This is a genomic window from Adhaeribacter pallidiroseus (genome assembly GCF_003340495.1).
Classification (GTDB): Bacteria; Bacteroidota; Bacteroidia; order Cytophagales; family Hymenobacteraceae; genus Adhaeribacter; species Adhaeribacter pallidiroseus.
On the sequence record NZ_QASA01000001.1, the window covers coordinates 2593172 to 2650842 of the forward strand.

The 57671-nt window shown below is 43.0% G+C and carries 48 protein-coding genes (1 of these 48 cut by a window edge); 25 read left to right on the forward strand and 23 right to left on the reverse strand.

Features of this window, described 5'->3' with window-relative positions:
* The 10 genes from AHMF7616_RS26175 to AHMF7616_RS10330 form a co-directional block, all read right to left on the reverse strand.
* Positions 1-161, reverse strand: partial view of a ZIP family metal transporter gene (locus tag AHMF7616_RS26175; RefSeq protein WP_147275656.1) — the beginning only. The gene continues 610 nt to the left of window position 1, outside the view; the window shows 161 of its 771 coding nt (coding positions 1-161); it begins with the start codon at positions 159-161; the stop codon falls past the left edge of the window.
* 342 nt (positions 162-503) lie between these two features.
* Complete coding sequence (locus AHMF7616_RS10290) at positions 504-2030, reverse strand: sigma 54-interacting transcriptional regulator (RefSeq protein WP_115372810.1); 1527 nt, start codon at positions 2028-2030, stop codon at positions 504-506.
* 262 nt (positions 2031-2292) lie between these two features.
* On the reverse strand, positions 2293-3390 hold the full coding sequence (locus AHMF7616_RS10295; RefSeq protein WP_115372811.1) for a vWA domain-containing protein: 1098 nt from the start codon (positions 3388-3390) through the stop codon (positions 2293-2295).
* Between the two features lie 154 nt (positions 3391-3544).
* Entirely contained in the window at positions 3545-4522 is a 978-nt protein-coding gene (locus AHMF7616_RS10300; RefSeq protein ID WP_115372812.1) for an acyl-ACP desaturase, read from the reverse strand.
* A 237-nt stretch (positions 4523-4759) separates the two neighbouring features.
* Positions 4760-6403 carry a hypothetical protein gene (locus AHMF7616_RS10305; RefSeq protein WP_115372813.1) on the reverse strand — a complete coding sequence of 548 codons (1644 nt, stop codon included), beginning with the start codon at positions 6401-6403 and terminating at the stop codon, positions 4760-4762.
* A gap of 24 nt (positions 6404-6427) precedes the next feature.
* On the reverse strand, positions 6428-7363 hold the full coding sequence (locus AHMF7616_RS10310; protein ID WP_115372814.1) for a GNAT family N-acetyltransferase: 936 nt from the start codon (positions 7361-7363) through the stop codon (positions 6428-6430).
* A 28-nt stretch (positions 7364-7391) separates the two neighbouring features.
* Positions 7392-8318: a glycosyltransferase family 2 protein gene (locus AHMF7616_RS10315; RefSeq protein ID WP_115372815.1), complete on the reverse strand. Its 927-nt coding sequence runs from the start codon at positions 8316-8318 to the stop codon at positions 7392-7394.
* Positions 8315-9556 (reverse strand): MATE family efflux transporter, encoded by a 1242-nt coding sequence (locus AHMF7616_RS10320; protein WP_115372816.1) that lies wholly within the window; start codon positions 9554-9556, stop codon positions 8315-8317. Before AHMF7616_RS10320 ends, AHMF7616_RS10315 begins: the two co-directional genes overlap by 4 nt.
* 45 nt (positions 9557-9601) lie before the next feature.
* Positions 9602-10531, reverse strand: a complete 930-nt coding sequence (locus AHMF7616_RS10325) for a GNAT family N-acetyltransferase (protein ID WP_158546136.1) — start codon at positions 10529-10531, stop codon at positions 9602-9604.
* Between the two features lie 29 nt (positions 10532-10560).
* Positions 10561-10989 carry a sugar 3,4-ketoisomerase gene (locus AHMF7616_RS10330; RefSeq protein WP_115372818.1) on the reverse strand — a complete coding sequence of 143 codons (429 nt, stop codon included), beginning with the start codon at positions 10987-10989 and terminating at the stop codon, positions 10561-10563.
* A 156-nt stretch (positions 10990-11145) separates the two neighbouring features.
* Here AHMF7616_RS10330 and AHMF7616_RS10335 point away from each other — a divergent pair, with 156 nt between their 5' ends.
* The 3 genes from AHMF7616_RS10335 to corA all read left to right on the forward strand — a co-directional run bounded on the left by AHMF7616_RS10335 (position 11146) and on the right by corA (position 14274).
* Positions 11146-12255, forward strand: a complete 1110-nt coding sequence (locus AHMF7616_RS10335; protein WP_115375546.1) for a DegT/DnrJ/EryC1/StrS family aminotransferase — start codon at positions 11146-11148, stop codon at positions 12253-12255.
* A 201-nt stretch (positions 12256-12456) separates the two neighbouring features.
* Entirely contained in the window at positions 12457-13047 is a 591-nt protein-coding gene (locus tag AHMF7616_RS10340) for an IMPACT family protein (protein ID WP_115372819.1), read from the forward strand.
* Positions 13048-13140: 93 nt separating this feature from the next.
* Positions 13141-14274 carry a magnesium/cobalt transporter CorA gene (gene corA / locus AHMF7616_RS10345; protein WP_115372820.1) on the forward strand — a complete coding sequence of 378 codons (1134 nt, stop codon included), beginning with the start codon at positions 13141-13143 and terminating at the stop codon, positions 14272-14274.
* An 11-nt stretch (positions 14275-14285) separates the two neighbouring features.
* Here the strand turns inward: corA and AHMF7616_RS10350 are convergent, their stop codons facing one another.
* On the reverse strand, positions 14286-17009 hold the full coding sequence (locus AHMF7616_RS10350; RefSeq protein ID WP_115372821.1) for a hypothetical protein: 2724 nt from the start codon (positions 17007-17009) through the stop codon (positions 14286-14288).
* Positions 17010-17275: 266 nt separating this feature from the next.
* Between AHMF7616_RS10350 and dtd the strand changes: the two genes are divergently transcribed.
* Together dtd and AHMF7616_RS10360 are read left to right on the forward strand one after the other, a co-directional pair.
* A complete protein-coding gene (dtd, locus tag AHMF7616_RS10355) occupies positions 17276-17725 on the forward strand; it encodes a D-aminoacyl-tRNA deacylase (RefSeq protein WP_115372822.1) in 450 nt (149 codons plus the stop codon).
* Between the two features lie 233 nt (positions 17726-17958).
* Positions 17959-18285, forward strand: a complete 327-nt coding sequence (locus AHMF7616_RS10360; protein ID WP_115372823.1) for a nucleotide pyrophosphohydrolase — start codon at positions 17959-17961, stop codon at positions 18283-18285.
* Positions 18286-18324: 39 nt separating this feature from the next.
* On the opposite strand, the gene AHMF7616_RS10365 is transcribed toward AHMF7616_RS10360, so the two are convergent.
* Positions 18325-19056, reverse strand: a complete 732-nt coding sequence (locus tag AHMF7616_RS10365) for a 2-phosphosulfolactate phosphatase (protein WP_115372824.1) — start codon at positions 19054-19056, stop codon at positions 18325-18327.
* A gap of 80 nt (positions 19057-19136) precedes the next feature.
* Complete coding sequence (gcvT, locus tag AHMF7616_RS10370) at positions 19137-20228, reverse strand: glycine cleavage system aminomethyltransferase GcvT (protein ID WP_199474407.1); 1092 nt, start codon at positions 20226-20228, stop codon at positions 19137-19139.
* Between the two features lie 281 nt (positions 20229-20509).
* On the opposite strand from gcvT, the gene AHMF7616_RS10380 reads away from it, so the two are divergent.
* Together AHMF7616_RS10380 and AHMF7616_RS10385 are read left to right on the forward strand one after the other, a co-directional pair.
* The gene (locus AHMF7616_RS10380; RefSeq protein WP_233507474.1) at positions 20510-22123 is read left to right on the forward strand and encodes a sensor histidine kinase; all 1614 of its coding nucleotides are present in this window, start codon (positions 20510-20512) and stop codon (positions 22121-22123) included.
* 46 nt (positions 22124-22169) lie between these two features.
* Positions 22170-22595, forward strand: a complete 426-nt coding sequence (locus tag AHMF7616_RS10385) for a response regulator (RefSeq protein ID WP_115372826.1) — start codon at positions 22170-22172, stop codon at positions 22593-22595.
* Positions 22596-23000: 405 nt separating this feature from the next.
* Here the strand turns inward: AHMF7616_RS10385 and AHMF7616_RS10390 are convergent, their stop codons facing one another.
* Complete coding sequence (locus AHMF7616_RS10390) at positions 23001-23567, reverse strand: ribonuclease HII (protein ID WP_115375549.1); 567 nt, start codon at positions 23565-23567, stop codon at positions 23001-23003.
* A 245-nt stretch (positions 23568-23812) separates the two neighbouring features.
* Between AHMF7616_RS10390 and AHMF7616_RS10395 the strand changes: the two genes are divergently transcribed.
* A complete protein-coding gene (locus AHMF7616_RS10395; RefSeq protein WP_115372827.1) occupies positions 23813-24127 on the forward strand; it encodes a DUF485 domain-containing protein in 315 nt (104 codons plus the stop codon).
* A 7-nt stretch (positions 24128-24134) separates the two neighbouring features.
* On the forward strand, positions 24135-25715 hold the full coding sequence (locus tag AHMF7616_RS10400) for a sodium:solute symporter family transporter (protein ID WP_115372828.1): 1581 nt from the start codon (positions 24135-24137) through the stop codon (positions 25713-25715).
* 8 nt (positions 25716-25723) lie between these two features.
* On the opposite strand, the gene AHMF7616_RS26370 is transcribed toward AHMF7616_RS10400, so the two are convergent.
* Complete coding sequence (locus AHMF7616_RS26370; RefSeq protein WP_158546137.1) at positions 25724-25876, reverse strand: hypothetical protein; 153 nt, start codon at positions 25874-25876, stop codon at positions 25724-25726.
* 16 nt (positions 25877-25892) lie between these two features.
* On the opposite strand from AHMF7616_RS26370, the gene AHMF7616_RS10405 reads away from it, so the two are divergent.
* The 7 genes from AHMF7616_RS10405 to AHMF7616_RS10440 all read left to right on the forward strand — a co-directional run bounded on the left by AHMF7616_RS10405 (position 25893) and on the right by AHMF7616_RS10440 (position 34066).
* Positions 25893-26468, forward strand: coding sequence for a hypothetical protein (locus tag AHMF7616_RS10405; RefSeq protein ID WP_115372829.1), 576 nt, complete (start codon positions 25893-25895; stop codon positions 26466-26468).
* Between the two features lie 713 nt (positions 26469-27181).
* Positions 27182-27991, forward strand: a complete 810-nt coding sequence (locus tag AHMF7616_RS10415; RefSeq protein WP_115372830.1) for an NAD(P)/FAD-dependent oxidoreductase — start codon at positions 27182-27184, stop codon at positions 27989-27991.
* Between the two features lie 1035 nt (positions 27992-29026).
* Positions 29027-30946, forward strand: coding sequence for an acetate--CoA ligase (gene acs / locus AHMF7616_RS10420; protein ID WP_394335781.1), 1920 nt, complete (start codon positions 29027-29029; stop codon positions 30944-30946).
* Between the two features lie 329 nt (positions 30947-31275).
* Complete coding sequence (locus AHMF7616_RS10425; protein ID WP_199474165.1) at positions 31276-31518, forward strand: hypothetical protein; 243 nt, start codon at positions 31276-31278, stop codon at positions 31516-31518.
* A gap of 131 nt (positions 31519-31649) precedes the next feature.
* Positions 31650-32303, forward strand: a complete 654-nt coding sequence (locus AHMF7616_RS10430; protein ID WP_115372831.1) for a hypothetical protein — start codon at positions 31650-31652, stop codon at positions 32301-32303.
* A gap of 286 nt (positions 32304-32589) precedes the next feature.
* Complete coding sequence (locus tag AHMF7616_RS10435; protein ID WP_158546138.1) at positions 32590-33438, forward strand: sensor histidine kinase; 849 nt, start codon at positions 32590-32592, stop codon at positions 33436-33438.
* The gene (locus AHMF7616_RS10440) at positions 33425-34066 is read left to right on the forward strand and encodes a response regulator transcription factor (RefSeq protein WP_115372833.1); all 642 of its coding nucleotides are present in this window, start codon (positions 33425-33427) and stop codon (positions 34064-34066) included. The genes AHMF7616_RS10435 and AHMF7616_RS10440 overlap by 14 nt, the downstream gene beginning before the upstream one ends.
* Positions 34067-34128: 62 nt before the next feature.
* On the opposite strand, the gene AHMF7616_RS10445 is transcribed toward AHMF7616_RS10440, so the two are convergent.
* The gene (locus AHMF7616_RS10445) at positions 34129-35856 is read right to left on the reverse strand and encodes a M3 family oligoendopeptidase (RefSeq protein WP_115372834.1); all 1728 of its coding nucleotides are present in this window, start codon (positions 35854-35856) and stop codon (positions 34129-34131) included.
* A 284-nt stretch (positions 35857-36140) separates the two neighbouring features.
* Complete coding sequence (locus tag AHMF7616_RS10450) at positions 36141-37316, reverse strand: ferredoxin--NADP reductase (protein ID WP_115375553.1); 1176 nt, start codon at positions 37314-37316, stop codon at positions 36141-36143.
* Positions 37317-37433: 117 nt separating this feature from the next.
* Here AHMF7616_RS10450 and AHMF7616_RS10455 point away from each other — a divergent pair, with 117 nt between their 5' ends.
* On the forward strand, positions 37434-38132 hold the full coding sequence (locus AHMF7616_RS10455) for a peptidoglycan DD-metalloendopeptidase family protein (RefSeq protein ID WP_115375554.1): 699 nt from the start codon (positions 37434-37436) through the stop codon (positions 38130-38132).
* A gap of 60 nt (positions 38133-38192) precedes the next feature.
* Positions 38193-39011 carry a mechanosensitive ion channel family protein gene (locus tag AHMF7616_RS10460; RefSeq protein ID WP_115372835.1) on the forward strand — a complete coding sequence of 273 codons (819 nt, stop codon included), beginning with the start codon at positions 38193-38195 and terminating at the stop codon, positions 39009-39011.
* Between the two features lie 332 nt (positions 39012-39343).
* Here AHMF7616_RS10460 and AHMF7616_RS10465 read toward each other — a convergent pair whose 3' ends face one another.
* Positions 39344-40558 carry an ABC transporter permease gene (locus AHMF7616_RS10465; RefSeq protein ID WP_115372836.1) on the reverse strand — a complete coding sequence of 405 codons (1215 nt, stop codon included), beginning with the start codon at positions 40556-40558 and terminating at the stop codon, positions 39344-39346.
* A 403-nt stretch (positions 40559-40961) separates the two neighbouring features.
* Here AHMF7616_RS10465 and fmt point away from each other — a divergent pair, with 403 nt between their 5' ends.
* From fmt to AHMF7616_RS10490, 4 genes are all read left to right on the forward strand, one after another.
* Positions 40962-41894, forward strand: a complete 933-nt coding sequence (gene fmt / locus AHMF7616_RS10475; RefSeq protein ID WP_115372838.1) for a methionyl-tRNA formyltransferase — start codon at positions 40962-40964, stop codon at positions 41892-41894.
* Positions 41895-42092: 198 nt separating this feature from the next.
* The gene (locus tag AHMF7616_RS10480; RefSeq protein WP_115372839.1) at positions 42093-42590 is read left to right on the forward strand and encodes a dihydrofolate reductase; all 498 of its coding nucleotides are present in this window, start codon (positions 42093-42095) and stop codon (positions 42588-42590) included.
* 624 nt (positions 42591-43214) lie between these two features.
* Positions 43215-43664, forward strand: a complete 450-nt coding sequence (locus AHMF7616_RS10485) for a YsnF/AvaK domain-containing protein (protein WP_115372840.1) — start codon at positions 43215-43217, stop codon at positions 43662-43664.
* Positions 43665-43714: 50 nt separating this feature from the next.
* On the forward strand, positions 43715-44554 hold the full coding sequence (locus AHMF7616_RS10490; RefSeq protein WP_115372841.1) for a YsnF/AvaK domain-containing protein: 840 nt from the start codon (positions 43715-43717) through the stop codon (positions 44552-44554).
* Positions 44555-44661: 107 nt separating this feature from the next.
* Here the strand turns inward: AHMF7616_RS10490 and AHMF7616_RS10495 are convergent, their stop codons facing one another.
* From AHMF7616_RS10495 to AHMF7616_RS10510, 4 genes are read right to left on the reverse strand one after another with little or no spacing between them, the layout of a single operon-like run.
* Entirely contained in the window at positions 44662-48075 is a 3414-nt protein-coding gene (locus AHMF7616_RS10495) for a C25 family cysteine peptidase (RefSeq protein WP_115372842.1), read from the reverse strand.
* Positions 48045-48845 carry a C25 family cysteine peptidase gene (locus AHMF7616_RS10500; RefSeq protein ID WP_158546139.1) on the reverse strand — a complete coding sequence of 267 codons (801 nt, stop codon included), beginning with the start codon at positions 48843-48845 and terminating at the stop codon, positions 48045-48047. Before AHMF7616_RS10500 ends, AHMF7616_RS10495 begins: the two co-directional genes overlap by 31 nt.
* Positions 48758-49678 (reverse strand): hypothetical protein, encoded by a 921-nt coding sequence (locus AHMF7616_RS10505; protein WP_147275657.1) that lies wholly within the window; start codon positions 49676-49678, stop codon positions 48758-48760. The genes AHMF7616_RS10500 and AHMF7616_RS10505 overlap by 88 nt, the downstream gene beginning before the upstream one ends.
* 16 nt (positions 49679-49694) lie before the next feature.
* Positions 49695-50777: a putative type IX sorting system protein PorV2 gene (locus AHMF7616_RS10510; protein ID WP_147275658.1), complete on the reverse strand. Its 1083-nt coding sequence runs from the start codon at positions 50775-50777 to the stop codon at positions 49695-49697.
* Between the two features lie 546 nt (positions 50778-51323).
* On the opposite strand from AHMF7616_RS10510, the gene AHMF7616_RS10515 reads away from it, so the two are divergent.
* From AHMF7616_RS10515 to AHMF7616_RS10525, 3 genes are all read left to right on the forward strand, one after another.
* Positions 51324-51665 carry a PadR family transcriptional regulator gene (locus tag AHMF7616_RS10515; RefSeq protein WP_115372845.1) on the forward strand — a complete coding sequence of 114 codons (342 nt, stop codon included), beginning with the start codon at positions 51324-51326 and terminating at the stop codon, positions 51663-51665.
* Positions 51662-54226 carry a PspC domain-containing protein gene (locus AHMF7616_RS10520; RefSeq protein ID WP_115372846.1) on the forward strand — a complete coding sequence of 855 codons (2565 nt, stop codon included), beginning with the start codon at positions 51662-51664 and terminating at the stop codon, positions 54224-54226. Before AHMF7616_RS10515 ends, AHMF7616_RS10520 begins: the two co-directional genes overlap by 4 nt.
* A 230-nt stretch (positions 54227-54456) precedes the next feature.
* Positions 54457-56067 (forward strand): ArnT family glycosyltransferase, encoded by a 1611-nt coding sequence (locus AHMF7616_RS10525; protein WP_147275659.1) that lies wholly within the window; start codon positions 54457-54459, stop codon positions 56065-56067.
* Positions 56068-56101: 34 nt separating this feature from the next.
* Here the strand turns inward: AHMF7616_RS10525 and AHMF7616_RS10530 are convergent, their stop codons facing one another.
* Positions 56102-57520, reverse strand: a complete 1419-nt coding sequence (locus tag AHMF7616_RS10530; protein ID WP_115372848.1) for a CCA tRNA nucleotidyltransferase — start codon at positions 57518-57520, stop codon at positions 56102-56104.
* Positions 57521-57671: the final 151 nt, after the last annotated feature.

Below are 57671 nucleotides of genomic sequence, written 5' to 3' on the forward strand. Positions count from 1 at the left end.
GAGAGCGCTGAAATTAATACCCCACTGCCAAAAGCCATAATACCAGCCACTAGCCGCTGGCGGATAGGTGCGAAATACCCAATAGCCGCCCCTAATAACAAAGCCGACCCGGCCAGTAAACCCCATAAACCGGCTTTCAGCCATAGTGCTATATGTATCATGTATTATTATAGAAATACCGCCAGTACCAGGAGTAAGGTACGGGCCGGCAGGGATTTAGTTGATGCTTGAAAGGAATCGCTTTTACTTATAAGCGATAACAATACTAGTATTTTTTAAATTTCCTCTAAGAAGCAGGCTGCTTTTAAGATTTGTATTGGGTATAAGCCAAATACTAGTTTTTGTAACGAGAAAAGAATACTGCTGATAGTGCCGGACCATTCCTCCGGACAAAGATTGCGGCATATAATCTAATCCGAAGTAGATTTGGTTTCAACTGCCAACAATAAAAAAAGCCGCTTCATTTACAAAGCGGCTTTTCATTTAATAACGACTAAGCTAGATTATTTATAATTATCTTCATCATCATCGTCGGAGCCGAAGCTGGGCATGGTAAACATACTGCTGAGCAAATCTTTAAACTGGGTACCAGCGGTTAATTTATTCCGGCTGATTAGGCTGTGTTCCGCCAAGCCGTGCAAACAAAATTCCATTAAAAATAACTTTTCGGTTTCGTCTTTTTCCGGATGAAACTTTTGAATTAAATTAGACAAACCAGGCACACTGTTGAGCGCTTTCTTATATTCCGCAGTGGTCATAGTAGCGAGAACATCTACCGTATGGCCTTCGCCAAACCAATCTGTTACAGGTTTGTACGGGTTTTTATCTTTCTGCTTTTTTTGCTTATCCGGATCGGGGAAATAATTTAAAAATTGGCTGCGAATGGCTTTGCCCATTAAGTTTTGCGCCACCATAGCGGCTCCCTCCTGCTCGCCTTCGTAAACCAACTCCACTTTCCCGGTAATAGCCGGCACGGCAGCCAGAAAATCAGATACCCGCACGTACGTTTTGCTTTCGCCGTTAATTAATACCCGGCGTTCCGCCGCACTCATTACGTTTTCGTAAGCCGCAATGGTTAACCGCGCCGATACCCCACTTTTGGCATCCACGTACTCGCTATCGCGGGCTTCAATGGCTACTTGTTCAATCAGGTCGTTAACCAATTGGTTTACTTTCACTAATTGCTTTTGTTCCGGTTTAATCTTGGCTTCCTGCAAGGTAATCTGCTTGCCTATTTCCAAAGTTTTCGGATAGTGGGTAATGATTTGCGAGTCAATCCGGTCTTTTAAAGGCGTTACAATAGAGCCCCGGTTGGTATAGTCTTCGGGGTTGGCGGTAAACACAAATTGAATATCCAGCGGTAAGCGCACTTTAAATCCCCGGATTTGAATATCGCCTTCCTGCAGGATGTTGAATAACGATACCTGAATGCGGGCTTGTAAATCGGGTAATTCGTTAATTACAAAAATTCCCCGGTGCGAACGCGGAATTAAGCCAAAGTGAATCACCCGCTCATCGGAGTACGGGAGTTTTAAAGTAGCGGCTTTAATCGGGTCAGCGTCCCCAATCAAATCGGCTACGGATACATCCGGAGTAGCTAATTTTTCGGTGTACCGCTCCGAGCGGTGCAACCAAGTTACAGGCGTATCTAAACCGTGCGCGGCCACTAAATCTTTCGCGTATACCGATAAAGGTTGCAAGGGATCGTCGTTGAGTTCCGAGCCTTTTACCACGGGTATGTATTCGTCCAGCAGTTCTACCAGCAAACGGGCAATCCGGGTTTTGGCCTGGCCACGCAAACCCAGTAAGTTTATGTGGTGCATGGCCAGAATGGCCTGCTGTAATTCCGGGATAACGGTTTCTTCGTAGCCGTAAATTCCCGGAAAAACATTTTCGTTGCGTTTTAATTTTTGAATTAAGTTGTCGCGTAGTTCTTGTTTTACCGACCGGGGTTCGTAGCCAGCTGCTTTTAATTGACCCAAAGTTGCTATTTTATGCAAATCGGGCGGCGTAAGGTTCTTATAGTTCATTTTTGTTAGTTACAGGTTGCAGGTTGCAAGTTAGAGGTTGCAAGTTTTTTTAAATTTTGGATTGCTGAAGTGTTGCATTGCTGAATGGTTGAAGTGTGGAATGGTTGTGGTGTTGCTGGATTGTTTAAATTATTCTAATGGAGATATACTGCGTAAATGCCTCTGAAAACAGGAAAATAAAACTTTAAATCAATCCAAAATTTTAAAAAATTAACCATCCAACTGTCTAACACTTCAACCATTCAGCAAATCAACAAGTTAATTACAAATTTTTGCGGCGATTTTGTTTGTAGTCTTCGAAGATTAAGTGACCTAAACCTTGCAGACTGCTGAAGTAAGCTTTGCCTTGGTTTACCGCCGTAAATTCCTCTACGAATTGCTTTAAATAAGGATCAGAGGCAATCATAAAGGTTGTTACGGGTATTTTAATCCGCCGGCACTGGGCCGCCAGGTTTAAGGTTTTATTCACTACTTTCCGGTCCAGGCCAAAAGAATTTTTGTAGTACTTGGTGCCTTCTTTCAGGCAGGTGGGTTTACCATCGGTAATCATAAAAATTTGCTTATTCGGCGTTTTCCGCTTCCGTAAAATATCCATGGCCAGTTCTAAGCCCGCTACGGTATTGGTGTGGTACGGGCCCACGTTTAAATACGGCAAATCTTTCACGTTTATCTGCCAGGCATCGTTGCCAAAAACGATTATATCCAGGGTATCTTTCGGGTATTTCTGCGTAACCAGTTCGGCTAAGGCCATAGCTACTTTTTTAGCGGGCGTTATCCGGTCTTCGCCGTACAAAATCATAGAGTGCGAAATATCGATCATTAAAACCGTTGAACTTTGGGTTTTATGTTCGTTTTCGGTTACTTCCAGGTCTTTTTCGGTTAAGTAAAATTCGCCTAAGCCGTGGTTTACCTGGGCATTCCGGATAGAATCCGTCATGGCAATTTGCTCCACCGAATCGCCAAAGCGGAATTCCCGCCGATCGGTGGACGTTTCGTCGCCGATGCCGGTGTGCGGGGTGTTGTGGTTGCCTTTACTGGATTTTTTAAGCTTCCCAAAGATTTCCTCCAGGGCACTTTTACGAATGTTTTGTTCTGTTTTCGGTGTAATTTTAATCTCACCACTGCCCCCATCTTCGGTCAGGTAGCCTTTTTCTTTTAAATCCTGAATAAAATCACCAATGCCGTATTCGTCGGATGTCATTTTATACTGTTTATCCAGGGAACTTAGCCACGAAAGTGCTTCACTGGCATCGCCGGACGAAATAGTAAGAAGCTGTAAGAATATTTTGAGTAAGGAATCAAAATTAGGATTTTCGGATTGAGGAGGAATATAATCGGTAAAACGAAAGCCAACTGCCATAATTTGTATACTTAGGGTGTATAATTTATAACAACAAACACCAATCGGATGTTCGCAAAATAATACGGGATTATTCAGAAACACTCAAAAAAAGCGCTCCGGTTATTATAAACGGAGCGCTTGGGAATCTATTTTCGGTACCGGGCAAGTATTTTTACTTGATCCACCGGAATTTATATTCTAACTGCGGTACTTTCATGCGGTCGGCCACCCGTTTTAAACGTTCCGGCAAGGCCATTACGTAATCCCGGGCTTTTTCGCCGGCTTCGTTCAGGCCCGTAACACTGGCCACTTTCCAATCGGTCAGCAAAGTTTCGAGAATATCCGTGTAATCGCGGGCGGTATATACGCCAATCCGCTGGGCGGCATCGGTAAAATGGCCGAAGGTTTTGCCCATCTCTACCCCGAGTTCCCGCATGTAATGCGCGGGCATTACAATTTTCTTTCGCATCATGTCTTCAAAAGCCAACATCATGTTGTTGGGATCTACTTCAAAAACCTGGCTAACAAACGATTTATAAACCTTGGCATGGCGCGCTTCGTCCGAAGCAATATTACCGCAAATTTTGGCCAGCAATAAATCGCCGTCTTTTTTGGCTAGTTGCGCCACGCGGCGGTGCGAGATGTTAGTAGCAGTTTCCTGGTAGCTGGTATACACAAACGAGCGGTACGGATCGTGACCGGTCTGCAAATCAAAGCCATCGGCGATTAAATATTGCGTGGAGGCCTCCATTTCGCGCATGTTTACCCGGCCACTGAGGTACAAATACCGGTTCAGTAAGTCGCCGTGGCGGTTTTCTTCGGCGGTCCAGCCGCGGTTCCATTTGGTCCAGGGACTATCTTCGTCGGTGTTCATGTCGCTGATGGCAAAAAGCCAGCTTTCGTAAGTAGGCAAAGCTTCTTCGGTAATGGTATCCCCGATTAATACCGCTAACAAGTCGTAAGATAATTCTTTAGCTCGTTCCTGCAGGTTTTTCACTTCTTCAAAAAAGGAATCCATGTTGGCATCGGGTAAAAAATCAGAAGGTTGCCACGAATTTTCGACGGTTTTTAAAAAGTTATTAATATTCTCCGAAACAAAGGTTTCCAAGTATTTTAAAACTTCAACTTTAGAAGCAAGAGACGCAATCATTTTTATTTATTTTTACGATGAAAATTTAAAAATCTGAATTAAAACAAAATCAAGTTATTTTCTTCCGGTAACTACAGGTAAATAGCTCTTTTTTAGCTACTTCAATAACTCATAAAGCATAGTTGGGGTTTTATATTGTACGGATAAAGTGTAAAAGGTTTTATGCTTTATTTGTATTTATTAGTACTAACCCCATTTACCCGCACGAAAGAGTCCTATTTAGACAATTCCGTTACTTTAATTCTTAATCTTAACTTTATAATAACCTAATTTTTCCGGAGATGTTGGGCTCGAAATTAGTTTCACCTGGCTAAATTGCAGGTCTCTTCCGTAAAAAAATTTAAAAAATCGCTGTAAAAAAAACATAAAATCGGGATTACTGATCCAGATTACTTTTTCTTGCCGACTTAATTGTAGCAGCGCCTCGCCCAGGTTCGTTTGTTTAGTACGGTTATACCAGAATTGCGCGTATTGCGGGTCCAGCGTTTGCCAACTCGTAATAGCTAAAAGCTTCTGTTGGGGTAAAGCATAGGTTTTAAACGGACGGAGCGCCCGCAGTTCATTTTCTAATCCAGCCGCAATGATAAAATAACCCGGATAATTATTCTGGACTTGCCGCCAAACAACTTCGGATTGATGTTGCCTTTGTTGTTGCCAGCCCACCCGGTGGTTGATCTTGTAGAGTTGTGCCAGCAGTAAACACAAACCCAGCACCCGCGCGTAAACGGGCCGCTTAACCTGGTTAATAGCAACAGGCAGTGCTAGCAGGTGTACTAAAAGCAATAAGCTAATAGCGGGCGTGAATATGCGAGGAGGAATTTTAAAAAAAAGACCGGTAACAACCAAAATACTCCAAAAGTAAACATGGTAAAGGCCTAGCCAATACAAATCTTTTTTACGCCAAGAGAACCGGCTGTACCATAATAACCCAGCTATAAAACTTACCGCTAAAAACTGGTCGAAAACTAAATATTTTAAAAATTGCATAAGCTTGGCCAGTGCAACCTGTTGCCAGAAAAAATGACTATCCGCCGCGTGTTGCGTCAGGAATTTTGTGCTATTTTGATCGGCTAAAAACCATTGTTCAATACCCGCATACAATAATTTATCCGCCGGATTAACTGGCGGGGAACAGCACCAGTAATAATCCAGGATCTGGGATTTTAACACATCGTACCGGCGGTATTGCTTTTGAGCGGGGGTATCCTGCACCAGCATCACCATGCTTACGACAATACATCCGAATACAAAAGGCAACACCTGCCGAGCCGATTTTCTGAAAGAAAATGTTAAACCGGGAGAATAAAGCAACAGCGGCATTACCAGCAAAAAACCAAATACCGCTAAACTGGGCCGGATGCAAAACGCAACCAGCAACAAAAAACCAGGAATTAAAGCTTGCCTAAAAGTAAACGGCTTGCCCAACTGCCGATCTACCAGGGCCACTAGGCCCGCCATGCCGGCAAACAGAATGGGCAAGCGCGAGTAATTAAACCAAAATACGTGTTCGTACCAGTTCGCCAGGTACAAGAAAATCAGCAGCAGGTAAATTTTGCCGGGGCTATATCGCGGGCGCAAATGCTGATAAATCAACCAAAAAGCCAACCCGGTTATACTAAAAAGTAAACTATACAGAATAAGTCCGTACCAGGGTACATTGGGTAAAATCTGGTACAAAAAAGCCATACCCTGGCTAAACCCGTGCAGGTATAAGGTTAAATTAGGTAAAGGTTGCTGGTTAAAAACGCCGGAAATTAAAAAAGTAAGAATTACGTCGTCGTTGGTTTCGTAAAAACAACCGGTAAAAACATAAGTAAAAACAAAAAGCGCCAGGGTGAGCGTAAAAACAGAATAAAAACCAGCAAATCTGCTTCGATTCAAGGTACGCCAAGTTATAAATGAAAATTAAAAATGTATTTGGTAGGTATCCTGCACGACACCTCTGGCTCCGTAACTGCCTTTATTTCGTAACAAATTAAAATTTGTATGATAAGGCTCCCGGCTATCCTGGGAAGAGCCAAAACTAAGGTATTTCTTTTTATTTTGGTAAGTAGTTATAACGGTATCAATCAGTAAGTCGAGGGCGTGTTTTTGTTTACCTAACTCCGATGTAGCCATATACTGCAAATTAACTACCTGCGGATGAATAAATAACAAAACTCCTCCTACCAGTTCCTGGCCGGAATAAGCGACCAGTAATTTAATGTTTTCCGGAAAAGTCTGCAGTAAATATTGCATTTCGATGGTGGTGTGCGTAGGCGGTTTAATTCCCGCTTTGCGATACAAATCTGCCACTAATTGCATGTAAGAGGCAACGTCCTCCGATTGTTTTACCCGTAGATTTTGGGTTTTGGCCCGCCGCAAACATCGCTGTCGCAGCTTAAAATACAAAGGCGGCAAGGTTATATCCAGCACCGAAACAATGACACGCTGGGTTATACGGGCATTCTGCTGGTACAAACCAAATAAATCATCCTGAGTGGGTTGCATGAAGTACACGTACGGTTGTGGCTTGTAAATTAAACTACGGAATTTATGTTGCGTTAAGTAAATTTTTAAATTTTCGAAAAGCTGGAGCATCCTGTTCGTATCTACTGCCGGGGTCATAATAAACCCGCCAAAACTCAGGCCGTTGTGGGAAGCCACTACTTCCTCTGCTTCGTGCAAAGGCAATAAGGCAATTAATTTATGCTGCCGGAAAAACAATAAAGAATGATCCGTAAACTGGCTCTCGTGATACTCCATAAAAGTGCGGTCGAACAAAAAAGTGCCATTTACCGCTTGGGCGTTACAGGTATTCCACAAATCCTTAAAGCCACTATGATACCTTTGTATTTCCATTTCAGTCGCCGTTCTGCGCCAAATTAACTTAAAAAAGTTTTTGCTGCCACTGTATCAGAATGGCAGCTAATTTATAGACACCATTCAAGCTTTGTAATTGCTGTAAAAGCTGAGCAAGCGCTAAAGCTTCTTTAAAATTACAGGTACTCACGGCTTTTCTGAATTCGTACTTAACGCGAAAGGTTAATGCGGCATTTTCTTGGGTAGTACGGTTTAATTGCAGGGCTGTTTGGCATACCAATACCGTAGAAGCTAGTTGTTTATCCTGCTTTTTGTATAATTGCCGGGATTGTTGCTGCGGATGGAGCCGGCGCTTCGTGAGTATTTTATCTAAAAAGTAATATTGAAAATACCTGCTGGAGCGTACCCAGAAATCAAAGTCTTCGTAGACCAGTTCCTCATTATAGCCATTTAGCTTTTCTAACACGGTGCGTTTAATAAGCATGGTAGGGGTTGATATAAAATATTTTCTAACTAAAAATTCGTAAATCCACCCACTTACCGGCTCTAGGTAGCGCTTTCCATTCGGTAAAATCTGATAGAAGGGTCGAATAGGTTGCGAAGCTTCGTTGATCAGGATGGCATTGGTATAGACTACTCCGTAATCCTCCGGTAAATCGGCAAAACATTGTACTTGTTCCGTAATCCGATTTGGCAGCAATACATCATCGGTGGCAAAATCTATAATGTATTTGCCAGTTGATTGTTTAAAGGCTCGGTTGAAAGCTCTACAGCTTCCGAGATTACTGCTATTCTGAATAAATTGTAAATGGGGGAAACGACGGCAATATTCCTGAATAATGGCTACGCTATTATCCGTGCTGGCATCGTCCAGAATAATGATTTCTATATTTGGATAGGTTTGGGCCAATACAGAGTCTAAGGCTTCGGCTAAAAAACGTTCGTGGTTATAACACAAACAGATTACCGATACAACAGGAACAGGTATGATCATGCGGTTATCAGTTTCCGAAAATAAAACAGATGCAGCAACAAGAAAACCAGATAATGGGCAAAATGCGCCATCGGGCTACCCGCCAGCTGATAGATGTTGGTAAAAAAATGAAAAAAGCCAAAGTAAAATAAAGCGCTGATGGCTTCGAACAATATAGAAACTTTAAATCTTGCCTGCGCCACTAATATATTGGCAAACAACCAAGATAATAATTTACAAAAATCGCCGGCTAATTGGAAAGGTAAAAACTCCTTAGCTGCCTGAAAACGGCTACTTAATAGCAAGGTAAATATGTAATCCTGAAATATATACACCAAGCCTAATCCCAACATGATAACCGGAATGAGCAAACGGAGGGCATTTTGCACGAACAATTGCAATGCTTGCTCTTGCTGGAGCAAGGCGGCTACTTTTGGGTAAAAAGCAAAAGCAAGAACAGCCGTGTAAAGCGCTGTATAACTATCTGATACCCGGACTACCCCTTGCCACAAACCTGTTTGCTCCATCGAGAAATGGCGGATCAGATAATCCCGGATGTAGTATTCCAGGCCTTTTGAAAATAGCACTACACTAGTGGCCATTACCATATATTTGCTTAAAGATTTAACCGACTCTCCTGAAACTCGAAAAGTAAAAAGTTGTTTTTTAGGTAAACCTTGCAAACTCAAAGGCAGGGCAATTATACCCATACTACCCATCACCAAGAGATACCCAATTAAGAAATAAGCCACCGGTAATTTGGCAATGGCAAAAGCGACGTAAACAATTACCGCCAAGGCCGAAAAGGTATTAACCAGGATGAGTGTACCGTTTTTATGTTGGGCCAGTAACACCGCGTTAAAAAAACTTTGCAGTACCAGCAACAACGTGCCCCCTATAAACAAACTGAACCAGGAAAGCTGCCGGGGAAAGTAAGGTAAAAAATAATTGCGGGCACTAAAAAGCAAAACCGCAGTACCTAAAAACAAGGTAAGAGTCAGGTAAAAGCCCGCGGTAAAGTAAGCACGAAAAGTTTGGGATTGTTTAGTGGTGCCCGCCAAATATTTGATTACTCCCCGGTTAATGCCGTCGTTTGGAACCAGGGTAATAAAAGTTACTAAATTTTGAAAATGCGCCAATTGCACTAAGCCCGCTGGACCAAAATACCAGGCCACCATTTTGTTTAAGAAGAAACTGCTTATTAAACGAGAAACAATAGAAATAACCCCAAAAACAGAATTTTTTAAAAATGAAAACATGCCATGGTTCGGGTTGAAACACCAAAAGTAGCGCAGCTAAGTTTACTAGTTTCTTGGTTTGAGAAAATTTAAAAATTTTAAAAAAGCGGGCATATTATAGTTTTCCAGTAAACCGTAGATTTCTGGCTGCGCCCCAAATGACTGGTAAAAATGGGCCAAACTGGGTATCGAACTTCCTTCAAAATCCAGGACTACCTTTGACCCGGCAAATTGCTGGCAAACCTGATCAATTAAGAAAGTACTGGCCCCTATTTTTTTACCTGCCTCGCTGGCGGCTGGCAGCAAATAAGTAAGTCTGTTTTTGTACAAAATAAATAAAGCCCCCGCCACTACTTGCCCAGTTGGTGAAAAAACCACGTAAACGCGACCTAAATTACGTTTTAAAACAGCAGCTACCAGCTCCGGAATAATTTTTAATAAGGTAGCCTGCTGCTTTTTCTTTAAACGGTTCAGAACATTCGCCCGGTATAAAGTAAATACGTGTAGCCAGAGATTATTGCCTGCTTGCAGTTTCACCCGGGCTTTCCGGGCTTTTTCTAAATCCCGGGTGCGATTAGTACTATAGCGCGTTCTTATTAAATGATAAGATTCCTGTAAAGGTAAAATCCAGTTCGTTTTTTCTTTGAAAGGCAAAAGATTTTTTAAATTTTGATAATCCTGGGGCCCAAAACAATATTTTTCTATGGCTTCCGGGAGCTTTAAAAATAAAGTAATAAGTTCCTGCCCATACTTTTCTAAATCATTGCCTGACTGTGGGGTATAAATGCCAAACTGCTGGGTAAGTAAGGGTTGCGTTATTACCGGCGCTCCGGCTATTTTGCGTTTCACAATGGGTACTACGGCTATATATTGCCCGTTTTCTTCTTTTATCCAACCTTCCCACTGCGGCGCTACTACATCCAGGTACCACGACAGAGCCGTTACCAAACCCGCGGGGTCGTGGTGCACACAGCTATCCCAAAAAACTTTATTCAAATGGCAAGAGGAAAGCTGCTTCCACATAATTATAGATTACGTAACTGCCGCAACTGTTTAAATTCCGCGTAATTTCGAATATAATCGGCTTCGGCATAATCCGTGGACGAAAAGGCCAACAAAATACTAGCGGGCGAATACCGGAGTTTAATCCAACACAGGGCGGGTACGTACAATGCCTGAAAAGGAGAATCCAGGTTAAACTGTCTGATTTGCGTAGTTTCGGTTTGTATAACTACCTGACCTTGTAAGGCCACCAATATTTTTTGATCCAGCCGGTGCGCGTGCTCTCCTTTATTTAAATCTTCGCGCATGCCAAAAGACCAGAATACCCGGCGAATGGTAAACGGCAAATTTGCTGCTTGCTGCGTAGAAACGAGATAGCCGCGGTTTTTATCTCCTGCAAAATCAGCGGCAAACAAAACCGGCTCCGGCTCCCAAATACGTGGTTCCAACATGTAGGTACAACAGCAGCTCCCCAAGAGCTATTTTTTAAATTTTTATGTTCTTTTGGAGTCAAAGATACCATCAATAATAAAATTTTTAGTAATAACGCACCACCCGATTTAATTTTATCCTGTTAGGTAGTGTTTATTTTAGCCGTACTTTTGGGTATGTATGTCCCGTTTTTATCCTTTACCTGGCAGAACGCCCTTATCCGGACCGCTGTTCAGGAGAAGAGCCATTTATTTTTTAATTCTGAAAACTACATCTTAGGTCCGGAAGTTACCGCCTTTGAACAAGCGTACGCGGCTTTTAACAACACGTCGCATTGTGTGGGTGTTGGTAATGGCCTGGAGGCGCTCATTATTAGTTTAGAAGTACTGGGAGTTAAACCCCACGATGAAGTAATTGTACCCGCTAATACGTACATAGCCACTTGGCTTGCCGTTTCCCAGGTGGGCGCCGTCCCCGTACCAGTGGAGCCCGAAGAATTTACCAGTAACCTGGACCCGAACCAAATTGTTGCCGCTCTTACTGTAAAAACCAAAGCCATTCTGCCGGTCCATCTATATGGGCTCCCCTGCAACATGACGGCCATTCAGGCTATTGCCGACCAACACGGTTTGTTTATAGTGGAAGATAATGCGCAGGCCCACGGAGCCCGGTGGCAAGGGCAAATAACCGGTAGCTTTGGCCACGTAAATGCTACCAGTTTTTATCCGACTAAAAATTTGGGAGCTTTAGGCGATGGCGGCGCCATTACTACTAACCAGGCGGCGTATGCCCGGCAAGCCCGAATGCGGCGCAATTACGGCTCCGAAACGAAAAACTACAACGACATCATTGGCCGGAACTCGCGCTTAGATGAACTACAAGCCGCTTATCTGAACGTAAAATTACCTTTTTTAAATACCTGGAATGCCGAACGTCGTAAAATTGCGGCTTACTACCTCACCCATTTACAGCAAGTTCCCCAAATTACCTTACCTCCTACGTTGCCCGAAGCAGAACCGGTATTTCATTTATTTGTTATTCATACCCCACAACGCCAAAAATTACAGCAATTTTTAAAAAAACAGCGGATTGAAACGGCCGTGCATTACCCTGTTCCGCCGCATTTGCAAAAAGCTTACGCTTTTTTAAATTATCAAACCGGCGCTTTTCCGATAACCGAAAAATTAGCCCAGACTTGTTTGAGTTTACCGGTTTGGCCAGGAATGTCAGAAGAAATGCTCCAATATGTTTGTGAAAAAATAAAACAGTTTTTTAATGAGGAGTAAACAATTCTAACCTTCCGACTTTTTAGCCCGGCTGGTAAAAAAATTCAATCTCCTTATTCATACTGTACTAATACCCTGGTGGTAGAAAGCCGATTTTGAATGCGTAACAATACGCCTCCTTCGTAACCCGGCATTTATAAAGCGTAACAAAATTTAATTCCGCAGCTAAACTGTATTTTTACGCCAGCATCCCCCTTCTGTATGAGTCAGTACCAAACCATTGCGGCGCCCAGCACGGCGGTTTACAAAGAAAAAAACAGTAAGTTTTTAGCTTTTGCCTACCCGGTATATTCCGAAGCCGAGATCAAAGAAATTTTAAATAATTTAAAAAAAGCGTATTTCGATGCCCGACATTTTTGCTACGCGTACCGTTTAGAAGCGGATGGCCGGATTTACCGCGCCAACGACGACGGCGAACCTAGCCATACCGCCGGTGACCCCATCTTGGGTCAACTGAAATCGGCCGACCTCACTTTTGTTTTAGTGGTAGTAGTCCGGTATTTCGGCGGCATTAAATTAGGGGTGAGTGGTTTAATTCAGGCGTATAGAACAGCCGCCCAGGCAGTTATTGCCGCCGCTACGTTTATACAAAAAACAGAACAGTGCCAGCTAACCTTGCACTTTGCTTACGAACAATTAAGCTTGGTGATGAACCTGATAAAAAATGCGCCATACGTGGTAGTAAAGCAGGATTTCTCCCAATATTGTTCGCTTTGCCTTAAACTGCCCAAAACGCAGGAAACCATCCTCCGGGCCCAATTGCAAAAAATTGAGCACGTAGAAATTGTTTAAAAACGGCCTGTTTTCATAAAAAATCGTAATAGGTTGCAATACTAGGTTCTGTAACTACATCATGCAAGCTGCTTATTTTGCTAAATCTGCCTTATGAAAGTTTTTCGCTCTTTAACTAAATCCAAAGCTTTACAGGAAAATACCTTTGATAAAAAAGTGGGCCAACGGCCTGGTTATTTGTACGTACCCGACAATGCGCATCAACCGCGCATGTTTCTGATTTCTTTCGACGAAGATCAAATCCAGGAAAAAGAATATCAAGACTACGACCAATTGCTGCACTACTTTAAAACAAACCCGCAGCAACAACACTGGATTGATATCCGAGGTTACGGCAATATTGCTTTATTGGAAAAAATAATGGCCGATTTTACGATTCACCCTTTGCAGATGGAAGATGTGATCAGCGATTATCAACGGCCCAAAATGGATACGGAAGGGAAAAACCTGTTTTTTATTTCCCGGATGATCATGTTTTTGCCCGACCATTGTCTCGATGATGACCAGATTTCCATTTTTACGGGAGTAAATTACATTATTACTTTCCAGAGCGATTACGAGGATTGCCTGGATGTTTTACGTAACCGCATCCGCTCCGGCAAGGGAATTATTCGTCAGCGGCCGGTGCAATATATGGCGTACGCCATTATGGATGTTACCATCGATAATTATTTCCCGGTGCTATCTGCGGTGGGCGAGTACTTGGAAGAACTGGAAGATGCCCTGTTTGATCATCCCACTAAAAAGCAGCTGAACAGTATCTTAAACATGAAAAGGGAATTATTAAAGGTGCGGCGCATTGCCTGGTCGGAACGGGATAAACTTAACGAAATATTGCGCAGCGACAACAATACCATTCCGGACGAAATAAAAATTTACTTTAAAGATGTATACGACCACGTGGTGCAGGTATTAGACATTGTCGATAATTACCGGGAATTAATGGGGAACTTAACCGAGCTCTACCTCTCGAATGTAAGCAACCGCATGAACGAAATCATGAAAGTGCTGACTATTATTTCGAGTATCTTTATTCCGTTGAGTTTTGTGGCAGGCGTGTACGGCATGAACTTTTCGCGGGAAAATCCGGATGGCACCATTAATTATTTAAATATGCCAGAGTTATACCATCCTTACGGATACGTAATTTTACTAGCCGTCATGTTTTTGATCTTAATTGGCCAGTTGTACTTCTTCTACCGGAAAGGGTGGCTGCGATCTTTTTAAAATTTTTAAAATTAAGGCTGGGTTCTAAAAGAAAATTGCTGCAAAACATTGTCCTGGATTAAATAAATCTGGTACTGCTGAAGCAAAGAATTAAAAGCCATTTGTACGGGCCATTTATTGGTAAGCGGCCCTACGCCCAAAAGCTTAATATTAATATCGTATAAGTACGTTTTTTGGGGCCCGCGTTCCGTAATGGCGTATATAATATTGGCCGGGTCGAAGTAAAAAAATTGAATAAGCTTGGGAGCAGAAGTAACGTAATTTTTTTCCATTACTAATTTCTGCTCGGCATCGTACAAAGTTACCCGACCTAAATCCTGACGAGCTACCAAAAAAGATTTACCGCTGTTTTCCAGCACCAGATTAAAAGTAGTGCGCCTAGAAGGCCGGGCAAAAGCCATGCGTTTTTTTACCTGGCCCGCCAAATTAAACGTTATCAGTTCGCCGGCCTGTGTTAGCAACAGCAAATTTGTATTCTGGAAACTAGCTCCCGGTTGGGCTATTAAAGGCGCAGTAAGGTTACCTTTTAAGTTAATGGGAAACCCCGGATAATTCGCCCCGTTCAGGTCCATGGCGTATACATAACCGTTTTCCAGCACGATAACAAACACTTCCCGGCCTTTTATCTGTAAATAATAGGGAGCCAGGGCGAGTTTCCCGGGCATTTCTTTGGGTTCCCAACCGGGCAATAAACTACCCTGCTGATCGTACAGGTACACGTTGTTCTGAGTATCGGTCACCAAAAAATGCAGGCTTTGCGCCGGACCGCGATTTATTACGGTTAAGTTCTGAATTTGTGTGGTATCGCTCAGGTTAAAAGGAAAATTTTCGACGTCGTACCCCCCTTGGTCGAGGCAATAAATGCGGTTTTTAGTAGAGAAAATGTATTTAGGCTGCGAATTGCTACCAAGTTGTACCGGGTAAATGGTACTGGTAATTTTACTATCCAAGGAATCCGACCAGGCTATTTTTCCATCTTCCGTAACTTGGTGCAAAACCAACGCCGAATCTTGTATAAGAACCGGCGATCCGCTGGTGCCTAAAATGGGGAAAAACGAGGGGCCGGAAATAAGGGGGGCGGCAAAAGCAATTTCCTGCTCTTGTTTAAATACTTCTTTTAATTTAAGGGGCGAGCTGGTTTCGGGTTGATGCTGCAGTAAAAACCGGGTTATAAATTGTTTATCTTGATGCCCGAACTGCAAGCTAATTTGGCCAAATTTTTTAATTATTCTTTCGTAACGCAATAAACCTACTTTTTTATCTTCCACCAGATTTTGACTGAGTATATTCCAAGCCAAGTTAGTATTAACGTACAAACTAACATTGGTGTGCGTTAAACCAGACTGCCTAAAGGTTTTATAGGCCGTTGAATGAGTCAAAACTTTTTTATCCCGAATATTTTGCAAATAGCCCCGTAACGCTTCTTCGCTGGCCGCAAAAAGCATGAAACTATCGACCTGCGCTACGTAACACCGGGCAAACCCGCTGAACCCCCGGCCAAAAAGCTGTTGCGGCAATTCCGGCACCCCTACTTCCTGAATTTGGTACCGGCCCGCCCGTTTCGCCGAAAAAGAAGTTCCCAGCACCTGGTTTATTTCCTGTACAATCGTTCTTATTTTGTTAGGTTGAGGAGTATAGGCTAACACTATTTTATCCGGGGCAGTATTCTGGGTAGCGGCGGCCAGGTAGTTAATGGCCAGTTCTTGTTTAAAATTACCGCGGAGCGAATCTAACGCTGGTGCTATTTCGGGAGCCACGGGCAGCGCGGCATTTTTCTGGGTAGAAAGCCAATGGGTAAATTGCGCCTCGCCGAAGTGAATCAGAAGGGCCGTCCGTTCCGGAATCAGGCTGGCCATCCGGGTAGTGGGCGGCCGGAGCGTTTTAAATTGCTCGTACAGCGAACCCGCTAACGTTTCGGGTTGCGAAACCCCGTTTAAATAAAAGTTCTGATTATCTAATTGCAAGCCCAGTAAACTGCTGCGGCACAAACTAGCCAGAAACTCTACTTCGGGGTACACCGCTGGTTTTAAAAAAAGCGCTAGAAAGGGCGGTAAATGCCGGTAGTTGATAAATAAAGTGTCGTAAACAGTGGATTTTTTTAAAAAACTTTGTTTCTCATACTCCTGAACCGGCGATTGCAGATTCGTACGATTTATCTTCCGGATTACCTGATGCAGCAAGCTTACCTCCGGGCTCAGAATAATATTGTTGCGGTACGTAAAAAAGTAGAAAGTACCATTAGACTTTTGGTTGTGAACCGAGGTGATGGTATAATTCTGGTAATCTTGCTCTTCTGAGGCAAATAAAGTGCTTTTTGATACATTCTCGATCACGTTGCGCACGTAACGGTGTTCGGCTACCGTACTAATCGGGACGTACATCACCAAACTAAAATCAACTTTGCTGGTAACGTGCAGCGAAGTAACTATTTTCTTCTGGTCTAAAAATTCCCGGAGCGTTACCCGTCGGGTGGCGGCACTGTCCAGATAACTTAAATTTTCCTGTAAACCGGTAAAAAACGGTAAGCGCGCCAGGCTTTCGTAAATTTCCGTTTTTTTAAGCTGCCGGATAAAATGGTTGTTCCGGTTGGTTTCCGCTACAAAAACAGCATCATCCGGTACTAAGGTCCAGAGATTTACCTTATTCTGGGCTTTCTGCCATTTATAATAGCCGTATAAACCGGCAGCCACCAGCAGAACTAACCCGAACAGGTAAGCAATATATCTTTTTGGCATTTAGTCCGTTTATTCTCGGTACAAAAATAAAAATTAAACGTTACCGTACCAAGCTAACGTTTTCAGCAGTTTTTGGATTACCCTTTAGTAGTTTTTGGTTATTGGTTGTTCGTTGTTAGTTATTCTTTGTTCGGCAAATTACTGGTTATAAAACACTTCATTGTCTGTCTCCTTTTTTAACAAGATTAAAGGCATTAGAAATACTGATTATTTACCAGAAATAAGCTAGTTTTCCATTCTAAAATATTTAAAATTTAAAAAATAACATGCGGTTAGTAATTCAGCGGGTGAGCCAGGCCGACGTACAGATTGACAACAAAATAGTTGGGCAAATTGATGTTGGTTTGTTATTACTAGCTGGTATTACGGCCACCGATTCCGAAGAAGATATTCATTGGATTAGTAAGAAAGTGGTACAAATGCGCATTTTTAGCGATGAGGCCGGCAAAATGAATAAAAATGTGGTAGATATTAAAGGCAGCATTTTATTGATTAGTCAGTTTACGTTGATGGCCAGCACCAAAAAAGGCAACCGGCCTTCTTTCATCGAAGCCGCTCCACCCCACTTGGCCATACCTTTATACGAACAACTGATTAAGCAACTAGAATTAGACTTAGGCCAAAAGATACAAACCGGAATGTTTGGCGCCGATATGCAAGTTTCCTTAACCAATGACGGTCCGGTAACCATTATCCTGGATTCATTTAGTCGGTAGTCCACAGACGATAATTCATGGTCAACAGATTACATTGGGAAATCTTTAGGTGTTAATTGGTATAGCTAATATTCTTACGTATAGAACGCTCGATCAATTTTTTTAAATTAAATAATTTTTTAAAATTTTAACCTGCAACTTGTAACTTATAAACTTTCCAACCTTCCAACTTTTCAACTTAAAAACCAATTCTCAACCTGTAACTTGCCACCTGTAACCTGTAACTAAAAAGTATGACCTTAGCCGAAGCACAGCAAACCGTTGATGATTGGATAAAAACCAATGGCGTACGCTATTTTAATGAGCTTACCAATCTGGCCATTTTAACCGAAGAAGTAGGAGAAGTGGCCCGTCTGATTGCCCGCCATTACGGCGAACAATCTTTTAAAAAATCGGACGAAGGACAGAATTTGGGCGACGAATTAGCCGATGTTTTGTTTGTTTTGATTTGTCTGGCTAACCAAACCGGGGTAGATTTAACCGCGGCTTTAGCGCAAAACCTGGCTAAAAAAACCACCCGGGACCAGAACCGCCACCATCAGAATCAAAAATTAAAATAAAGAAAAAATAACAGGTTCTATTTTAAAAATCTTTCCGGGTTAAACCCAGTTCTTGATAGTTTCGGGAATATACGGTACCAGGTAATTTCCTTCCAGCACCGGTACTACTTCGTACACATCTTGTTGCAGACAAAAAGCAATATCTTTAATGATGTGCAAATTTTGCAAACGTTGAACGTGCGAGGCTTTACTTAAATATTCCATTAAATCGTTTTGCGCGGCAGCGTACAGATGAGCTGCGGCCAAAGTGGCATCGTTTTCAAATTCAAAATTACCTTGTAGTTTATGGGCTAAAGCGCCGGCAAACAAGGTATCTTCTAAGTTAAACTTTCCTTTCCAGCCGGCACAAACTACTAATACATCTTTTTGTTGCGTCGTGAGGTAAGCGGCTACGCTGCTTACGTTTAAAAAGGCTCCTGCCACTACTTGATCGGCGGCTTCGGATAAGCGGATGGCGTGCGTACCGTTGGTAGTAGTCATGGCGAGGGTTTTGCCTTTTACCAGATCTTCCATGTAGCTGAACGGCGAATTCCCTAAATCAAAACCATCGGCTTTTTTTCCATCGCGCTCGGCGGCGGTTAAATACCCGTGTTTTGCTAGTTGCTGGCATTCGGCTAAAGTGCTTACCGGAATTATTTTTTCGAGACCGTGTGCTAAACCAGTTACCATCGTAGAGGTAGCCCGTAAGATATCCACCACCACTACTACCCGGCCTTTTAAGGCGTATAAGTGAATCAATTCGGGCGTAAAACAAACATCCAGTAAAGGCATTTTTTTAAATTTTAAGAAGCAATGCAGCGATTGTTCCGGTTACAAAATTATTTTTTAAAAATTATCCGTTGCGCGCGCTCTTATTTTACAAAAGGTAGCTTTACAATTTTTGCCCGCAGCAATTTACTCCGGACTTTTATAAACAGTTCTTGCCCTGGTTGGCTAAAAGCCAGCGGAACGTAGCCTAATCCAATTCCTTTGCCCAAAGTAGGCGATTGGGTACCGGAAGTAACTTCACCGATGGGCTCGCCTTGTTCGTTGGTAATTTCGTAATGCGCCCGCGGAATGCCTTGCTCCTGCATTTCAAAACCTACCAGCTTTTTATTGATTCCTTTTTCTTTTTGCTCGCGCAGGAAAGAGGCATTGGTAAAATCTTTGGATAATTTGGTAATCCAACCTAAACCGCCTTCCAGCGGCGAGGTAGCGTCGTTGATATCGTTGCCGTACAAACAATAACCCATTTCTAAACGCAACGTGTCGCGGGCACCCAGGCCGATGGGTTTCATGTTAAAAGATGCGCCGGCCGCTAAAATTTTTTGCCATACTTCCGGCGCGTGTTCATTGGGCAGGTATAGTTCAAAGCCACCCGCGCCCGTGTAGCCAGTAGCCGAAATAATAACATCAGGAACTCCGGCAAACTGATCCACCACAAAGGTATAATACCCCATATTGGCTAGGTTTACCGCGGTAAGCGTTTGTAGCGCGGCCGCCGCTTTCGGGCCTTGCACCGCAAACAACGACATCTGCTCCGAAATGTTTTCTAATTCCGCCCCGTTGTGATTAAACTGGTTAATCCAGTTCCAGTCTTTTTCGATGTTAGAAGCATTTACCACCAACATGTACGCTTCTGCGCTAAACCGGTAAACCAGTAAATCATCCACAATACCGCCTTGCTCGTTCGGGAAACAAGAATACTGCACTTTGCCATCGGTTAATTTGGCAGCATCGTTGGTAGTAACCTGCTGGATAAGGTCTAAAGCCCGCGGCCCCCGCACCATAAACTCGCCCATGTGCGACACATCAAAAATACCTACGTGCTGCCGCACGGTATGGTGTTCGTCCAGGTCAGAAGTGTACCGGACCGGCATGTTGTATCCGGCAAAAGGTACCATTTTTGCGCCTAAAGCTACGTGTACACTGTTTAAAGCAACTTTTTTTAATTCATCCATAATCATGAGGGCTCCCAAACGCCGTAGCAAAAGTAGGTATTTTAAACAGGTTCTGAAACAGTTTTAATAGCCTTTCTGGAGGTCTCCATTATAAGCGGCCACCCGTTAAAAAACAGTTTGCCGAATTGTAAAAATTTAAAAATGTTATTCCTAAGTAAAAGGACAAATTGAAAGCTACATTCCAATATTGAAAACACAAGGTTAAATTACTGCTATTTAATTTATTATATTTTATTTTGTCTTGATACTGGTGTCTTACTACTTGTGTCCATTTACTTAAATACATGTCAGCCTTATTGCGGGAAGAAGGATTTTATGATAATCCTTATTTAAATGGTAAATTAGCAGTTCAAACGCATCCCCGCAGTTACTCTTGCATGAAATTATCTACCAGGATTTTTGCCGGTTTCTTTATTATTTCCCTCATTTTCACTTCTATTACTATTATCAATTTTCAACTTTCCGAAGATGTTCTTGCAAATAGTCAATGGGTAACCAGGTCGCAAACGGTGGTAAAAGCTTCCTCGGCTTTACAGCGCCATATTGTGGATATGGAAACCGGCATGCGGGGTTTTTTGCTTACCGGCAACGAAGTTTTGTTAGAACCTTACCATACGGCTAAACGCCAATTACCGGCCCAGTTTAAACAATTAGAATTGCTGGTAAAAGATTCGCCGGTGCAAAAAAGAGCTTTACAGCAAATTAAAAGCACGCATGCCCGCTGGGTAAGCACCTTTGCCGAAGCCCTGATTGCCCAAAAACGTAATCAAAACCTAGAAAATAATACATTAAAAAACTCAGGTTTACTTAACCTTAAAAACGCCGATAATGCGGTAAACTCCCGGGGAGAAACCATGATGGCCTCGATGCGCGAAATGTTCCAGGGCCTCAACGCTATTGAAAACCAGATAAGCGAATCGCACCGCACGCAGCTTCGGAACAGCATTAACAATACCCGGATTCTTTCGAGTGTTATTACTTTTTTAACTATTGTAATTGGCTTAGGCTGGTCTATTTACATTGCCCGGCTTCTCTCCTACCGCATTAACTCGATGGTAGCATTAGCCGAAAAAATAGCTTCCGGCGAATACAAAACGCAAATTCTGGATACATCCCGCGATGAATTAAGTCAACTGTCGGCTTCGCTGAATGTAATGGCCAGTAAAATTGATCAAACTATTACGGAGCTGGAAGTAAAAAATAAAGAGTTGGATCAATTTGCCTACGTTGTTTCGCATGATTTAAAAGCGCCTTTACGGGGCATCGATAATGCCTCCCGATGGGTTATTGAAGATTTAGGCACTAATTTACCCGGGCACATCCAAGAATATTTACGCATGATGCGGTTGCGCGTACAACGCATGGATAATTTGATTAATGGTATATTAACTCTGGCCCGGATTGGTAGAAAGAAGATAGCGGAAGAAAAGGTACATGTAAAGCAACTTTTATCTGAAATTATTGAAATGCTGGAACCGCCCGCCGGTATGAAAATTCAGGTGGCCGATAACCTACCGGAATTAATAACGGCCCGCGTGTATTTGGAGCAAGTTTTTGTAAACTTAATCAGCAATGCTTTAAAATACCATCACCAACCAGAAGGAACAATACTCATTAAATACGCCGAACTACTGGACACGCACCAATTTACCGTTACGGACGATGGCCCGGGCATTGCTGCTGCTTACCACGAGCGCATTTTTGTAATTTTTCAAACTTTACAGGAACGAGACGCCGTAGAAAGCACCGGTGTGGGCTTAGCTATTGTTAAAAAGATTATTGAACAGCAAGGCGGCAAAATAATTTTAAAATCTAATGTAGGCCAAGGTTCTTCTTTTATTTTTACCTGGCCTAAAAAAGAATATTCTGGCCCGGATTTTGAAAATAGCTATGAATAATACTATAAGAATATAATTTCAGTCTAACATTGCTATCTCCCTTTTTATGAATAAAACGTTACCCCAGATTTTGTTAGTAGAAGATGATTACATGGATATCATCAACGTGGAGCGTGAACTTCGTAAGCTCAGTATCAATTTACCTTTACTGATTGCCCGCAACGGCCAGGAAGCTTTAACTTTATTAAAAAACACAGATTCTTTACCCAGTGTGGTAATGTTGGACATTAATATGCCCAGAATGAACGGACTGGAATTTCTTACGGAAATCCGGAAAGATAGAGAACTGGAGCATTTAAATGTATTTATTACAACTACCTCTATGGAAGATTCTGACTATTCGGAAGCAGCAGATTTAAATGTAAGTGGCTATATCGAGAAACCGTTATCCTTCGATACCTTCGGTGACCGTTCTAGTTCCCGGATTGATACCTTTAGTTTGTTCCTGGAATTATTAAAATTAAAAAATTAACGCTCTTCTATTTTTCTATGCATAAAGCCGGTGTAACAACCGGCTTTTTTATTTTATAATCTAGTACAGAACAGTATATAGCAGTTACGGTACACCTGCCAAGTAAAAAAGGAAAGTACCACTCGGTGGGATTTATTTTTAAATTTATTTATGTCTAGAGTGGGAGCTATGTAGGCAAACCGGGCTGCGTTTGCTCCCCCGTATAGCCTGTCGCACCTGGCCCAGCCCGGTATCGTTAGCCCGCAGGGCTGCCTGAATGCGGGAACCGGCTATTAAACAAATTCTTGATAATAGGCTTTCTAGGTATTACTAAGTTCTTCGATAGAAGTAGTACCATGCCCATCTATGATTTGCCTGTTTCTTTCACTTAGCTCATCGAACAACTAATAACGACTGCCTCCGCATTTAAGCTTGCGGCACATCGGGTAATAGTTTAAAAGATAAGCGATGGTACGGGGTAATGCCTACTTGCTGAATCGCTTGCCGATGGCGCATGGTAGGATAACCCACGTTTTGGTCCCATCCATAAGCCGGAAACTGCTTGCTTAGTTTTACCATTAAATCATCGCGGTACGTTTTCGCCAAAACCGAAGCTGCCGCTATTGAATAATATTTTTGATCGCCTTTAACAATGCAGGCGTGCGCCATTTCCGGATAAGACGTAAATTGGTTGCCATCTACAATCAAAAACTCCGGCAATACAAGTAATTGGGCTACGGCTTGGTGCATGGCTAAAAAAGAAGCTTTGGAAATATTTATTTGGTCGATAATACGCGGTGGTACTTCGGCAACGGCCCAGGCCAAGGCAGCCTGGCAAATTTCATCCCGGAGTTTCTCCCGTTGTTTTTTAGTCAGTAACTTCGAATCGGTTAATACCGGGTGCGCATAATCAGGCGGTAAAATAACGGCAGCGGCTACTACCGGACCAGCCAGACAACCTCGCCCCACCTCATCCAAACCCGCTTCCAGCATTTTACCGCTGTAATTTGCCAGTAAACTTATTCTTTGTTTATGCACCTTTTAGTTAAATAGAATTTTCCGTTTTCTTTTTTTTGCGAATAATTACAAGTAAAGGTAAAAAGTTCTGTTGTAAGCCGCCAAACCACTAGGATTATACCGCCGCAATTCGCCATATTTAGGGCGGTGTATTTACCCAAAAGGATTAAAATTCTTGTTTTTTACTCTTCTAAAACTTAAAATTTAAAATAAACAGCACCATGCCCCCTACCCACACCCACGCTACAGCCGTTATAGAAAGCCCGGAGTTTAAGCGCTTAGTAAAAAAACGCTGGTCGGTTTCAATTATATTAACAGTTACCATACTGGTTATTTATATTGGTTTCTTATTAGTAGTGGCTTTTGACAAAAATTTGCTTGCGGTCAAGTTAGGTAATTTTATCCCCTGGGCGCTGCCTGTCGGGTTCGCGATTATTGTGGCGGCCTGGCTTTTAACGGGTATTTATGTGTACTGGGCCAATAACTCCTACGACCCGGAAGTACAAGCTTTAAAAAATAAAATAAACGCCAACTAAGTTCTATATGCTGCTTTTTACTTTGTTCCTGCAAGCGCCCGCCCTGCCGGTTGCCTCCACTTTGGGTACCGCCAATCCGGTTTCTATGGTTATGTTTTTTTTGTTTGTGGCTATTACCATGTATATCACCTATTGGGCCGCTAAAAAAACTAAAACCGGTTCGGAGTTTTATGCCGCTGGTCGAAATATTTCGGGTTTTCAAAATGGACTGGCTTTGGCCGGCGATTACATGAGTGCCGCTTCTTTTTTGGGTATTGCGGGCATGGTGGCCACCAAGGGTTACGATGGATTAATTTACTCAATTGGTTTTTTAGTGGGCTGGCCGTTAATTATGTTCTTAATCGCGGAACCGCTGCGTAACTTAGGTAAATACACGTTTGCCGATGTGGTAGCTTACCGCCTACAACAACGCCCCATCCGCATTGTGTCGTCGGTAGGGTCGCTGCTTACCATTGCTTTTTACTTGATTGCGCAAATGGTGGGCGCGGGCGGCTTAATAAAAACGCTGTTTGGTTTACAGTACGAACTAGCTGTGGTAGTAGTAGGCACCGTTATGACCGGCTACGTGCTGTTTGGCGGCATGCTGGCCACCACCTGGGTGCAAATTATCAAAGCGGTATTGTTACTGAGCGGCGCTACGGTTTTGGTTATTTTGTCCTTAGCCACTTTTAATTTTAGCCCGGCTTCTTTGTTTCAGGCGGTGTCGGAAAAGTACGGCGAAGCCATGCTTTCGCCAGGCGGATTTATTACCAATCCTTTCGATGCCTTATCGTTGGGATTAGCTTTAATGTTGGGTACCGCGGGTTTACCGCACATACTTATGCGCTTTTACACGGTACCCGATGCCAAAGCCGCCCGCAAATCCGTTTTTGTAGCCACGGGTTTTATCGGTTATTTCTATATTCTTACTTTTTTTATTGGTTTTTCGGCTATGGTATTGGTGGGTAAACCGGTTATAGAAAGTATTGACAAAGGTGGCAATATGGCGGCGCTTTTACTCGCGGAACAAACCGGCGGAACCGCTTTTTTAGGTTTTATAGCGGCGGTGGCTTTTGCTACTATTCTGGCGGTAGTAGCGGGCTTAACGCTTTCGGGTGCCAGCAGCATTTCGCACGACTTGTACGTGCACGTTTTTAAAAAAGGCGTATCTCACGAACAAGGCGAGATGAAAGTAGCGAAACGGGCCACTATTGCTTTAGGTATTCTTTCGATTGTGCTGGGCTTGGTATTTAAAGGACAAAATGTAGCGTTTATGGTGGGCTTGGCTTTCTCCATTGCGGCCAGTGCTAATTTCCCAGCCTTATTAATGTCCATTATCTGGAGGAGATTTACTACGCAGGGCGCTGTTTGGAGCATTGCAACGGGTGCTTTTCTTTCTATAGTGTTAATTATTCTCAGCCCCACCATTTGGGTTGATCTATTGCATTACCCCGAAGCAATCTTTCCACTGAAGAATCCGGCTTTAGTATCTATGTCGGCCGCGTTTTTAGTCGGAATACTGGTTTCCCTGTTAAAACCCGAAATTGCCGCCGCCGAAAAATTTGAATCAGAAAAATTACGCACGTATTTAGGAATTGGCGCGGAGTAAGGAAAATTTTAAAAAAGTAGTTTTAAACAATCCTGAATACCGGTAAACAAAACAATATTGTTCCGGTTATCGGTTAATTTTGGGTGGATATGTGGAATAATAAAGGTAAATATAATGCAGATAACCGGAGTAACTCCGTTTATCTGGTAGTTATAATGCATTTAAAAGAAGATAAAATTGAAACTACATTGTCTCATTATCCTGAATTTTATAGCTTTAACAGCTTGTAATCAAGTCGATTCGACCTCTACTACTAGCCAGAGGAATGTGCAGACAGCAAAAGGCAAAATTGAAAATAAAAAAACAGGAATTCCTCAATTAGATACAAGTAGAATAACTTTTACATCAATTAATCAAGTAGTTCAAAGCAAAAAATTTAATGCATGGGTCGAGCTGAAAGATAGTACGGCCTCTCTTGCGTTACATTTTGACTCTAGCAACCAGGATACTCTTTCTATGTCTTACTCTCCTGAATGTTGGCTTTTTTACCCATTTAAGGTTGAGGATAATCAAATAATATTGTATTGGGATAACCTAATTGATAGTAAGTACGACTTTGATATTGTAAAAGCTATAAACAAAACCGACAAAAGATTTATTGGGAAACCATTTATGACTTTAGAGCTTATCAATGACACTACTCTAAAAGCTACTTATTTGATTCCTGACCTGATTAAGAAGATAAATAACTCAAGTAAGGAGCGGATCTTGTTTCCTGAAAAGTTCACCTTATCACAAGAGTTTTATTTATAAGAAAAAAAGAAAAACGTCGCCTAATCGAGTGGATGGCTGACAGCCAATTGACTGCCAGTGCACCCCTCACACCACCGAACGTACGGATCGCGTATTCGGCGGTTCGTTAAGGATAGTATAATCGCTCTTTACACCGATTGTACCCTTGTCCTAGTTTGAGATAAGGCTAGCAAACTATAATGTTTGAACCTGCTTATCGGATTTCGGACAACTTCACGTTTGGCCCTTCTCTGCCCGGTGAGACCTCCGTAGTGCTTACGGCTCGTTTCCGGGCGGCTACTATGGCCGCTGCTGACTTCTCCCTTGCCAACTCGTGGCCGCGAGACCTCCCCAGGTAAGACCCTTATCCTTCCTTCTAAACCGGCGGCATCTACCAAGAATCGTTTGTGGGCCCAGGGCTTCACCAAGAGGTGCTTGCTTACCCACGACTCCCGGCCTCTTATACCGTTTCTGTTCGTCCGTTCAGAAGTTTGCAGTTCCGCTTCCTTCCCTGCATGGGTCACCCCAAACCAGCTTGCGACTTGCTAATTGGCTTCACCAACTTGCCAATACAGGATTTGCACCTGCTGGATAATCTGAGTATATTACTTGCGTAATATTACTCGTGCCATGCTGGGCACACACAACACCTAAAAACCATTAAAACGCATTTTAGCCCAACCGTTAGTGGTAATTTTCATGATAACCTTCAGAGATTAATTTGGAGTAATTCTATGACTTCGAAACACCCTCATATAATAATAATAGGTGCTGGTATTGTAGGTGCTAGTCTTACTTATCATTTAGCCAAACAGAATGCACGTGTTACATTGCTTGACAAAGCGGCTAAACCAGCTAATGAGGCAACAGAAAAATCGTTTGCCTGGATTGTAGCAGGATATGATGCAACACAGATGTATATGTCTCTAAGACAGCAAGCAATTAGTGATTGGCATCGAGTGGAAGACGAACTAAACAGGCGGCTTAAAATTGACTGGACAGGCGCTTTGACCTGGCTTGAAAGTAATGAGAAAACAGAAGAGTGGATGTGTAAACTTAAACACTCCGACTCTAAAGTGCGCCTGGTTGAAGAACAGGAACTCCGTTTGTTGGAGCCTAATCTCAAAACTGTACCTTCCTTGGCAATGTTTGCTGAAGATGAAGGTGCAATAAATCCTAATCTTACTACAAATTTATTTATCAAGGCTGCTCAGGAATGGGGTGCAAAAGTTCTACTTGATGCGGAAGTACTTTCTTTATTAATTAATAAATCAGCTATAGAAGGAGTAGCAACGAACAAGGGTACTATAATAGCTGATGTGGTAGTGTTAGCAACAGGAGTAAATACAGTTTCACTGTGCCATCCGTTACATTTGAAGTTACCAATTGATGTATCACCCGCTATTTTAATGGAGCTTCATAATCCAGACCGGTTCGTGAATCATATTGTTTCTAATCCCTTTATGGAGATACGTGCGGCTTCGGATACACTAACATTGGCTGCAGAAAATTATATTGATGAATCTTCAATCCAACAGCGATAGCGCAACGCACGCTAGAAACAATCAAACACCACTGGCAAGGTGCTGAGCAACTAAGGCTTGTAAATGTTAAAGTGGGCAAGCGACCATTGCCAATAGATGGTTTGCCAATCATTGGGAGAGTAAAGGATGTTGGGTGTCTGTATCTTTTTGTTATGCACTCAGGGGTAACACTTGCCGCTGTTGCCGGTAGACTTGCTGCTTCCGAAATATTGACTGAGCAGGATGAAGCTCTATTATCATCCTACCGGCTGCAAAGATTCCTCTAATATAAGGCAAAAGTAAAACTACCACCAACAAATGGCTTTCTGCTGTGCGGGCTGACACTTCTCACCTCATCATTTATAATTCTATCCGTCTTTAGTAAATTATTTAGCAGACGCAACAATACTGCCCGCACAGCAGAAAGCCGGAACCGTAAGCGGCATTAAAAGAATGAATTTGGAAGAATTTATAAATTATCAAAAAGTTAAGTTAGTCGGATACAGCACAGAAAAGAACTGGCTAGACCAACTACCAAACCAAGATGGGCTCTGTATCCTAGTGATAAATAACAAGCCAAGAAGGTACATCGACCTGGAAAAGCAAAATTTTAGGTAATTGGTTATAGGGCGGGTTTCACTCCGCAGATGGCTCGATTTATTTCCCTGCTAAACTATGTGCGACATACTACTTTTTCTGGTGTTAAAGATTTATCCATACGGGAACGAGATTATCTAGAAAATACGAATAGAAGCTTCCGGATTAAAAGCAAGTCTATAATGGTATATTTTTTAAATTTTTACGCAAGCCGGTGGCCTCAAAACGCTTCTTCTAACTCAGAAATAAAGTTAATAAGTAAAAGGACCAATTGAAAGATACATTCCAATATTGAAAATACAAGGTTAAATTGCTGATATTTAATTTATTAAATTTTATTTTGTCTTGATACTGGTGGCTTACTACTTGTGTCCATTTACTTAACTCTGGGTACTCGTTAATTTTTAAAAATTATTATTGCTTAATACCCCACAAAGTCGCAATTTTCCTTTTCAAAAAATACCAATCGCAGCTAAACTTATGAGTTCACGCATTCAATCATTCGACGAGTACCAAGCCGCCTACCAAAAAAGCGTCCAGGAACCGGAAGCTTTCTGGGCCGACATTGCCGAAAGTTTTACTTGGCGAAAACCTTGGGACCAGGTGTTGGATTGGAATTTTGAGGAGCCGCGGGTACAATGGTTTGTGAACGGCAAATTAAATATCACTGAAAACTGTCTGGACCGGCATTTAAAAACCCGCGGCAACAAACTGGCTTTAATTTGGGAGCCCAACGACCCCAAGGAAAGATTTATCCGGTATACGTACCGCGAACTGCACGAGAAAGTATGCCAACTGGCGAATGTGCTGCGTAATAATGGCGTGAAGAAAGGCGACCGGGTTTGCATTTATATGCCCATGATTCCGGAGTTAGCTTTTAGTGTGCTGGCTTGTGCCCGTGTAGGAGCAGTGCATTCGGTAATTTTTGCGGGCTTTTCCGCTAATTCCATGGCCGATCGCATTAACGATGCCCAAGCTAGTTTGGTGTTAACCTCTGATGGGTTAAACCGGGGAGCAAAGCAAATTCCGGTGAAACGCGTAGTAGACGAAGCCCTGGAAAGTTGCCCCAGCGTGAAAAAAGTAATTGTGGTGGATCGGTTAGGCTGGGCGATAAAAATGACGCCGGGTCGCGATGTATACCTGCACGACGAGTTGCAAAAAGTAGATAAAAACTGCGAAGCCGAAGAAATGGACGCCGAGGATATGCTTTTTATCTTGTACACGTCGGGCTCAACGGGCAAACCCAAAGGAGTAGTACATACCTGCGGGGGCTACATGGTATACACCGATTACACGTTCCGGAACGTGTTTCAATACGACGAAAGTGATGTGTACTGGTGTACCGCCGATATCGGCTGGATTACGGGCCATTCTTACTTGTTGTACGGTCCGCTTTTATCAGGTGCTACCACGGTAATGTTTGAAGGCGTACCCAGCTATCCCGATGCGGGCCGGTTTTGGCAGGTAATTGATAAGCACGGCGTCAATATTTTTTATACGGCTCCTACGGCTATCCGGTCGTTAATGGCCGCGGGTATTGACCACGTTTTATCGTATAGCCTGGATTCTTTGAAAGTATTGGGTTCGGTGGGCGAACCCATTAACGAAGAAGCCTGGCATTGGTACCACATTCACGTGGGCAAGGAAAAATGCCCGGTGGTTGATACCTGGTGGCAAACCGAAACGGCGGGTATTATGTTATCCGGCTTGGCCGGTATTTCTCCCATGAAACCCAGTTACGCCGGATTACCTTTGCCGGGTGTTCAACCAGTATTGGTAACTTCGGAAGGCGAAGAAATTACCGAAAACGAAGTGGAAGGCCATTTATGCATCAAATTTCCCTGGCCCGGTATTATCCGGACTACTTACGGCGACCACGAACGCTGCCGCCTGAGTTACTTTAGCACCTACAAAAATTTATATTTCACCGGCGACGGGGCCCGGCGCGACGAAAACGGCTTGTACCGGATTATTGGCCGCGTAGATGATGTCATCAACGTGTCGGGGCACCGCTTTGGCACCGCCGAGATTGAAAATGCCATTAATCAAAACCGGCACATCGTGGAAAGTGCGGTAGTGGGCTACCCCCACGCCATTAAAGGGCAAGGTATTTATGCTTTTGTGATCTGCGGCGAAGATGCTCCGGCTAACCCGGAAAACGTTCGGGCCGAAGTAATTGAAACCGTAGTGGAACACATCGGCAAAATAGCCAAACCCGATAAAATTCAAATTGTAAGCGGTTTACCTAAAACCCGTTCCGGCAAAATTATGCGGCGCATCTTACGCAAAGTAGCCGAAGGCGATACCACCAACTTAGGCGATACCAGTACCTTACTCGACCCGTTGGTGGTAGACGAAATTATTCAGGGAGCAATGTAGTTTTTTTAAATTTTTACTTTTCCAAGGGGCTTTTTAGCCCCTTTTTTTATGGGTAAAACTCGAAGCAAGTCGGTTTAGATGCGCTATTTATCGAGATAGGCCAGCCTGTAAGCAGGTGATACCTCGAACCGAACGGTTACCCTAAACTGGTAAAAAAAGGCATGAGCAGTACGACTCATCATAATTGAGTACTAGTACTTATTCGCGTTGGCACCTATCCCCTATACCTTTGTATCATTCTAAGAAATAATAGCTTTAGCGCTTAGCTATCTGGTAGTTCCTTATTAAACAACGCAGGTAACTCTAAAATTTAAAAAAACATACAAACCATGAAAAAAGTAATTAAAACTTCCGCCGTATTTGCCTTAACTGTTTCCATGTCCAGCTGTGCTACCTTGTTTGGTGGCCGCGTAACCGACTATCAAAAAACCCGACCGGCGGCGGGGGAGCCACAACGCGAAATCCGGGTGGGCGCTTTGGTTGCTGATGTACTCTTATTCTGGCCCAGCCTGGCCGTAGATTTTGCTACCGGCGCTATCTACAAACCACAGCAAAAAACGGCTACCAAATAAATTCATAAACGCCTGCTGCTGATTTGTTTAGCAGCGGGAGTTTTCTTATCAGCTAAATTTCTTTTGTTTCTAATCCACTAAATACCTGCAAAAACCGCTACCAACTAATTATTCCAAACATTACCGAATCTATGAAAACTTTGTGCTTACTCGTTTTTTTGGTGTGGAGTTCTACTCTGGTACATGCCCAAGGCTTTTTGAGCGAAAGTTCTAAACAAATTTTTACGAGTCCGCAGTTACCCAAACAAATCCGGACGCACCAAACCGTAGCTATTCTGCCGGTAGAAGCCAAAATTACGTACGCGAAGCTGCCTAAAAATTTTAACGCGAAAGTGCATCAGGAGCAAGAAGCTCGTCTGGGTCAAAATATTCAAAAAAGCTTGTACACGTATTTCGCGCGCAGGGTAAAATCGTATTCGGTTACTTTCCAGGACGTAGATAAAACCAACGCCTTGCTGGAACAAGCCGGCATGTACGGTAATTTAAAAAATTTTACTCCGGACCAAATGGCTCAAGCCTTAGGGGTAGATGCCGTACTGAATGGCAAATTTGATCTGGAACAAACCCAGGCGGATGGATCTGCTTTTGTAACCGCCGTAATGCGGCGCGATTATGTAGGCAAAACAGGTTTGGGTTCCTTAACCTTAATGCTTTACCATGGCCAAAACGGCGAGTTACTCTGGCGTTTTTTTAAGATAGTGGACGATGATTTTACCGCGGCCAACAAAGAATTAGTAGAACGCCTAATGCGTAAAGTATCCCGAAATCTCCCTTACTCAATCTAAACAAAAACCGGCTTTATGGTATTCGCTATCTTGGCTGACCCGTAAATTTTTAAATTTTTTAATAAAAGGCTTCCTCGTACCTCCTATTCTGAGAGTCACCCAACGCCTGCTAATTAACCGTTTTTTATCTGGGCAGTACTGCTCCATTAATTGAGGGGCACTACCTATTTTATCTCCCCGGCGCTGGTAGTAGATTTGTTTATTCCAAAACCAAATAAAATGATTGAAAGCAGGTCCTTATCTTAGAAATAAGATGCGGGAGCTTTTAACCACCAGATACAAAACTATGCCTGCTGCAATATTCTTTTCCTGTTTGCCCCAAGCAAGTTCAAACTGGAGTACCTACCAACCAAAATTTATTCCCCCTAATAAGTTTTTGTCTTGGCAAAGCGGCCCGGCCGCGTCTTCGCAAGCAGCAACTGCCAAAGTAGACAGCCCCACCCACGAAACTCCAGCTATTCCGGGTAATTCTCTAGCGCAAGAACTACTGCAAGCCCAGGAACAGGAACGGGCGTGCCTTGCCCAGGAACTGCACGACAAACTGGGGCAAAGTTTAATTCTGCTGAAAAACCAAGTATTAAAGATTAAAACGCATCCACCGGAAAAATCAGATACCTGGGCGCAATTAAATACCTTAGCCGAAATAGTAACGGACAGTTTGCAACAAGTAAGAACTATGTCGTACGCACTACGGCCTTTTGAATTAAACTTACTGGGCTTAACGCAGGCGGTGCGGGGATTAGTGGATGCTATCGCCCCAACGGTATCCTGGCCATTGGTAGTTGATTTACCCCCTCTGGACCAGCTTTTTCCGAAAGAACGCGAAATTTATATTTACCGGATTATGCAGGAATGTTGGCAGCTTATTCAAAGTCAAACAGAAGTTGCCAGGGTGCGTTTGCAGGCGTATACCCGCCCTACAACGGTAATCTGGGAAATACACGTAAGTGGGCCCGCTACTTTTTTTAGCTTCCTGGCTACTGAATTTTTAAAAAATTTTGCACTTTGCCGTTTGCAGGAATACCTTAACCTCGTAGAAGGCCGGCTTACCTTTATAGCAACCACTCCCCGGACAACCATCATGCAAATAAACGTACCTCTTTCCTCTGATAACCCCAATCATGAAAAAACTTAATCTTATTATTGCCGATGATCATCCCATATTTTTAAAAGGACTGTGGGAGGGATTGGAAATGGAAGAAGATTTTACCGTAATCGCTCAAGCTACTAACGGACAGGAGGCTTTTATGGCCGTGCAAACCTATCGGCCCGATGTAGTGGTACTGGATATTGACATGCCCCGCATGAATGGCTTGGAAGCCGCGGAGAAAATGCTGGAAATTAATCCCCAACTGCCTATTATTTTACTTACCATGCACAAAGAAAAAGCGCCTTTGTTAAAAGCGCTGGAATTGGGTATTTGTGGGTATGTTTTAAAAGAAAACGCCGTTACCGACATTATGCACGCTATCCGGATTGTGGCAGCGGGTAACCCGTATATCAGTCCGGAAATGTCGTTGTTTTTGCTGCGCAAACCCCAGAACACAGCCAAACAAAAAACTCAGGAAGTTCTGGAACTATTAACGCCTGCCGAACGCCAAATCACGCAGTTGGTAGCCCAGTATAAAACTAGTAAAGAAATCGCTGACGAGTTGTTTATCAGCGAGAAAACTGTTTTTAATCACCGCATGAATATTGCCAAAAAACTAAACTTAACCGGTAAAAATAGCTTACTTCGCTTCGCCCTGGAACATTTTGCTTGAGCAACAATAACGAAAATATAGCCGGTTGATAGCATATCAATTTTAAGCTACCAACCAGTTATTTACAAATTAGCCATTTCCTGGCGTACAAAATCGGTGAGGCTTTGAATATAAGCGCCCGAGAAATCAAATTTTATACCGGCGGCGGCGTACACTTCGCCAATAGAGGCGGTATAACCCAGCGCCAAAGCATTTTTATAGCCCTGCAAGGCAACTTGCGGATTTTCTTTATAATTTTTCCAGACGGCAATCGCGCCTAATTGGGCCATGGCGTACTCAATGTAATAAAAAGGCACTTCGTACAGATGCAATTGCTTTTGCCAGATGTAGGGTTTCACGTGCTCTAATCCTTGCCAATCCACTTCGTGCTGATTAAAATTTTCAAAAATTTCGACCCATTTACCGTGGCGCTCGGCTACCGAGTGGTTTGGATTTTCATAAACCCAATGCTGAAACTGGTCGATGGTGGCTACCCAGGGAAAAGTCTCCAGTACTCCTTCCAGGTGCATTTTTTTAGCCCGGCGTAGTTCCTGTGCGTCCGAAAAAAACAAATGCCATTGATCCATGGAGATCAGCTCCATCGACATAGACGCTAATTCGGCAACTTCGGAGGGCGTTTGTTTAAAAGCGTTTAAAGCTAAATTACGGGTTAAAAACGAATGCACCGCGTGGCCGCCTTCGTGCAGCAAAGTAACCACATCGCGCAACGACGAGGTAGCATTCATAAATATAAAAGGCACGCCAATTTCTTCCAAAGGATAGTTATAACCGCCGGGCGCTTTTCCTTTCCGCGACTCCAGATCCAGGTGCCCCATTTGCTGCATGGTAGCCAGGCAATCGCCTAAAAAAGGATCGAGCGCGTAAAAGCACTGAATGGTTTTGGCTAATAATTCCTCGCCGGTCCGGAAAGGCTCCAGGGGCGGTTGGCCGGTTTCATCGACGTCTAAATCCCAGGGTTTAAGCGCCGGTAATTGCAAGGCTTTTTTTCGTTGTTGGTCCAGTTCCCGGTTCAGGGGAACCACGTATTCCCGGATGGCCGCGTGAAAATCAAAACAATCCTGCGGGGTATAATCAAAGCGGCCCAAAGCAGCAAACATGTAATCACGGAAATTAGCGAAGCCGGCGTTTACCGCTACCTGGTGGCGCAAGTGCGTGAGTTCGGTAAATAGCGTATCCAGTTGGTCTTTGTCCTGCAGGCGTCGTTCTTGAATGGCTAAATAAGATTGCTCCCGTACGTTCCGGTCTAAGCTTTTCAGGCGGTCGGCGGCGCGGGGCAAAGTCATTTCCTCGCCATCCAAGGTCACGGTCATGGCTCCGGTAATAGCGGCGTAATGTTGCTGTTTGGTGGTTATCTCGGTTTTTAAGGGAATGTTTTCTTCCCGAAAAATTTCTAATTGCCGGCGTACCGATCGTAAATAAATGCGATACTTTTCCTGATCCAATTCCGGCAGGTACGGCGACTCTACTAACTTTTGGTTCAGGGCGTGGTCGTAAGGCGCTACTTTGGGCTCTATCTCGGTCACAAAATACTGAAATGCTTCCGTAGCGGCTTCATCCTGCGTGTTGATGGTCATCCGGATGTAACGCCAGCCAATTTCTTCCCCAAATATACTTTCGAGTTCGCTGCGGTCCAGCATCCATTTTTCCAGGTCTGCCGCAGAATGAAGAGGCCGGTTTTGCAGCTCTTGCAGGTAAGGTTCTAGGGTAGCCCAATCATTTACTGCAAATTGTTGCGGTAAAAAGTGGCGGGTGGGCCGCTGTGGTAGTTCTATCGTGGTGTTTGGGTTCATCATCTTTCCTTTAAATCTTTTGTTTTATCTAAGTAAGTAGTTGGTCGTTGTTCGATTGTTAGTATTCTCAAAATCAACTACTTATCGAACCTGTCCATCTGTTTAATTTTGTCCAAGTACTTAGAACAGGCACTTGGTTGTTGAGCAAGGTATTTTAACCGCTACCAAAGTAAAAATTTAAAAAATTAATATAATTCGATCTTAAATCAACTTTCTCTAGGGCGCATTTTCTTTTGTGCCAATCCTTGTCCGAAGAAATACCGAAGCAAATGGCGCACAAAAAATCAACCAATTTCAATAATCACATTGTTCGTTAAAGGGTGGCCCACGCAGGTTAACACGAAGCCCTGGGCTACTTCGGCGTCCGATAAGCCTTCCCGTTCATCCAGATGCACCTTGCCGGCTAAACATTTACCCCGACAGGCCGTGCATAAACCGGCCTGGCACGAAAACGGCAAATCAATGTCTTGGCTTAAAGCGGCTTCCAGAATAGTTTCATCTTTAGTAACTGCTACTACGTACTGCTGGCCTTCAAACAAAATAGTAACCGATTGGTCCTGGATAGTGGTGGTGTTTTCTTCCTTTGCGGTAGAACCAGCTCCCGTATTTACGGGGTTATGGCCGGAACTTACAAAGCTTTCTTTGAAAACCTGGTGGTTGGGTACCTGTAAAATCTGCAAAGCAGCTTTTGCTTCTTCCATCAAACCTTCCGGGCCGCACAAGTAAAATTCGGTAGCTGTTGTATTACGGATTTTTAATTTCTCCAGAATAGTTAACAGCATCTTCTGGTTTAACCGCCCGGAGTAAATGGTATTAAGTTCTTCCGCCGGCGAGGTGCCCGGAGCAGTTTCTTTACTTTTACCAAACAAACGGCCGAAAAATGAGGAATTAGCTTTAGGAGTAGTTTCTAAAGTAGTTGTTTGGCTGTAAACATGCGTTACCCGGAACCGCTCGGGGTATTGCTGCTCCAGGGTTTTTAGTTGATTTTTAAAAATAACGGACTCTTCATTCCGGTTAGCGTAGATAAGGCACACTTGGCTGGCGGTTTCGTGGTGCAATACCGATTTCGCCATCGCCATTAGCGGCGTAATGCCACTGCCCGCTCCTATTAATACCACCGTGCGGCGATTGGTAGGTTCCGGGATTATATTGAAATTACCCATGGGTGCTAAAACCTCCAGGCGATCTCCTACTTTTAATTGGTTAATCAGGTAATTAGATAACAAGCCGCCTTTTACCCGCTTGACCGTTACCGAAAGGCGCGGTTGCTCCACCGGAGAACTGCATAATGAATAAGCCCGTCGCTCTTTTTTCCCATTTACCGGCACTATTAACGTTAAAAACTGCCCGGCTTGGTAAGGTACCGCTATTTTATCGGGATGTTCTAAATGAATGGTTATGGCATCCGCAGTTTCCCGGGTAATGTCCACGACCTTCAGTTGTAGGATTAATTCACTCATAATATAATCTTTGCGCAAAGGTAATTTGGCGAGGCGCAATTAACAATTAACGTTCGGAAAACTCCCTTGTGGTTTAAAGGTTTAATTTTTTTTAATTTTAAACCAAAAAATTTGCTTATGCCGGTTTCGCCCACTGTACTATTAACTAAACATCAAACTCAATTCGGTCCGGTTTTACCTCTCGACTTAAATGCCAACACGGTTTGCCGTTTAGATTTTAGCGCCCACAATGCTTTATTGGCGAGCGAAAATCTGGAAAACACCGGGCAGTTTGCTGCTTTTGTAAATAAATTGCTGCAGCAGCAGCAAGCTACTGTTGGCATCGGCGGTTATCTGGAAAACCGAATTATTTACCGAAGAAGCAAGCTTTTCGCCGGTGATCTCGCTAACCGCAGCATACACTTAGGCGTGGATATCTGGGTGGAGGCCGGCACTCCCGTTTTGGCTCCTTTGGCGGGAGTTGTTCATTCATTTAAAGATAATGTTTTTTTTGGGGATTACGGACCGACTATTATTCTGGAGCATACCATTAAAAATTTTAAATTTTTTACACTCTACGGTCATCTGGGCCGGCAATCTTTACGAAATTTACACCCCGGCGATGTTTTTACAATAGGCCAGGAATTAGGTACTATTGGCACTTTTCCCGAAAACGGTGATTGGCCGCCGCACCTTCATTTTCAGGTAATTAGCCATATGCTTGGCCTTCAGGGTGACTTTCCGGGAGTATGTAGCCTGGCCGATTTAAATAAGTTCGCGCAGCTGTGTCCTGATCCGAACCTTATTTTGCAGTGCCGGCATTTAACAGCTTTTTAAAAAATTGTCACGTACAACTCCCTTTAAACGCAAATTTCAGGTTAAAACAGAACGGAACAGATGAATACTAGTTTTTTCGATTTTGAACGGTACCGCGCCACCCTCACTACCTTTTTTATAACCTACGGCGCCCGCTTTTTGGTAGCCATGCTGCTCTTACTATTTGGCTTATGGGTGATCAACCGCATTGTAAAGTTTATTGATCGCGAAATGATCGTGCACCACGTCGATCCATCGTTGCGGCCTTTTTTGCGGAACGTGCTCAACGTTGCATTAAAAATTTTACTGGTTATCGCGGTTATTTCCCAATTGGGTATGGAAATGACTTCGGTATTTGCCGTGCTGGGGTCGGCGGGTTTAGCCATTGGTTTAGCTTTGCAAGGCAGCCTGGCCAATTTTGCGGGTGGCGTATTAATTCTGGCGCTAAAACCTTTCCGGGTGGGCGACTACATCGAAGCGCAAGGCGTGGCCGGCAATGTTAATCTTATTAATATTTTAAATACCGTTATTAAAACGCCCGATAATAAAACCATCTACATCCCGAACGGTCCGTTAGCTTCCAGCACCATCGTGAATTTCGACGTAGAATCGAATCGCCGGGCCGATATTCGCATTTTAATTCATTACGGCAACGATATAGCCTTGGCGAAACAATTAATTAAACAGCTAATTGCCCAAGATTTCCGTATTCAGCCGGAACCTGCCCCACAGGTAGTAACCGAAAATACGGATTTAGGCGTTAATATTTTTACCCGGGTGTGGGCCGAAAAAGGCAATGTAGGTGGCATTACCAACGATTTCCACGATTGGATTCGGGCGGCTTTTGAGAAAAACAACATCACCATTGCCTACCGGGAGCCCTCCTTTCCGGTGAAATAGTCGATAGTCCACGGTCCATAGACCACAGTTTAGATTCGTGAGTTGTTAGTTTATGGTCCATAGATTACAGTTCGGGGTTGATTCTATTGGCTTTTTATTCTAGGTGATAAAGGGATGGTTTTACGATGGGATTTTTAAAGGTAAACAACTACGAAAACCATTATGAGGCTTCTCTATAGAGTTATCACTACCTTCTTGCAAAAAAAATTTTAAAAATGAAACTAAGATCAACCACAAGGCTTAAGGCTACTACCTACTACTCTCTACCTCTCTACTAATTAATAAACCTGTACTGTGGACTGAGGGCTAAGTACTATGGACTATCGATTAAATCAATCAAACTTAATGGCCGCAACAGGCTTAATCTTGGCAATCATGTACGTCGGAATCAAAATGGCGAGCATGGTTAGGCCCAAGGTTACTATATTTAAAATAATAACAATGCCGGGGTTCCAGGCAATGGGCACGGTATCCATGTAATAATTTTCGGGATCGAGCGGAATAATTTTGGTAAAATACTGAAAAGCACAAAAGCCCAGGCCTATTACATTACCATAAATCAACCCTTTTATGGTTAACTGCAAGCCTTTATGAAAAAACACTTGCCGGATCTGCGGGTCGGTGGCCCCCACGGCTTTTAATAAACCAATCATGTTGGTACGCTCCAGAATCATGATAAACACCGACGATACCATGTTAAACGTAGCCACAAAAATAATGAGAATTAAAAATATAATGACGTTTTGGTTGAGCAATTTCATCCAATCAAATAGCTGGGCGTATTGGTCGGTTACTTTTTCCAGTTGCAAATCGTAATTCATGCGATTAAAAACTGTAGATGCTACGGTGTCAATTTTATTGAAATCTTTCAGCATAATCTCGTACCCGGTTACCACGGTATCGCTCCATTTATTTAAATCCCGGATGTGCTGCATATCCGACAGCACGTACACCTGATCAAATTCTTCTAAGCCAGTTTTGAAAATGCCTTTTACCCGAAAACGGCGGGCCCGAGGCGGATTTTGAATAAAAAAGAAACTCACCTTATCGCCTAACTTAATGCGCAGTTTACTGGCTATCTGGCTGCTGATCATAATATCGTTAGATGCCGCCGTATCGGAAAAAGAAATAATTTTGCCTGCTACCAGGTTTTGCTGCATGGGCTTAAAATCATACGATTTATCCACTCCTTTTAGTACCACGCCATATACTTCTTCGTCGGTTTTAATAATGGCGGTTTTAAACGCGTAAGGCTGATAGTGCTGAATTTCCGGAATTCCTTTTAAGTTCTTCACCACGGAATTAGTGCCGATCGGTTTACCTTCGAAAGAATTATTGGTGTCGTATTTACTAATTTGCAGGTGCGCCCCAAAAGAAAAAATCTTTCGCTGTATTTCGTTGCGGAAGCCCTGCAAAATGGAAAAAGAAACAATCATGATGGCTAAGCCCACCGCAATACTTATAATGGCTATTTTTGTAACCGAAGAGGTAAAGGAATCGCCTCCGGAGGCGCCAATTTTACTGGAAATATATCTGGAAATATTCACGCGATTGTATTATGGAACAAATATAGGCACGAATTTCAACTTATAAGTAAGCGGCCAGTTTAACTTAGTAAAGCCTGGTGCCTGATCCGGAATTAAAAATTATTTACCAAACTACTTATTTGCACATTATATTCCCGGAAGACTTAACATTCCGGATAGGATTAAGCGTATTTTTTTAAATTTTTTCAATTCTCCTTTATTTACCGGAGGTTTGTTGTGCCTACCAGTGGTTGGTTACGGGTATTTTTACGCAAATTCTGGTTAAAGTTGCTTTGGCTAAGGCCGGGTACCCAAATATTGGTAGCTAAAGCTTCGCTCGAAATAAGGCATTATGTAAATCCGCACTATTTACTCAAAATATATTGGCCGCGGCTAACTATTTTTACCGGATTAAAATAAAACGATGGCGCAAGAACTAAGAATTATTTTTATGGGTACTCCGGATTTTGCAGTACCTACTTTGCAGAAACTGGTAGAAAACCATTACCCGGTAGTGGCGGTAATTACGGCTCCGGATAAACCGGCTGGCCGCGGCTTAATCCTTACTCCCTCGCCGGTAAAGGAATACGCCAAGAGTCAGAATATTCCGGTTTTGCAGCCTGTTAATTTAAAATCGGAAGCTTTTATCCAGGAGTTACGGGGGTACCGGGCCAACTTGCAAATTATTGTGGCTTTTCGGATGTTGCCGGAAGTTGTTTGGAGTATGCCGGAAATTGGCACTTTTAACATTCACGGTTCCTTATTGCCCGATTACCGGGGAGCTGCTCCTATTAACTGGGCCTTGATTAACGGGGAAAAAGAAACCGGAGTAACTTCGTTTTTCCTGCGCCACCAGATTGATACCGGGGATATTTTGTTGCAAGCGAAAATAAAGATTGAAGAGCAGGATGATTTTGGCTCGCTTTACGAAAAACTAAAACACCTGGGAGCAGATGTAGCGCTTAAAACCGTGCGCGCCATTGAAAACAACCAAGTGCAGCCGCAGCCGCAACCGCAAAATGCGGAGTTAAAAGAAGCCCCCAAAATATCCAAGGAGTTTTGCGAAATCAAATGGGAACAATCGGCCATGCAGATTCAAAATTTTATTCGGGGTTTAGCGCCCTATCCGGGTGCTTGGACCAAAATAAACGGTAAAATTTTAAAAATTTACCGCGCCGAGGTGCTGCCACCAACTGCTGACAACCAGGGGCCACCCGCACCGGGCACTTACCAAACCGATAATAAAACTTTCTTACATTTTTTTACCAGTCAAGGAGTTTTAAAAATTACGGATTTGCAGATAGAAGGTAAAAAACGAATGCGCACGGAAGAGCTTTTACGAGGTTTTAAATTTTAAGAATTAGATTGTTAGAATGTTAAATTGGTAGATTGCTAATTATTAATACGCGAAAGTTAAACAGCCGTATTAGTACATTTATCATGGATGTATGCCGGTAATTTTCAACTTAGAAATTTATCGACAATTAGGAATTTAATCCTCCAACCATTTAACCATTTAACCATTCAACCATATAAACATTCAACCATATAAAACATGATTGCTTCTGTTTTTGCCATGTCAGAAAACCGGGTTATTGGAAAAGATAACCAGCTGCCCTGGCATTTACCCGCCGACTTAAAATTTTTTAAAAATCTGACCACCGGGCACCCGATTATCATGGGCCGGAAAACGTTTGAGTCGATTGGCAAACCTCTACCGCACCGAACTTCTATTATTATAACCCGGCAAGCAGGCTATTCCCCGCCGAATTGTATCGTGTTGCACGATGTTCCGGGGGCTATTCAGGAAGCTCTAACAATAAACCCTAACGTATTTATTATTGGTGGAGCCGAAGTATTACAACAAGCCTTACCTTTTATCGATACCATGTATCTAACCTTAATACATGCCCATTTTGAAGGTGATACTTTTTACCCCGAGATAGATCCGGCGCAATGGCAGGAAGTTAGCCGGCAAAATTTTGAGGCCGACGAAAAAAACCTATACCCCTACAGCTTTATCAAACTCCAGAAATCACCTGGTTTACATTAGTTTTTAGCCCGCTGGGAAACTTTATCTTTTGTCGACTAAATAACAAAAACTAATTAAGTAAGTAATATTCCTTCCATTTAATTAGAAGTTAGAACCATTGATCTTCCACTTAGAAACAGCTAGCCTGCTGCTGCTTTTCTTTGTGCTCCGCTTCCTGCACCTTCGGGCACTTTCACCTCTAAATTTAAATTTTATCCTGTCTACTATTTTGCTTGTACAGCAAACCAAATCGGTTTTTAGATAATGTCTTTATTTTAAAATTTTTACTTCTAATCTAATACTTGCCTTGATAATCTGTTAAAACATTCATAAATGAAAATATAAATTTTTTACAATTAAAAATTTTCTACTATTAAGCGGATCCCAATTGTTTTTAATTTAAAAATTATTACGGTTGCCTGTAAATATTCATTAAAAATTTAAATTTCAGCATTTTACAAGTAAACACCTTGGCTAAACCAGGGGATTGCCTATAGGTTTATGTTACCAAATTGTTAATTCATCCGAAATAATAAATAAGAAATTTCCGATACGAAATCAAACATTAAACCGCCACTACCGTAAGAGCCTTTACTAAGTTATTCTTTACAAAATTTGCATTAACAGACTAAGCAGCAACATAAGATGGAGGGAACCCGGAATGATAACTGGCAGACAGAAGATGATAACTGGCAAACAGAATCGGAAAAAACAATTCGTACTATCCCGGTAATTGAGGAAACTGTACACATTGGTAAAAAAATAGTAGAAACGGGCCGCGTACGTATAGTTAAAACTGTTAACGAAGAAGAAGCGGTCGTGGAAGCTGCCTTGCTGCAAGAAGAAGTTCAAGTAGAACGCGTACCGGTTAATCAATACATCGAAACTCCTCCCCAGGTACGTTACGAAGGTGATGTCATGATTATTCCGGTAATTCAGGAAGTAGTAGTCATCGAAAAACGCCTGATGCTCGTAGAAGAAATTCGGGTAAACAAACATCAAACAGAAAGAAAAATTTCCGAAACGGTAACGCTCCGGAAAGAAGAAATAAATATTGAGAGAATCTCAACGGATCTTAACAATAGCAATTTATAATAAAAAGCTTACATTTTTTTTAATCCCTTAAACCTAAAACACATAAAACTATGTCACAAACAGTAATAGGAATATTCGACAATTCAACAGAAGCGCAACAAGCATTACAGCAATTAATTAGCGCCGGTATTTCGCAAGATAGGATTGATATATCCACTCCCGGAACTTCTGGTTCTACCACTAGTTCTACTTCTTCCAGCTATACTGACCATGATGATAACGATAGCGTAGGCAATTTCTTCCGGAATTTGTTTGGCGCGGATGATGATGATAACGTAAGATCTTACAGCGAAGTGGGTCGTAGGGGTAACATTATTACCGTTCATGCTCAATCGGCTCAAGAAGCGCAAAGTGCTGCTCAGATTTTAGATGAGTACGGTGCTGTAGATATCGATGAGCGGGCGGAGCAGTATCGCAGCAATACCAATACTTCGGCTGATGTAAATACTTCAGGTGCTATTCCGATTATCGAGGAAGAATTGCAGGTAGGTAAAAGAGTAGTGGAAACAGGTGGTGCTCGTATCCGGAGCCGGATTATCGAGCGCCCCGTTGAAGAAAGTGTACGTTTACGCGTAGAGCACGTTCGGGTAGAGCGTAATCCGGTAAATCGTCCGGCTACCGAAGCGGATTTGGCAAACTTCCGCGAAGGCGAAATTGAACTAAGAGAACAAGCCGAAGTGCCTGTAGTGGGCAAAGAAGCCCGGGTAGTGGAAGAAGTAAGATTAGGTAAAGACGTAGAAGAACGTCAGGAAACTATTCACGAAACCGTACGCCGGACCGATGTGGAAGTAGAAGACCTGAGCACGGATATTAACCGGACCAGCACTACTAATACTACCAGTACCACCGGTACTACTAACTTAGACCTGGATAGAAATCCAAACTTATAACAAAATAACTAACTAGTGAAAAAAAGCGGCTTTCCAAAGGGAGCCGCTTTTTTGTTTTTAGATGATTATTTAAATTTTAGCCCTTTAACGCTAGGTTCAACATTGCTTTAACGCAAAATATACAATTTGCCATAACCCTTTTTAAAAGCTTTATCTGCGGCCGTGTTACGGTGCGTGAACAGATCGGTGTCCATTACCACGCGGTACAAATACACTCCGTTGGCCAGCTTGTCCCCAAATTCGTCGGTGCCATCCCAGGCGTACTCACTCGTGTTATTACCTATCTTAATGGGTCCTAACTCTTCTTTGGTAATTTCCCGGATAACTTTACCCGTAACCGTTAAAATTTGAACTTTCAGGTTTTGGGGTACTTGGGCCCCGGTTACGGTAAACACAAACCGGGTTTTGCTGGACAAAGGATTAGGATACGGGTAAAAATTAGTAATCGTAGATTCGTTAATCACATTAAAACTAATTTCGTACGGTTCAAAACCAGCCTTATTGTTACTGATATCTTTCGCCTGCACCCGCAATTTGTAAATACCGTTTTCCAGGTTTTCCGGATGATACTCTACCCGGAAATCATTCTTCTTGTCAGCCGGAAAAATTTTACTATCCTGACCGGATAAGTTAACTTGCTCAAAATTAGGGCTGTTGGGCCGTAATAACAGCATTTCCATACCTTCGGTATCTTTCAAAAACGAGTATTTATCTTCGTCTTTTACCGAAATGGTAATCTGCGGATTGGGGGACACAATGTCTCCATCCAGAATATGTTGGCCATCAAAAGCAACATCTAATAGGGGTGGGGTGTTGGGACCAATGGTAAATGGTATTTCAAAAATATTGTTGGTATACACTAATTCTGGTTGCAAATAGGGGTTCACAAATAATCGTAAAGTGTATTTGCCGCTTAAATTACGGGTAGCAAAGGTAACCGGAATTGAAACGACCTCTCCGGCAGCAAGTGCTTTTACTTTTACATCCTGGGTAAACCCGTTTGTTCCCGATAAGGTAAAACGGGCTACCAGCGAGTCGGCAAAATTAAAATTAGATACATTTTGAAATAAAAAATGAGTACTAATGCTGCCGGAAGCTGCCTGCGCCGTTAGATTTTGAAATTTATCTGAATCTACCGTATCGGCTCGTACCACCCCTTCGGGCGCACCCTGGTACAGCACCAGCCATTCTTTTAATTGCGGAGCGGTTCGGTCCAGGGTATCTGTCACGGCTAACTGCAACTGCAAATAAGGATAGCGTTTGGCATTTAGCTTCGTTAAATCCAAAGCCAGTGCAGTTTGGTTGGTGTACACCAGCGTATCTTTGTTGCGCTGCTCGTTGTAAGCCCGAAGTGTCAAAGTAAACGGATCTTTGCCGGCCCCATTCTTTTTAACTAGATAATGCACCTTTTTCCAGGCGGTAGCCGGACCAACAAAGGTAGATGTTATATTACCGGCCACCCCGCGAGTCTGCATAGTAGCATTTAACTCAATATTTTGTAAGGCTGCCTCCATCGGGCTATTGCGCAAGTAAGTTGCTTCCTGGGCAGTTCCCACCGGGCTATCCTTCCGGCCCACCAGAGCAAACGGATAACCGGTTTGCAGGCTATCGATCAGGCGAGAACCTAACTGGTGAAATGTTTCTTTTAAAGCCGGTGAAAAAATGGTAAAAGGCACATTTCTAACCGATATTAAAGCCACGTAATAACCCGCTGGTATTTCGTTCAGAAAACGGCGTAAAGTTTCCTGGTTTTGCGCTACATCCAGGTTTACAAAGTGATACATGGCTTTGGGCGGACTACCGCAGAGAGCTGCTCCTACAGTTGCGGGCATCAGATGCGGTTCCAAGGTTTTATCGTTAAATACCACCGCTAGTATATTAGGAACGTTAAAGCCGCAACTTCCGTCGAAGCGAATGCGGCCATCCATAAAAATTCCGTTTGGCGGAAAGGATTGAGCAGTTTTTCCACCTCCTGCTTTTAAGGTTATCTTTTTAGAATTTGGCGTGAATTCCCATTTCTGAGTGGCGGACTCCAATGCCAGGCCGTTAGTAATGGAATTTTGTAACTGAGCAGGTTGGCTTTGCGACCAACCATCCGGACTACCCGGAATATACCGGAAAGAACTGCTTCCCCAAATAACCGAATCTTGTCCGGGAGCTAGCTCACTCGTCCGGAAGCGCCAGTAATACACCACGCTATCTTCCAGTGCCTGATTGGTGGGTAACGAAATTTTCCAGATTGGTAAGGCGCCGGCCCCGCTGATGGTAGTGGATTGTTTTTGAGCAGAGTTAAAAGTTGGGGCCGTATCGAGTTCAAAATAGTAATCCTGGGTTTTGCTTTGCTCTTCCAGCGACTGACCCGTTAATTTAACGGTACTTTCGTGCACGATGGCGTATTCTGGAGGATACAGTGCCTGTAGCGTATTAGCCGGAAAATAATGCTCAAAAGTATAGCTGTTGTTGGTTTCATCTAATTCGCTGATCTTATTCAGATGATCCAGGGTAATGGTAAATTGATTAACACCGGAAAAATGATTGGCTCTATCTACAAATTTAAAAATTAAGGTATCTTGATTATACACCGGCGGAAACAAAACAGAATCAATTACGGTGGCGTTGTTGCGGCTAACGGATACATAAAACGAATCGGCTACGGCCTTCCCAAAATTAGTAACCGGAATAACAATGTTAAAAGAATCAGCCGCTGCGGTAAGCCGCTCGTTGTTGAAGGCCTGCACCTTCGGCCCATTTTCCTGCACTACGTAATCGGGTTTTTCCGGCGAAAAAAAACGGATAGCTGGATCTCCTTGCAATAAAATTTGCATGGCTTGCGCGGTGGCATTCGGACTTTGGGCCTGCGTTAAAAAACGTTTAATAACCTCTTGCTGAATTACGCCCACCGATTTACCGTAATAAAGAGAGTCGGTAAAGGCTACTTCGTAAAATTTTTCGGAGTAAAGCTGTAACAAATTGGCGTACCCGGTGCTGGTGCTGGCCAAATAAGCAATAATCCCTTTTTTAGGAGCTAACAACCAGTTTACCCCAAAAGTATTATCTAAAAACGGATTTCCGGTAGCACAACCGTTCATAATCATGATGGGGTATTTACCGGTGTTGTTATATCCATTTACCGGATCGGTTACAAAGCCAATGTCCAAATCGTTACTGGTGGGCGAAGAATGACCAAAAAAAGTAACTAAACCCACCCCGGCGTTTATCTCCGACGAAACATTTAAACGCTCCACCCCCGAGGTAGTGTTTAAACGGTAAATGCTTTTTACCCTGGCCCCTAAATAAGTTTTTTCCACCATATTCTGCCACCGGGTTAAAGAGCTGCGGATATACGTTTTAAGCTGGTCCGTGTCGCCGCCGCCTAAATGCAAAATGTTTTTTCGCCAGGTTAGTGTATTGGGCAAGGCTTCGTGTTCTTTTACTTTGTCCAGGTACGCGGCTAGTTCTTCCGCATTTTGTGCTACTAACCGGCCGGTAGCTACTTTCGGAAAATAAAGATTTTTTCCCAATCGGCGGTTAAGAATATATCAGAGGCCGGATAGCCCGTCGGGATCATATCGCGCAGGCTGGCGGTTGGCGAAGGTGCAGTCCGGGAACGCCCAAAATTCTCGTAATCGGCTAACAATGCTTGCCCCAATAAAAGCAAATACGCGGGTTTACCCTGGGTAGACAAATAATTTACCAAGTGTTTTATGGCCTGAGCCGATTTCTCGCCGTAGTGAAACTGATCATACACCTGCCTGATTTCTAGAGATAACGTATCGTACTTGCCCCCGTTGGTGGAGGCGCGGTATTCGGCGTAAGCTTTTACCGGATCGGGATAAGCAGCGGCGGGTTTGCGTAACCGGCTATGGTATACTAAAATAAAATTAGAACGATTATTAGCCAGATTCCGGAAAGTGGTTTTTACGGGTGCCGCGGGGCTGTATATATTACTGGCATTTACCAGTAATATTTTCTGCTGGCGATTGTTAGGGGCCGGGCCTACGAAAGAAGCCTCAGTGGCCTGATTATTAATGGTAATTTTAGAAATAGCGTAAGGGTTAGTTACGTCGTAACCCAAAACCGTTTGGTTGTTATTTTTTTGAAAAACAAAATAAGAATCTCCCGTTTTAGTGGTATCTGCCGGCGAAAAGAACCAGCTGCGGCTGGTAAATAAGTTTTTTCGGGCGTAATGCACCCGTAAATATCTTACCCGAACAATATCGGGGACTCCTTTGGGGTTAACGGTAAACCGTAATCGTAATTTACCATCCGGAGAGATGTCGCTGGGGAGCAAGGAATAGATTTTTTAATTTTATCGGCTGGTCCAAATACAATATCGCGCTCTAAGTCGCGCACCGATCCATTTGGGGATACAACCGCCAAACTTATGTTATGCGGATCCCGCAACACGCCATCGAGTACTATTTCTATTTGGGGTGCGGCCCCACTGGCTTCTACGTTTAGTAAAGAATCTACCTCAAAATCTTTAATCCGGGATCGGGCGCCACTCCCAATGGTGCCGAACCACATATCGCCGTAACCTTCGCTGGCATCGCCCCACGATAGTTGGCTTTCGCCGTAAAAAGCGCCGCCCTGATACTCGGTGGTATATTGCTTTAAGCGTTCCGCTTTATGCCAGGGTTCTGGCGTTAAACCATTAGCAGAATTATTTAAAATTGGCACACGTTTACCAGTACTGGGGGAAACGGTTAAAAAGTAAGCGGCTGTATCGGTGTATAAACTAAAATAAGGATTGGATTGGTGCTGCGGATTCTTGTAAATCTCGCGATCCAGTTTCCCGTCGTTGCGCTCGCCGTAAAATTCCAGGTAATCGCCTGGGTTTAAGGTACCATCGGCCTCGCCTTCTACGTGCACGGCTACTTCCTGGCCCCGCCGCCATAGCTGCAAATTTTGGGGGTTGATTGATCCTAAACCAGCATTTGTTAAATAAGTATGATCCAGACGGTAAATCCCGGACTTAGCCACTTTTATTTTATAATACGTTTGGGAATAATTGATCCATTCGTTGCCATATTGAACCTGTCCTTTTGCAGTAAGCCCAAACCACAGAACAATCAAGCTCAGGAACCCTAATTTTTTAAAAAAATAAAAAAAATAAGCAGTCATTTTATCTGGTTGGCGATTAATCAAATGCATATCCCACCGAAACAATAATAGATGAAACTTCCGAATTATCGGCTACTTTAGACAAAGCCAAATCTACATGCAAACCGTTGGTGGCAATACCAACGCCAAAGTTGGGCTGAAACTGCCAGGTTTCCTGATTGTTAAATTCTTTAATCTGCTGCAAATTATTCATACCGGCTCGTAGAAAAACCAACCGATTGTAATTTAATTCAAAAGCAATTTTAGGATCAATCGAAAAAACAGCGCTTTTAAATAAAACATTTCGTCGTCCATCAAAGGTAAAATCAAAATCAGCAGCCAGGAGCAAATTAAAATTTTTTGGAAGCGTAAACGTGCGAGCCGCTCCCAGAATTAACCGAGGCAACGTAATTTCAATGGTATTTTTGGGCAAAGCCGACGTGGAATCCACGAGTAATTGCGAATACCTTATTTCTTCAGGATCGTGCGTCCAGGCGTTAAACGTGGTGGTGATATCACGGGCCATCAGGCCAAACTGCCAATCTTTGCGTTGTAACTGCGCCCCAACATCTAAACCAAAACCCCAGGCGTTAGCAAAATCGCCCACGTTCCGGTAAATAATTTTAGCATTGGCGCCGAGTTGCAAACCTTTAATCAAATTACTTTTTCGGGCGTAAGAAACTAAAAAAGCATAATCGGCCACGGAGAAAAAACGAATGCTATCGTATTGGTAATAGCCGTATTCGTGGTTTTTGAGCCGACGGGTATCGGCAATATCATCTACTCCGGAACGGGTAATGGAAAAACCAAGGGCACTGCTGGTATCCAGGGGTAAAGCAAAAGCCGCAAAGTCGTTTTTAACAATTCCTGCAAATAATTCGGAGTGCATCAAACTCACATTATACTTATTAGGCAAGCGCAACAAGCCGGCCGGGTTCCAATAACCAGCGGTAGCATCATCCACGAAACTTACCTGCACGTTGCCCATACCCAAAGCCCGTCCGCCTACGCCAATATTTAAAAATTCGTTGCTGTACTTCGGCGCCGAAATCTGGCTCCAGGCCGAAGAAGAAAGAAGAAATAAACTAAGCAGAATAAAAGGTAAAATTTTAGGTAACATATCGGAATTTACTCCCAATCTTTTAAAGTGTATTTATTATGAACCCGGTTAGCCGTTTGCGTTTATGTTAAGTGTACCTTATTATCCTTCTAGCCAAAAATTTAAAAAATCTGTTCACCAGAAGATAAACCAGTATTCTCTTTAACAAGTGCTTTTTTAGAAATCTTTCCATTATACTCACTGGTTAGTAAATTAACGCTCTCCCAACCAGTAATTATTTCATTAAGTGTTCTGCTGGTAAAACAGGCTTCTTTCTCTCTCTACTAATAATTAAATCAGATACTAAGTACCAAAATAAAATTTTAAAAAATCAACTTATTCCCTAATTAAACTTACTTAAGTACAATAAAAGTACGCTTTATAAGCAAGATACGAATTATATTCTTTTATTTTTCATAGTTCAATGCAAATATTTTGTGGTTTATAAACCATAATGGAGTAAAATTATTTCTAACAAAAAACGAAACAAAAAATATTTTTATCAAGTACCTTGTTTTACATAGTACCTTATGTTATATTTGTAACGAACATTAAATCTAAACCATCATGAAAGTAGAAAACACACAAGTGCAGATGCGGAAGGGTATTCTGGAATTCTGCATTTTGGAAATTATCTCTCGTGGTGAAGTCTACGCCTCGGATATGCTTGATGAGCTAACCGCTGCTAAAATGATTGTGGTAGAGGGCACGCTTTACCCGCTGCTTACCCGCCTCAAAAATGCCGGACTTCTCGACTACTCCTGGGTGGAGTCCACGGCCGGGCCACCCCGGAAGTATTATACCTTAACCGAAACCGGCAAAGATTTTTTGGAGCAGTTGCGCCAAACCTGGCTGGAAGTAGAAGCCTCTATCGAGTTCATAACGAAGCATAAAAAACAAGCATCATGAAAAAGAATATAAGTATCAACCTGCAAGGCCTTATCTTCCACATCGAAGAAGATGGTTACGAGCAACTGCGGCAATACTTAGCCGCGATAAAAACGTACTTTTCTAATTATGCGGGTCACGAGGAGATTGTTGCGGATATTGAAGGCCGAATAGCAGAAGTATTTTCGGGCAAGTTAAACCCGGGTAAACAAGTAATTACCCAGGAAGATGTACAAGCTTTAATTACTCAAATGGGTAGCGTACAAGACTTTGCCAGCATCGAAGAAGAAGAAGATTTAAACCAGCCTTATAGCACCTCGCAAAATAGCTCCGGTACTTACAGCCAAACCGCTGGCGGAGCCACCACTGCCGAGGAAACTAGAACCGGCACTTCTCCGGGAACCGGCCCAAAACGCTTGTTCCGCGACTTAAACCACAAAGTAATCAGTGGGGTTTCCGCAGGATTTGCTAACTACCTGGGCGTTGATCCTATTTGGATTCGTCTGGTGTTTGTGTTCTTTTTCTTGTTAGGGGTATTTACCGCCGGTGTTTCGGCCGGGTTTGTTGGTTTTATTTACGCGCTCTGCTGGATTGCTTTACCCAAAAGTTACACCCTCACCGAAGTTAACGCGCGAAAACTATTCCGCGATTCACTGGATAAAAAATTAGGGGGGGTTTGCAGTGGTTTAGCCTTGTATTTCGGGATGGATGTAGGCGTCGTTCGGTTGATTTTCTTGCTTTCCGTTTTATTCGGCGGCTTGGGTATTCCCATCTACATCGTGTTGTGGCTAGTAGTTCCGCTAGCCACTTCCATCACCGACCGGGTACAAATGCAAGGCAATCCCATAACCTTGTCGGGTATTGAAGAATCGCTGAAAAACAATCTGCGCATGAGCGACGAAAACGGCCAGGAAAGTAACTTAGCCCGCATTCTATTATTCCCAGTTCGCCTGGTGGCTCAAGTTTTAGAAGTAATTGCCAAGGCCCTGAAGCCCCTGGTGAGTTTTCTGGGATCGGCCATTCGTATTTTTGCCGGTATAATCTTATTAATCATTGCGCTGAGCTTTATTTTTGCTTTATTCATTGGTTTAGGAGCAGGTACCGGCTTAATTAACGAGCAATATATACACGGTGAATGGGATGGTCCGATGCAGTTATTTGCCCGCGATTTTCCGGGCTACGGCATGGTGGCCGGCTTTCTGGCGGGCCTGATTCCTAGCTTGTTCTTATTAATGATTGCCGTGGGTTTATTAACCAAACGATTTTTCTTAAAGCCGCTGGTAGGCTGGTCGATGTTTGCGGTGTGGGTAGTGTGTTTATTTGCCATGGGCAGTGCCGTATTCGTATTTCAGCAAAACTTTAACGAACGTGGCGAATATATTACCGAAAGAACTTTTACGACGGGAGCGCTTCCAACGGTGCAACTAAATGCCCGGAATGCTAGTTCACCGGCGCAACGCTGGATTAATGACGTGGAATTTGGCACGGTTAACAACCCGAATATCCGGGTAGTGCAGGAATTCCGGGCCAAAGGCCGCACCGAAGATCAGGCTATCCAAAATGCGAAAATGCTGGACTACCGCATTCAACAACGCGATTCTACCTTGATTTTTGATCGGCAAGCCCGCATTAACCGGAACGGAGCTTTCCGCGACCAGGAATTAAGTTTAAAAATTTACTTGCCGCAGAATAAAAAATTTCGCCTGAACCAGGAATTTGTGTACATGGCCTCCAACTACTTCGACAAAGACTATGATTTTGAAAAAATAAATTTAAGAAAAAGCACTTGGGAATTTCGGGATGATAAATTTACCTGTGCCACTTGCGCGGTAAAAGTAGAAGAAGAACCCCGCGAGGAAGAAAACAACAATAACAACGAGGTAGACCTTGCCGATATTGATATTAATGTGCTGGAAGGCGATTTAATGGCTGCTTGGGATGATTATGGACCGGAAGAAAAAACGTTTGATTTCAAAGATTTTGAAGCGGTTCAGGTGGGTGGCGCCTATCACGTCCGGCTGAAAAAAGGAGATAATTTTGAAGTTCGGGCTAAGGGCGATGAACAAGGAATTAAGAATTTAAGAGCCAAGCAAAACGGAAGTACCGTTGAATTTGAATCGGATGAAAATTTCTGGGATTTTACGAAGAATAACCGGGAGAATGTGTTGATTGAGATTACCATGCCCGCTTTAAAAAATGTGGATTTATCGGGCGCTGTTAAATCAGAAATTTCGGGATTTGATGAAGATAAATGCGAGATTAGCCAATCCGGGGCGGTACAAACCAATATCGGTATCAATGCCAACCGTTTAGAATTAGATTTATCCGGCGCCGCTAAAACCACCATTGCCGGCCGCACTGATGAGTTGCAATTATCGGCTTCCGGAGCCTGCAACGTAGAAGCCGGGAGTTTACGGGCCAAATCTGCGGATATTAACTTATCCGGTGCTTCTAAGGCTTCGGTGTTTGTAACCGAGAAATTATCTGCTGATGCCTCTGGGGTAAGCAGTGTTAATTACAGCGGCAATCCGCGCAATGTAACCACCGATGTATCCGGAGCATCCAAAGTGCGTAAGAATTAAATAAATCAATCTAATTGCCGAAAGACTAAAGTTCATCACTTTAGTCTTTTTTTTGGATGCATCAAGGCCTTTGGCCCGCACGTTCGTCCTGTTAAACTACCATCCAGGGGGTTGTATTGGATTGAAACATTTTCACCTTTCAACCCAGCTATTTTATATTCACTTAAAATTGCATCTTGCGTCCATCATAATCATAAAAGAATTTATATTAGAATAAAGAAAGCTGGTTGGTGAGATTCTTTATAGGTAACAAGTCTAAACGGGTTCTCGCGCTTTTGTGGTTGCTGGCCACTGGCTTAAACCTAAATAAGGCCTTTCACATTGATGATGCTTTTCATTTGGCGGCGGCCCAATGGATAGAGCAACATCCTTTTACCCCTATGTCGGGGCTTGTGCTTTGGGATTATGGCTATGCTCCTATTCACGAGTATAACCAACCGCCTTTGTATTTTTACTTTATCGCTTTATGTGGCCATTGGTGGAGCTATCATGAAATACTCTTGCACCTGATGCAGTCTGGTTTTACTTTTTTAACTATTTTCTTCTTTTACAAACTGGCCCAACTGGTAGCACCCACATTCGCTTTGTTAAGCACCGCTTTTCTCGTTTTAAACCCGGCATTTTTAATTAACCAAAATGTAATGGTAGATGTACCATTATTGAGTTTACACTTAATTTTTATCTATCTCCTGTTAAAGCCCCATTTTACCTCGGAATGGATGCGCTACGTTTTAGTTGCTTTGGTGTTAAGCATCGCCCTCCTGATTAAATATACTTCCCTCCCATTGCTTGTAATTTTACTAGCTCACCTGGTACTACCTAAAAAATTTAGATTTTTAGCTGTTTTGCTGCTTCCCATTGGTGTGCTGTTGCTGTGGTCCATTTGGAACTACCAGGAGTTTGGCGCGGTGCATCTTTTCCGTCCTACCTCTGCTTTAACTATATCCCGGGTAAGTCAGAAATTACTGGCTTTTGTAATTACGCTGGGCGCAATTACTCCTTTTTCATTAGCTTATGCTGCTGGGTTTATCGCGAAATACCAAAAAAGATATTGGTTTATTATTCCTACCCTAATCATAATGCTCCTGGCCTTTGTAAGCTTAACTTACCAGGGATTTATCTCTGAAAAAAACGCTGTGCGCGCTTTGTGGGGGTTTTGTTTTATAAATGCCATTTGCCTCATTTATTTGGTTCTGGATAACTACTGGCCTTTCCGGAATTATAAAAATTTAAAAAAATACAGCCAATCTGACCATTTTACAATTTTATTATGGGGAACCGCAATTAGTAGCTTTATTATCTTGTTCGCCCATTTTATGGCCTCCCGACATGTATTGTTGGTATTACCCGCTGTAATCCTGCTAGCAGCTAAATTGTTGCGTGACGCCCCCGCGAACCTCCGGATATTAGCGCTGGTATTTTCCGCCAGCATCAGCTTACTACTAGCGGCCTCCGACTGGACCTTTGCGGACACTTACCGGCAAGAAGCAGTAAAGACCAAAAATAAGCTAAAAGGGCCGGGTACTATCTGGACGGTAGGCTATTGGGGATGGCATTGGTATAGCCAACAAGCCGGCATGAAAACCTATGTTGCCGGAAAAGTGCAGGTTAAGAAAAATGATTATTTTGTGATTCCGGCCAACTTACCGCATCAGGAATTTAAAAATTACACTCATCTAAAGTTGATTTATCAGAAAGTCGTACCCAGAAATAAAATCACTTTTTTTTCCTGTTCGACTATTCCGGGCATGTATTCTACCAATTACGCAAACCCACCCATTAAACTGACCAGATTGCCGCTTGATACCATTAAAATCTACCAGGTAATGCAGGCTTTTTAGCTGTGGTTAAACGAACGTTGTTGTAAGTAAACGTTTATTCTTTTACAACTACTAATCCCATTTCCTGACCTTTTTGCAGCATATAGGCAAAAGCTTGTTCGTATTCGTTTTTAATATGGCCATCCAGAATCGCTTCCGTTAAACTCTCTTTAATAATACCTACCTCCCGCGAAGGTTTTAGCCCGAACGTTTCCATAATAATTTCACCTGTAATTACCGGTTGAAAATTCCGCAGTTGATCGGTTTCTTCTACCTGCTTCATTTTTACGCCTACTTTTTTAAAATTCTGTAGGTACTTCTTTACTTTGTTATGGTCTTTAGAAGTAATATCGGCGTTACAGAGCACCATTAATTCATCAATATCGGCACCGGCTTCGTAGAGCAGGCGCCGCACCGCCGAATCCGTTACAGAATCTTTAACTAAGGCAATAGGCCGCAGGTGCAGTTTTACTAATTTCTGCACAAAACGCATGTGCTCGTTTAAAGGTAATTTAAGCTCGGCAAATATCTTGGGCACCAAACGAGCCCCCCGGTCTTCGTGCCCGTGAAAGGTCCAGCCTACTTTCTCGGAATAGCGTTTGGTTTCCGGTTTGGCAATGTCGTGCAGAATAGCGGCCCAGCGTAGCCATAAGTCGTTGGAAGTTTTGGCCACGTTATCGAGCACCTGCAAGGTATGGTAAAAGTTATCTTTGTGCGAGTTGCCATTAATCGTTTCAACCCCGTGCAAAGCTACCATTTTCGGGAAAATCAGCTCCAGCAAACCCGTTTGGTACAAAAGCTTAAAACCGTAAGAAGGAATAGCCGCCAGGATAATTTTATTCAGCTCGTCGGTTATGCGCTCTTTCGAAATAATGGCAATACGTTCTTTGTTGCGCGCGATCGCATCGAAGGTGTCGGGTTCAATGTCAAAATTTAATTGCGTGGCAAACCGGATAGCCCGCATCATGCGTAAGGGATCGTCGGTGAAAGTTACATCCGGGTTTAAGGGTGTTTTAATAATTTTCCGGCGAATGTCGCCGAGTCCATCAAACTCATCGATGAGGGCGCCGTAACTGTTTGGGTTCAGGGAAATACCTAAAGCATTAATGGTAAAATCCCGGCGGTTTAAATCGTCCCGTAGCGTACCGGCTTCTACTTCCGGTTTACGGGAGTCGCTGCGGTACGATTCGCGGCGCGCACCTACAAACTCTACTTCCCACTCGTCGGCCCGGAGCATGGCCGTGCCAAAATTTTTAAATACCGTAACCGGTGGTTTATCGGGTAAAAGCCCGGCCACCTTTTGCGCCAAAGCCATTCCATCGCCCACACAAACTACATCAATATCTTTCGACGGTCTTTTTAAGATAATATCTCGTACGAAGCCGCCGATTACATAGGTTTCTACTTGCAGGTGCGCGGCGGCGGCGGCAATAACTCTAAAAATGCGATGTTCCGGTAACGAAAATGTTTGCATACGTAGTTCTAGCTTCCGGTTGCAAAGGTAATATTTACTGGTTGCTAGTTGTTAGTTGCCAGTTGTTAGTTCAAAATTTTAATTTTAATCAACTCTAATGCGTTTACCAATATAGCTTCAGTACTTACGGTTTAATTAAGAATGAAGCCTA

Coding starts and splice junctions, on each gene's coding strand:
- AHMF7616_RS10290 (WP_115372810.1), bottom strand. CDS start 2,030: ATGAACTATAAGAACCTTACGCCGCCCGATTTGCATAAAATAGCAACT.
- AHMF7616_RS10295 (WP_115372811.1), bottom strand. CDS start 3,390: ATGGCAGTTGGCTTTCGTTTTACCGATTATATTCCTCCTCAATCCGAA.
- AHMF7616_RS10300 (WP_115372812.1), bottom strand. CDS start 4,522: ATGATTGCGTCTCTTGCTTCTAAAGTTGAAGTTTTAAAATACTTGGAA.
- AHMF7616_RS10310 (WP_115372814.1), bottom strand. CDS start 7,363: ATGGAAATACAAAGGTATCATAGTGGCTTTAAGGATTTGTGGAATACC.
- AHMF7616_RS10315 (WP_115372815.1), bottom strand. CDS start 8,318: ATGATCATACCTGTTCCTGTTGTATCGGTAATCTGTTTGTGTTATAAC.
- AHMF7616_RS10320 (WP_115372816.1), bottom strand. CDS start 9,556: ATGTTTTCATTTTTAAAAAATTCTGTTTTTGGGGTTATTTCTATTGTT.
- AHMF7616_RS10330 (WP_115372818.1), bottom strand. CDS start 10,989: ATGTTGGAACCACGTATTTGGGAGCCGGAGCCGGTTTTGTTTGCCGCT.
- AHMF7616_RS10335 (WP_115375546.1), top strand. CDS start 11,146: ATGTATGTCCCGTTTTTATCCTTTACCTGGCAGAACGCCCTTATCCGG.
- AHMF7616_RS10340 (WP_115372819.1), top strand. CDS start 12,457: ATGAGTCAGTACCAAACCATTGCGGCGCCCAGCACGGCGGTTTACAAA.
- corA (WP_115372820.1), top strand. CDS start 13,141: ATGAAAGTTTTTCGCTCTTTAACTAAATCCAAAGCTTTACAGGAAAAT.
- AHMF7616_RS10350 (WP_115372821.1), bottom strand. CDS start 17,009: ATGCCAAAAAGATATATTGCTTACCTGTTCGGGTTAGTTCTGCTGGTG.
- dtd (WP_115372822.1), top strand. CDS start 17,276: ATGCGGTTAGTAATTCAGCGGGTGAGCCAGGCCGACGTACAGATTGAC.
- AHMF7616_RS10360 (WP_115372823.1), top strand. CDS start 17,959: ATGACCTTAGCCGAAGCACAGCAAACCGTTGATGATTGGATAAAAACC.
- AHMF7616_RS10365 (WP_115372824.1), bottom strand. CDS start 19,056: ATGCCTTTACTGGATGTTTGTTTTACGCCCGAATTGATTCACTTATAC.
- AHMF7616_RS10380 (WP_233507474.1), top strand. CDS start 20,510: ATGTCAGCCTTATTGCGGGAAGAAGGATTTTATGATAATCCTTATTTA.
- AHMF7616_RS10385 (WP_115372826.1), top strand. CDS start 22,170: ATGAATAAAACGTTACCCCAGATTTTGTTAGTAGAAGATGATTACATG.
- AHMF7616_RS10390 (WP_115375549.1), bottom strand. CDS start 23,567: ATGCTGGAAGCGGGTTTGGATGAGGTGGGGCGAGGTTGTCTGGCTGGT.
- AHMF7616_RS10395 (WP_115372827.1), top strand. CDS start 23,813: ATGCCCCCTACCCACACCCACGCTACAGCCGTTATAGAAAGCCCGGAG.
- AHMF7616_RS10400 (WP_115372828.1), top strand. CDS start 24,135: ATGCTGCTTTTTACTTTGTTCCTGCAAGCGCCCGCCCTGCCGGTTGCC.
- AHMF7616_RS26370 (WP_158546137.1), bottom strand. CDS start 25,876: ATGCATTATAACTACCAGATAAACGGAGTTACTCCGGTTATCTGCATT.
- AHMF7616_RS10415 (WP_115372830.1), top strand. CDS start 27,182: ATGACTTCGAAACACCCTCATATAATAATAATAGGTGCTGGTATTGTA.
- AHMF7616_RS10425 (WP_199474165.1), top strand. CDS start 31,276: ATGAAAAAAGTAATTAAAACTTCCGCCGTATTTGCCTTAACTGTTTCC.
- AHMF7616_RS10430 (WP_115372831.1), top strand. CDS start 31,650: ATGAAAACTTTGTGCTTACTCGTTTTTTTGGTGTGGAGTTCTACTCTG.
- AHMF7616_RS10435 (WP_158546138.1), top strand. CDS start 32,590: ATGCCTGCTGCAATATTCTTTTCCTGTTTGCCCCAAGCAAGTTCAAAC.
- AHMF7616_RS10440 (WP_115372833.1), top strand. CDS start 33,425: ATGAAAAAACTTAATCTTATTATTGCCGATGATCATCCCATATTTTTA.
- AHMF7616_RS10445 (WP_115372834.1), bottom strand. CDS start 35,856: ATGAACCCAAACACCACGATAGAACTACCACAGCGGCCCACCCGCCAC.
- AHMF7616_RS10450 (WP_115375553.1), bottom strand. CDS start 37,316: ATGAGTGAATTAATCCTACAACTGAAGGTCGTGGACATTACCCGGGAA.
- AHMF7616_RS10455 (WP_115375554.1), top strand. CDS start 37,434: ATGCCGGTTTCGCCCACTGTACTATTAACTAAACATCAAACTCAATTC.
- AHMF7616_RS10460 (WP_115372835.1), top strand. CDS start 38,193: ATGAATACTAGTTTTTTCGATTTTGAACGGTACCGCGCCACCCTCACT.
- fmt (WP_115372838.1), top strand. CDS start 40,962: ATGGCGCAAGAACTAAGAATTATTTTTATGGGTACTCCGGATTTTGCA.
- AHMF7616_RS10480 (WP_115372839.1), top strand. CDS start 42,093: ATGATTGCTTCTGTTTTTGCCATGTCAGAAAACCGGGTTATTGGAAAA.
- AHMF7616_RS10485 (WP_115372840.1), top strand. CDS start 43,215: ATGGAGGGAACCCGGAATGATAACTGGCAGACAGAAGATGATAACTGG.
- AHMF7616_RS10490 (WP_115372841.1), top strand. CDS start 43,715: ATGTCACAAACAGTAATAGGAATATTCGACAATTCAACAGAAGCGCAA.
- AHMF7616_RS10505 (WP_147275657.1), bottom strand. CDS start 49,678: ATGACTGCTTATTTTTTTTATTTTTTTAAAAAATTAGGGTTCCTGAGC.
- AHMF7616_RS10510 (WP_147275658.1), bottom strand. CDS start 50,777: ATGTTACCTAAAATTTTACCTTTTATTCTGCTTAGTTTATTTCTTCTT.
- AHMF7616_RS10515 (WP_115372845.1), top strand. CDS start 51,324: ATGAAAGTAGAAAACACACAAGTGCAGATGCGGAAGGGTATTCTGGAA.
- AHMF7616_RS10520 (WP_115372846.1), top strand. CDS start 51,662: ATGAAAAAGAATATAAGTATCAACCTGCAAGGCCTTATCTTCCACATC.
- AHMF7616_RS10530 (WP_115372848.1), bottom strand. CDS start 57,520: ATGCAAACATTTTCGTTACCGGAACATCGCATTTTTAGAGTTATTGCC.